This is a genomic window from Campylobacter sp. IFREMER_LSEM_CL292 (genome assembly GCF_025771615.1).
Classification (GTDB): domain Bacteria; phylum Campylobacterota; class Campylobacteria; order Campylobacterales; family Campylobacteraceae; genus Campylobacter_D; species Campylobacter_D lari_D.
Map to the genome: position 1 here is coordinate 56,379 of NZ_JAKMQP010000001.1, position 57,671 is coordinate 114,049.

59 protein-coding genes and 1 other RNA gene (2 of these 60 cut by a window edge) are annotated in these 57,671 nt (G+C 29.5%); 17 read left to right on the forward strand and 43 right to left on the reverse strand.

What is annotated here, in order from left to right; all coding sequences use genetic code 11:
• The 4 genes from era to rnpB form a co-directional block, all read left to right on the forward strand.
• A protein-coding gene (gene era, locus L8T82_RS00320) for a GTPase Era (protein WP_263725621.1) crosses the window boundary here: on the forward strand, positions 1-49 show its 3' portion. It extends 824 nt beyond the left edge of the window; only the last 49 of its 873 coding nucleotides appear in the window; its start codon lies off the left edge, out of view; its stop codon occupies positions 47-49.
• Positions 39-1,049 carry a hypothetical protein gene (locus L8T82_RS00325; protein ID WP_263725622.1) on the forward strand — a complete coding sequence of 337 codons (1,011 nt, stop codon included), beginning with the start codon at positions 39-41 and terminating at the stop codon, positions 1,047-1,049. The genes era and L8T82_RS00325 overlap by 11 nt, the downstream gene beginning before the upstream one ends.
• Positions 1,012-1,551 (forward strand): hypothetical protein, encoded by a 540-nt coding sequence (locus tag L8T82_RS00330; protein ID WP_263671349.1) that lies wholly within the window; start codon positions 1,012-1,014, stop codon positions 1,549-1,551. The genes L8T82_RS00325 and L8T82_RS00330 overlap by 38 nt, the downstream gene beginning before the upstream one ends.
• Before the next feature lie 26 nt (positions 1,552-1,577).
• An RNA gene (rnpB, locus tag L8T82_RS00335) (RNase P RNA component class A) lies at positions 1,578-1,899 on the forward strand.
• Here the strand turns inward: rnpB and L8T82_RS00340 are convergent.
• From L8T82_RS00340 to L8T82_RS00420, 17 genes are all read right to left on the reverse strand, one after another.
• On the reverse strand, positions 1,894-2,109 hold the full coding sequence (locus tag L8T82_RS00340) for a hypothetical protein (protein WP_133318894.1): 216 nt from the start codon (positions 2,107-2,109) through the stop codon (positions 1,894-1,896). The two genes, rnpB and L8T82_RS00340, sit on opposite strands and share 6 nt — an antisense overlap.
• On the reverse strand, positions 2,106-2,477 hold the full coding sequence (gene fliS / locus L8T82_RS00345; protein WP_133318893.1) for a flagellar export chaperone FliS: 372 nt from the start codon (positions 2,475-2,477) through the stop codon (positions 2,106-2,108). Before fliS ends, L8T82_RS00340 begins: the two co-directional genes overlap by 4 nt.
• 18 nt (positions 2,478-2,495) lie before the next feature.
• Positions 2,496-4,796 (reverse strand): flagellar filament capping protein FliD, encoded by a 2,301-nt coding sequence (fliD, locus tag L8T82_RS00350; RefSeq protein ID WP_263725623.1) that lies wholly within the window; start codon positions 4,794-4,796, stop codon positions 2,496-2,498.
• 2 nt (positions 4,797-4,798) lie between these two features.
• Positions 4,799-5,140 (reverse strand): FlaG family protein, encoded by a 342-nt coding sequence (locus tag L8T82_RS00355; RefSeq protein WP_133318891.1) that lies wholly within the window; start codon positions 5,138-5,140, stop codon positions 4,799-4,801.
• 118 nt (positions 5,141-5,258) lie between these two features.
• On the reverse strand, positions 5,259-7,052 hold the full coding sequence (locus L8T82_RS00360) for a menaquinone biosynthesis decarboxylase (protein WP_263725624.1): 1,794 nt from the start codon (positions 7,050-7,052) through the stop codon (positions 5,259-5,261).
• Positions 7,053-7,979 carry a hydroxymethylbilane synthase gene (gene hemC / locus L8T82_RS00365; protein ID WP_220567204.1) on the reverse strand — a complete coding sequence of 309 codons (927 nt, stop codon included), beginning with the start codon at positions 7,977-7,979 and terminating at the stop codon, positions 7,053-7,055. It abuts the gene before it with no gap.
• Positions 7,970-8,365, reverse strand: a complete 396-nt coding sequence (locus L8T82_RS00370; RefSeq protein ID WP_133318888.1) for an FxsA family protein — start codon at positions 8,363-8,365, stop codon at positions 7,970-7,972. Before L8T82_RS00370 ends, hemC begins: the two co-directional genes overlap by 10 nt.
• On the reverse strand, positions 8,362-10,062 hold the full coding sequence (locus L8T82_RS00375; protein WP_263725751.1) for a proline--tRNA ligase: 1,701 nt from the start codon (positions 10,060-10,062) through the stop codon (positions 8,362-8,364). Before L8T82_RS00375 ends, L8T82_RS00370 begins: the two co-directional genes overlap by 4 nt.
• The gene (gene hemA, locus L8T82_RS00380; protein WP_263676411.1) at positions 10,049-11,356 is read right to left on the reverse strand and encodes a glutamyl-tRNA reductase; all 1,308 of its coding nucleotides are present in this window, start codon (positions 11,354-11,356) and stop codon (positions 10,049-10,051) included. The genes L8T82_RS00375 and hemA overlap by 14 nt, the downstream gene beginning before the upstream one ends.
• Complete coding sequence (locus L8T82_RS00385; RefSeq protein WP_263725625.1) at positions 11,356-12,249, reverse strand: polyprenyl synthetase family protein; 894 nt, start codon at positions 12,247-12,249, stop codon at positions 11,356-11,358. The genes hemA and L8T82_RS00385 overlap by 1 nt, the downstream gene beginning before the upstream one ends.
• A 47-nt stretch (positions 12,250-12,296) precedes the next feature.
• Entirely contained in the window at positions 12,297-12,704 is a 408-nt protein-coding gene (locus tag L8T82_RS00390) for an exporting protein (protein ID WP_133318977.1), read from the reverse strand.
• Positions 12,705-12,733: 29 nt separating this feature from the next.
• The gene (locus L8T82_RS00395; RefSeq protein WP_258107334.1) at positions 12,734-12,997 is read right to left on the reverse strand and encodes a DUF2018 family protein; all 264 of its coding nucleotides are present in this window, start codon (positions 12,995-12,997) and stop codon (positions 12,734-12,736) included.
• A 2-nt stretch (positions 12,998-12,999) separates the two neighbouring features.
• Positions 13,000-13,626: an HAD family hydrolase gene (locus L8T82_RS00400; RefSeq protein WP_258107333.1), complete on the reverse strand. Its 627-nt coding sequence runs from the start codon at positions 13,624-13,626 to the stop codon at positions 13,000-13,002.
• On the reverse strand, positions 13,623-13,955 hold the full coding sequence (locus L8T82_RS00405; RefSeq protein ID WP_258107332.1) for a hypothetical protein: 333 nt from the start codon (positions 13,953-13,955) through the stop codon (positions 13,623-13,625). The genes L8T82_RS00400 and L8T82_RS00405 overlap by 4 nt, the downstream gene beginning before the upstream one ends.
• A complete protein-coding gene (locus tag L8T82_RS00410) occupies positions 13,952-15,577 on the reverse strand; it encodes a cation:proton antiporter (RefSeq protein ID WP_133318882.1) in 1,626 nt (541 codons plus the stop codon). The genes L8T82_RS00405 and L8T82_RS00410 overlap by 4 nt, the downstream gene beginning before the upstream one ends.
• Positions 15,578-15,602: 25 nt before the next feature.
• A complete protein-coding gene (locus L8T82_RS00415; protein ID WP_039668403.1) occupies positions 15,603-15,977 on the reverse strand; it encodes a heat shock protein transcriptional repressor HspR in 375 nt (124 codons plus the stop codon).
• A gap of 13 nt (positions 15,978-15,990) precedes the next feature.
• On the reverse strand, positions 15,991-16,863 hold the full coding sequence (locus L8T82_RS00420) for a J domain-containing protein (protein WP_263659850.1): 873 nt from the start codon (positions 16,861-16,863) through the stop codon (positions 15,991-15,993).
• Positions 16,864-17,015: 152 nt separating this feature from the next.
• On the opposite strand from L8T82_RS00420, the gene L8T82_RS00425 reads away from it, so the two are divergent.
• Genes L8T82_RS00425 through tpx form a run of 5 tightly spaced genes read left to right on the forward strand, consistent with a single transcriptional unit; the run spans position 17,016 to position 22,970 of the window.
• Positions 17,016-18,431 carry a DegQ family serine endoprotease gene (locus L8T82_RS00425; protein ID WP_263725626.1) on the forward strand — a complete coding sequence of 472 codons (1,416 nt, stop codon included), beginning with the start codon at positions 17,016-17,018 and terminating at the stop codon, positions 18,429-18,431.
• Between the two features lie 12 nt (positions 18,432-18,443).
• Positions 18,444-19,118 (forward strand): response regulator transcription factor, encoded by a 675-nt coding sequence (locus L8T82_RS00430; RefSeq protein WP_039626094.1) that lies wholly within the window; start codon positions 18,444-18,446, stop codon positions 19,116-19,118.
• On the forward strand, positions 19,115-20,356 hold the full coding sequence (locus L8T82_RS00435; protein WP_263725627.1) for an ArsS family sensor histidine kinase: 1,242 nt from the start codon (positions 19,115-19,117) through the stop codon (positions 20,354-20,356). Before L8T82_RS00430 ends, L8T82_RS00435 begins: the two co-directional genes overlap by 4 nt.
• A gap of 7 nt (positions 20,357-20,363) precedes the next feature.
• Positions 20,364-22,385, forward strand: coding sequence for an ATP-dependent helicase (locus L8T82_RS00440; RefSeq protein ID WP_263725628.1), 2,022 nt, complete (start codon positions 20,364-20,366; stop codon positions 22,383-22,385).
• Between the two features lie 60 nt (positions 22,386-22,445).
• The gene (gene tpx / locus L8T82_RS00445) at positions 22,446-22,970 is read left to right on the forward strand and encodes a thiol peroxidase (protein ID WP_263725629.1); all 525 of its coding nucleotides are present in this window, start codon (positions 22,446-22,448) and stop codon (positions 22,968-22,970) included.
• Between the two features lie 58 nt (positions 22,971-23,028).
• Here tpx and msrA read toward each other — a convergent pair whose 3' ends face one another.
• The 16 genes from msrA to L8T82_RS00520 all read right to left on the reverse strand — a co-directional run bounded on the left by msrA (position 23,029) and on the right by L8T82_RS00520 (position 37,821).
• Complete coding sequence (gene msrA / locus L8T82_RS00450; protein ID WP_263725630.1) at positions 23,029-23,529, reverse strand: peptide-methionine (S)-S-oxide reductase MsrA; 501 nt, start codon at positions 23,527-23,529, stop codon at positions 23,029-23,031.
• The gene (locus L8T82_RS00455) at positions 23,519-23,884 is read right to left on the reverse strand and encodes a hydrogenase maturation nickel metallochaperone HypA (protein ID WP_263725632.1); all 366 of its coding nucleotides are present in this window, start codon (positions 23,882-23,884) and stop codon (positions 23,519-23,521) included. Before L8T82_RS00455 ends, msrA begins: the two co-directional genes overlap by 11 nt.
• A complete protein-coding gene (gene hypE, locus L8T82_RS00460; RefSeq protein ID WP_220567193.1) occupies positions 23,884-24,855 on the reverse strand; it encodes a hydrogenase expression/formation protein HypE in 972 nt (323 codons plus the stop codon). Before hypE ends, L8T82_RS00455 begins: the two co-directional genes overlap by 1 nt.
• A 1-nt stretch (position 24,856) precedes the next feature.
• On the reverse strand, positions 24,857-25,948 hold the full coding sequence (gene hypD / locus L8T82_RS00465; RefSeq protein WP_263725633.1) for a hydrogenase formation protein HypD: 1,092 nt from the start codon (positions 25,946-25,948) through the stop codon (positions 24,857-24,859).
• Positions 25,935-26,216, reverse strand: coding sequence for a HypC/HybG/HupF family hydrogenase formation chaperone (locus tag L8T82_RS00470; RefSeq protein ID WP_012661500.1), 282 nt, complete (start codon positions 26,214-26,216; stop codon positions 25,935-25,937). Before L8T82_RS00470 ends, hypD begins: the two co-directional genes overlap by 14 nt.
• Complete coding sequence (gene hypB / locus L8T82_RS00475; protein ID WP_263725634.1) at positions 26,216-26,950, reverse strand: hydrogenase nickel incorporation protein HypB; 735 nt, start codon at positions 26,948-26,950, stop codon at positions 26,216-26,218. The genes L8T82_RS00470 and hypB overlap by 1 nt, the downstream gene beginning before the upstream one ends.
• A gap of 63 nt (positions 26,951-27,013) precedes the next feature.
• The gene (hypF, locus tag L8T82_RS00480; protein WP_263725635.1) at positions 27,014-29,212 is read right to left on the reverse strand and encodes a carbamoyltransferase HypF; all 2,199 of its coding nucleotides are present in this window, start codon (positions 29,210-29,212) and stop codon (positions 27,014-27,016) included.
• Positions 29,193-30,707 (reverse strand): hypothetical protein, encoded by a 1,515-nt coding sequence (locus tag L8T82_RS00485; RefSeq protein WP_263725636.1) that lies wholly within the window; start codon positions 30,705-30,707, stop codon positions 29,193-29,195. Before L8T82_RS00485 ends, hypF begins: the two co-directional genes overlap by 20 nt.
• Before the next feature lie 76 nt (positions 30,708-30,783).
• A complete protein-coding gene (locus L8T82_RS00490; protein ID WP_263725637.1) occupies positions 30,784-31,449 on the reverse strand; it encodes a M48 family metallopeptidase in 666 nt (221 codons plus the stop codon).
• Positions 31,425-32,741, reverse strand: coding sequence for an MATE family efflux transporter (locus L8T82_RS00495; protein ID WP_133318869.1), 1,317 nt, complete (start codon positions 32,739-32,741; stop codon positions 31,425-31,427). Before L8T82_RS00495 ends, L8T82_RS00490 begins: the two co-directional genes overlap by 25 nt.
• A 71-nt stretch (positions 32,742-32,812) precedes the next feature.
• Complete coding sequence (locus tag L8T82_RS07995; RefSeq protein ID WP_412175057.1) at positions 32,813-33,412, reverse strand: DUF2920 family protein; 600 nt, start codon at positions 33,410-33,412, stop codon at positions 32,813-32,815.
• On the reverse strand, positions 33,402-34,025 hold the full coding sequence (locus tag L8T82_RS08000; RefSeq protein WP_412175053.1) for a DUF2920 family protein: 624 nt from the start codon (positions 34,023-34,025) through the stop codon (positions 33,402-33,404). Before L8T82_RS08000 ends, L8T82_RS07995 begins: the two co-directional genes overlap by 11 nt.
• Before the next feature lie 59 nt (positions 34,026-34,084).
• Positions 34,085-34,825 (reverse strand): phosphate ABC transporter ATP-binding protein PstB, encoded by a 741-nt coding sequence (gene pstB, locus L8T82_RS00505; RefSeq protein ID WP_263688223.1) that lies wholly within the window; start codon positions 34,823-34,825, stop codon positions 34,085-34,087.
• A complete protein-coding gene (gene pstA / locus L8T82_RS00510) occupies positions 34,822-35,910 on the reverse strand; it encodes a phosphate ABC transporter permease PstA (protein ID WP_133318866.1) in 1,089 nt (362 codons plus the stop codon). Before pstA ends, pstB begins: the two co-directional genes overlap by 4 nt.
• Complete coding sequence (gene pstC / locus L8T82_RS00515; RefSeq protein ID WP_047208303.1) at positions 35,907-36,821, reverse strand: phosphate ABC transporter permease subunit PstC; 915 nt, start codon at positions 36,819-36,821, stop codon at positions 35,907-35,909. The genes pstA and pstC overlap by 4 nt, the downstream gene beginning before the upstream one ends.
• A 16-nt stretch (positions 36,822-36,837) precedes the next feature.
• On the reverse strand, positions 36,838-37,821 hold the full coding sequence (locus L8T82_RS00520) for a substrate-binding domain-containing protein (RefSeq protein WP_257928718.1): 984 nt from the start codon (positions 37,819-37,821) through the stop codon (positions 36,838-36,840).
• A gap of 86 nt (positions 37,822-37,907) precedes the next feature.
• Between L8T82_RS00520 and L8T82_RS00525 the strand changes: the two genes are divergently transcribed.
• From L8T82_RS00525 to ccsA, 8 genes are all read left to right on the forward strand, one after another.
• Positions 37,908-38,567 (forward strand): response regulator transcription factor, encoded by a 660-nt coding sequence (locus L8T82_RS00525; protein ID WP_220566406.1) that lies wholly within the window; start codon positions 37,908-37,910, stop codon positions 38,565-38,567.
• A gap of 128 nt (positions 38,568-38,695) precedes the next feature.
• Positions 38,696-39,859, forward strand: a complete 1,164-nt coding sequence (locus L8T82_RS00530; protein ID WP_263725638.1) for a sensor histidine kinase — start codon at positions 38,696-38,698, stop codon at positions 39,857-39,859.
• A gap of 73 nt (positions 39,860-39,932) precedes the next feature.
• Complete coding sequence (ftnA, locus tag L8T82_RS00535; protein WP_220566403.1) at positions 39,933-40,427, forward strand: non-heme ferritin; 495 nt, start codon at positions 39,933-39,935, stop codon at positions 40,425-40,427.
• Positions 40,428-40,532: 105 nt separating this feature from the next.
• Entirely contained in the window at positions 40,533-41,168 is a 636-nt protein-coding gene (locus tag L8T82_RS00540) for a helix-turn-helix transcriptional regulator (RefSeq protein WP_263725639.1), read from the forward strand.
• A gap of 181 nt (positions 41,169-41,349) precedes the next feature.
• Complete coding sequence (locus L8T82_RS00545) at positions 41,350-43,287, forward strand: cytochrome c family protein (RefSeq protein WP_263725640.1); 1,938 nt, start codon at positions 41,350-41,352, stop codon at positions 43,285-43,287.
• Between the two features lie 95 nt (positions 43,288-43,382).
• Positions 43,383-45,401 carry a rhodanese-like domain-containing protein gene (locus L8T82_RS00550; protein WP_412175058.1) on the forward strand — a complete coding sequence of 673 codons (2,019 nt, stop codon included), beginning with the start codon at positions 43,383-43,385 and terminating at the stop codon, positions 45,399-45,401.
• 56 nt (positions 45,402-45,457) lie between these two features.
• Positions 45,458-46,057, forward strand: a complete 600-nt coding sequence (locus L8T82_RS00555; RefSeq protein WP_263665915.1) for a SoxW family protein — start codon at positions 45,458-45,460, stop codon at positions 46,055-46,057.
• A 9-nt stretch (positions 46,058-46,066) separates the two neighbouring features.
• The gene (gene ccsA / locus L8T82_RS00560; RefSeq protein WP_263725642.1) at positions 46,067-48,766 is read left to right on the forward strand and encodes a cytochrome c biogenesis protein; all 2,700 of its coding nucleotides are present in this window, start codon (positions 46,067-46,069) and stop codon (positions 48,764-48,766) included.
• 1 nt (position 48,767) lies between these two features.
• On the opposite strand, the gene L8T82_RS00565 is transcribed toward ccsA, so the two are convergent.
• From L8T82_RS00565 to L8T82_RS00610, 10 genes are all read right to left on the reverse strand, one after another.
• The gene (locus L8T82_RS00565; RefSeq protein WP_133318859.1) at positions 48,768-48,992 is read right to left on the reverse strand and encodes a hypothetical protein; all 225 of its coding nucleotides are present in this window, start codon (positions 48,990-48,992) and stop codon (positions 48,768-48,770) included.
• Positions 48,985-49,944: a UDP-3-O-(3-hydroxymyristoyl)glucosamine N-acyltransferase gene (gene lpxD / locus L8T82_RS00570; protein WP_263661691.1), complete on the reverse strand. Its 960-nt coding sequence runs from the start codon at positions 49,942-49,944 to the stop codon at positions 48,985-48,987. Before lpxD ends, L8T82_RS00565 begins: the two co-directional genes overlap by 8 nt.
• Entirely contained in the window at positions 49,941-50,408 is a 468-nt protein-coding gene (gene ilvN / locus L8T82_RS00575) for an acetolactate synthase small subunit (protein WP_039626144.1), read from the reverse strand. Before ilvN ends, lpxD begins: the two co-directional genes overlap by 4 nt.
• A complete protein-coding gene (locus L8T82_RS00580) occupies positions 50,405-52,114 on the reverse strand; it encodes an acetolactate synthase large subunit (RefSeq protein ID WP_263725643.1) in 1,710 nt (569 codons plus the stop codon). Before L8T82_RS00580 ends, ilvN begins: the two co-directional genes overlap by 4 nt.
• A gap of 84 nt (positions 52,115-52,198) precedes the next feature.
• On the reverse strand, positions 52,199-52,756 hold the full coding sequence (locus L8T82_RS00585; protein ID WP_263725644.1) for a 2-oxoacid:acceptor oxidoreductase family protein: 558 nt from the start codon (positions 52,754-52,756) through the stop codon (positions 52,199-52,201).
• On the reverse strand, positions 52,753-53,598 hold the full coding sequence (locus L8T82_RS00590; protein WP_263725645.1) for a 2-oxoglutarate ferredoxin oxidoreductase subunit beta: 846 nt from the start codon (positions 53,596-53,598) through the stop codon (positions 52,753-52,755). The genes L8T82_RS00585 and L8T82_RS00590 overlap by 4 nt, the downstream gene beginning before the upstream one ends.
• Position 53,599: 1 nt before the next feature.
• Positions 53,600-54,724: a 2-oxoglutarate synthase subunit alpha gene (locus tag L8T82_RS00595; RefSeq protein ID WP_257928731.1), complete on the reverse strand. Its 1,125-nt coding sequence runs from the start codon at positions 54,722-54,724 to the stop codon at positions 53,600-53,602.
• 9 nt (positions 54,725-54,733) lie between these two features.
• Complete coding sequence (locus L8T82_RS00600; RefSeq protein ID WP_263659882.1) at positions 54,734-55,048, reverse strand: 4Fe-4S binding protein; 315 nt, start codon at positions 55,046-55,048, stop codon at positions 54,734-54,736.
• A gap of 173 nt (positions 55,049-55,221) precedes the next feature.
• Complete coding sequence (locus tag L8T82_RS00605) at positions 55,222-56,118, reverse strand: malate dehydrogenase (protein WP_263659869.1); 897 nt, start codon at positions 56,116-56,118, stop codon at positions 55,222-55,224.
• A gap of 18 nt (positions 56,119-56,136) precedes the next feature.
• Positions 56,137-57,671 carry the 3' portion of an AsmA-like C-terminal domain-containing protein gene (locus L8T82_RS00610; RefSeq protein ID WP_263725646.1) on the reverse strand. The gene runs 967 nt beyond the window's last position, so 1,535 of the gene's 2,502 nt are visible here — the last part of the coding sequence; its start codon lies off the right edge, out of view — the gene reads right to left on this strand; it ends in the stop codon at positions 56,137-56,139.

Sequence of the window (57,671 nt, forward strand, 5' to 3'; positions counted from 1 at the left end):
TTGGCATAAAAACGAGCAAAATCTCAAAAAAATCCTTTATGATGAGTAAAAAAATCATCAAAAAAGATTTTCTTACTTATGAAAAACTTTTATATGTAAAACTTGCAAATCCTATCAGTGAAGATGAAATCTTAAAAAAGAGCTTTGAGGAACTTGGTCTTAAAGATGATTTTTCATATGAGCTAAAGTATTTTCAAGATAAATCTTTTACTCATGTGTTTTTGTGTAAATATGAAGATATTTTAGATGTTGACTATGTAATCCCAGAACCCCTGCTCTTTGAAGTGTATTTTAGGAATGATACAAATAGTGAAAATCTTGCATTATTATTTAAGAAAAAATACATAGTTTTAGTGGAGTATTTGGGATGTGAATTTCAAAATTGCAAAGTTATGCCATTAAATACTTATAGTAAAATATATGATGAAAAATTAAAAAATACATATAAAAACATTATAAGCATAGACGATACTCAAAATCTTAGCAGTTTTGATAAATTTAATAGTAATATTTTCTATCAAAAATTATTAAAAAAATGTGATCGAGTTAAAATTAATTTTGCCAATAAAGCAAAAATAAATCATTTAAAATCTTTTAGTTTTAAAATTTTATTAGCTTTTACATGCGGGATTTTACTAGCCTTAGTTTATCCTTTGTATTTATATACGCAAAAATCATTTTATGAAAAAGAAAAAATAAAATATGAAAATTTAATCAAAAACCAAGATGATATCTTAGAGCAAGCAAAAATAAATCAAAAACAAAATCAAGAAGTTGAAAAATTACAAGAAAAAAATGAACAAAAAGTTGATTTGTTGCAAAAATTTTATGCAAATACGCTCTGCTATAAGGATTTTTATAATTTTTTAAAAGTCTTAAATTCTCATCAAAGTTATATAGAAGCTTTATATATAAAAAATAATGATTTTATCATAAAGCTTAATAAAGATTATGATTTTTATGATGATTTTAAAAAATATCATTTTGTGCTAAAAAATAAAGAAATTAACGATGAAAAAATTACTCTTGTTTTTGAAAAATCTTTATGAAAATTTAGAAAATATCTTTACGAGATTATCTAAACGCGAATTTATATTGACTTTGATAATGGCTTTTGTATTTGGTTTTTTTATAATCTATATGAGTATTTTTGAGTATTTTGAAAAACAAATGAAATTATCAAAAGATGAGTTATTTGTTTTACAAGCAAAATATAAGCAAAAACAAGAATTGATTTCTGATTTTAAAGATGAAAAATTGCAATCTTTTGATAATGAAATATCCTTAGAAGAAAGCAAAGATTATCAAAGTGTTTTAAAAAATATAGAAAAAAATCTCACTAAAGTAAGGTTTTTACAAATCCAAAGTCATGAAAGTCAAGATCAGTATTTTACTTATTATGATTTAAGATTGAGTTTTAATGGTGATTTTTATTTCTTAATGCAATTTTTACAAGAACTAGATCCTTATATAAAAGTCAAAAATTTAGAGCTTGTAAAATATGAAAATGAATTAAAAATTACATTAAATCTTATTTTTACTCTAGTATAAAAATGATTTTTTTGATAAAATTTATCTAAACATGGCAAGCGATCGCTTCTTTTGAAGAGGAAAGTCCGAGCTGCAATAAGACAAGGATTCCATCTAATGGATGGCTAGGGTAACCTAAGGGAAAGTGCAACAGAAAGAAAACTACCATATTATATGGAAAAGGTGAAACGGTAGAGTAAGAGCCTACCAGTAGCTTTGGTAACAAAGCTAGCTATGTAAACCCAATCCGCAGCAAGAAGGGGTGGTTTTAGTCTTATAATATAACCCTTCGCTTGAACTTGTTTGCAAAAACAAGTCTAGATAAATGATCGCTCTTGACAGAACTCGGCTTATCGCCATGTTTTATTTCATATAAGCAGATGCTTTTTTAAGTTTTTGTAAATTTTTTGCTACTTCATCTTGCTTTTTTTTCATAAAAGCTATTGCCTCATTGGTAAGAGCTAAAGCCTCATTGGGACAATCTTTAAAGTCAGGTTTTTCTATGAGTTTAACTATTTTTTCCACATCTTCAGTATATACAGCTAGTTTAAACTCATCTATCCATTTTTTTTCACTCATTTTTGATGAACTTCTCTCCAAGCCTCTAACAAGCCTTTGACTACATTGATAACTTCATCTACTCTTGCTTCACTATTTTCTATATTTGCTAAAGAAAGAAGTTGTAATTCTCTAGTGTATAGGCCACTTAAGTAGTGTGCTATTTCTCCACCTTTTTCATAATCAAGGCAATTTAACAATTCTATAAAAATAGCACTAGCTCTTTTTACATAATACACTCTTTCTTCTATATTTCCATTTTGAATAGCTATTTTTATCCTACTTGCAAAACGTAAAATCCCACTATATAACATCTCTATAAGTTTTTCTTGGGATTCTACACCAGTTTGATTTTGTGAATACGCATTATATACTGCACTATTTAGCATTTAAATCCTCTCTATTTTTTAAGAATTTTGATTATTTGCTGCATTAATCATATTTGTAATAACACTTGCTTGGTTATTTAATTTTGCAATTATACCATCATATGCTGCCCATCTTGACCACATTGTGTCATATCTGCTTTCTATGGATTTTTTAGTATTTTCTATAGTTTCGTTTAGATTTTTTGATTCTTTAGTTAAAGAGTCTTTATAACCCCCAAAAGAACCATCAGAACTCATCATCTCACCCATAGTGTTTTTTAATACCCCAAAGGTTCCAGTTTCTTCTTTATAAACTGAATATATAGTTTTTGGACTTAAGCCAAATTTTTTCAAAAAGTCTTTATCGCCTTGAATTTCTAAGTTGCTTCCTGATGTTCCTTTGATTTTAAATTGAATTTGTTGATCTTTGCTGCCTTGGTTGATAATTTGAAAACTAGCTTCTAAACCTTCTAAGCCAAAACTATTTATATGATCAACTAAATTTTGGGCTTTTTCCACATCATCTTTTCCAGTTAAAGTAAAAGGATCTCCATTGGCAGTTTTACCTAAATCTATAGTTTCATCATTGTATGTAATGGTAAATTTACCTTGTTCAAATTTAATATCATCTTTATCAAAACTACTAATCTTATCTCCTACCAAATCAATGTCTTCAAAGCCATTGTGTCCTACGAAAAATTTCTCAGCCATTTCAGGATCTTCGTTAAATTTAGCATTAAATTTTCCAGAGTCAAAGGTTAAAACCCCATCATTTAAAGTCAAACCATAATCAGCTAAAGATAAACTTACTTTTGAAGAGACTTTAACACCATCTGAAGTATCGCTATCTCCAACTGTGATTGTTCCATCTACTGTGATAGTTTGAAGTAAAATATTGTTAATTTGTGATTTTATATTATAAATCGAGCTTACACCTACGAAATTTCCTTTTGTCCCTGCATCAGGATCGTATTTTGTCGCTGCATTAAGATTGATCATCAAATCATTATAAGCAGTAGCTAAACTTTCCAAAGATTGTGCTATGGCTTCAGTGTCTTGAGTAACATTGAAACTAATTTCACCCTTTTGTTTAAGCTCTAGGGTAATATCAGGTCCTATATCTGTGATGGTATTAGTTGGTCTAGTCATTTTAACACCATCTACACTAAAGATAGCATCCATACCTTTTTGGATATGATTTTCATTGTTTGAAGCCACATTGTAGCCTTGTGGTGTGCTTGTATCTAGAGTAATGCCAAATTTACTACTTAATAGTGAAGTAGCTTTATCATCTCTAGAATAATTTGCTTGGTCTATATTACCATCAGCATCAGTTGCATAACCACCATCAAAAAGACTTAACTCACCGCCATTAGTAGCTCTAAAAGTAAAAGATTTTCCATCTTCTCCAAAGCTTAATTCCACTTTTCCATTAGTTTGTTTTTTTAAATCTTCTGCTAAACTTTCATAGGTTGTTTGATCGTTTATATCTATAGTAAATCTATCATATCTTTCACCATTTTTTATAACAAAAGTAAAAGAGGTTTTTTCTCCTGAACTAAGTAACTTATCTTCAGAATTTCCGCTAAATGTTCCGCTTATTTTATCTTTATCCTTATCTTCAGCACCTTTAGGTCTAAAACCATACAAACCACCTGCACTAATGCTATCTTTATCAAGCCCCCAACCCATAGCTTCTAAAAGTTTTTCATCACCTGAAAAAGAAATATTGTTTTTAGTTCCTGTTTCAGTGCTTTGCACTACTAAACGATAAGGATTGTCTCTATCTCCGGTATTTACTAGCTTAGCTTCTATTTTACCACCTGTGGCGGAATTGATTTTTTCAGCAAGTTGAGCTACGGTTGTACTTTTATCAATTTCTATTTTATAGTCTTTTCCATCTTGGGTGATAGTAAAAGAAGCTTTACCATCTGTTCCTTCTATACCAAGACTTTTCATTACAGAGGCAGTTTTATCTTGGAAGCCATTGCTTTGATAAACATCTTTTTGAGCAAGTTGATCGACTATGACTTTCATATTTGAAAGATTAGATAAAGAGCCTACAACCAAGCTAGCAGCAGCGCTATCGCCACTCACACTAGGAGAAACTTTCTTTTTGTTAAATTGAGAAGTATCGCCAAGACTATTTACAGCAGTTTGAAAAGCAAGTAGTTTAGCTTCAAGCTCTGCTAAGTCTTTTTGTCTTGAAGTGTTAGTTTCAAGTTGCGTGTTATAAAGCTTTAAGTGAGCATTCATTTCTGCTTCTTTAAGCTTATTAAGTGTATCGCTTGTTAAAACTCCTGAACCTATACCTAAACTTCCTAAACTACCTACTGCCATGATTAACTCTCCTTATCAAAAATGGTGCCGATAACACCTTTAAAATGTTCTATTAATTTCATAACTTCTTCACTAGGAATTTTGCGTATTAACCTACCTGTGTCTTTTTCGGTGACATTTACATACATTTCGTTTATTTTATCATTATACGCAAAACGCACATTTGTTTCCAATGTTTCCATTTGTCTATTAAGTTTTTCTGTTGCGTTTTTTAATTTTTCATTTAAATTCTCATCTTGATCATTTAAATCAACCTGTTGCTTATTCTCTTGAGATGGCTTTTCAACACTTTTTGTGTTAAAATGAGTTATATTTGTATCTCTTTGAATATTGCTAATGTCCATTTTAAACTCCTTTTTAAAAGACTCTAAAACACACTATCGACACAATTTTAAAAAACTTAATATTTAAATAAAAATATATATATTTAATAAGCAAAAAGTGTTCTCAAAAAGTTTAAAATTAAAAAATTTCAAACTTTTTGAAGAATTTTTCATCATTTGCAAGTAATTTTTTTGCAATAAGTCTGTCTATAACTTCTTTGGAGCAATTTGTCATTAAAGGCCACTCTTTATGATAATCTTCTAATGATCCTTTATTTGTTGCATCAATTGCAATGCAGTCTTTTTTGATAAATATATCTCTTTTTGCATCGATATTATTTACCACACGCCAAATCAACATATAAGGATTTTCCAAAATAGCATCTGAATCTAAAAAAACTAAAATTCTAAAATGTTTTTTATAAATTTGTAGTTTTTCAAAAATTTGAGCAATTTTTTCTTTTTTATCAATTAAGATCACACAAATTGGAGCAAAGGTTTGGGTGTAAAATTGTTTTAATTTTAAAATATTTTGATCTTTTTCTTTAAAAAGTGAAAACAAAGTTTCATCACTTAGAATTTCAAGTTCAACTTTTTTCTCATCGCCACACGCATCAAGCCCTGCTTTACCACCGTAACAATAAGTGCTTGAAGCATGATCGAGTTGATCGCAAATTCCTTCACTAATAAGTAATTTTTCTTCATCAAAGCGATTAAGTATATAAGGTATGAGCTTGTCATAATCTTGCAAGCAAGGTGCATTTTCATCGACAAAAATAGCATGTTTTACAAAACTCATTTGCCCTACTCCCCAAAAAGTATGCATTACTTGTTTTGCATGAGCTGGATATTTTGCTTCTATTTTGGCTAAGATCAAATTATGAAAAACTCCATTTTCAGGCATGTTATAATCTATCAAATCAGGTGCGTTAGTTTGAAGTAAAGGTAGAAAAACTCTTTCTGTGCCAAGCCCCATGTATTTATCTTCTAAAGGCGGTTTTCCTACAACCGTAGCTTGATAAATCGCATTTTTTTTAGCAAAGATTTTTTCTACTTTTAAGACAGGACAAAGTTCAACAGGAGTATAAAAGCCTGTATGATCTCCAAAAGGCCCCTCGGGTGCAAATTCATTTGGATCTACAAAACCTTCAATCACAAAATCACTATCATAAGGCACATAGAGGTGATTGCTTTTGCATTTTGCCAAAATGGCAGGTTTTTTCTTAATAAAACCATAAAGTAAAAGTTCAAAAATACCTTTTGGTAAAGGCGCTTGAGCACACCAAATATATAAAGGATCTCCACCTATGGCTATACTTACTGGCATTTTTTGATTTGCTTTTTTATACTCATGGAAAAAGTGGCTCGCGTCTTTGTGAATTTGCCAATGCATAAGCAAGGTTTTTTCATCAACTACTTGCAAGCGATACATTCCAAGATTATTTTGTTTTCCATCTATGCTTTGAGTATAAACTTGCCCCATAGTGATAAAAGGTGCAGCGTCTTTTTCCCAAGTTTTTAAAATAGGTATTTCATATAAAGAATTTAAGCTTTTGTAGTTAAATTCTCCATCTTTTTTGATACGTTTTGGTGGGATATTTTTTAAATCAAGCAAGGTTTTGAAAAAATTTAATTTCGCACCAAAGCTTTGCGGTATGTGCATTTTAAGTAAAGAGCTAATTTCTTTAGCTACATCTTCATAATCTTTTCCAAATGCTAAATTTAAAGCTTTTTTGCTGCAAAAAGTATTTAATAATACAGGATAATCGTATTTTTTGCCATTTTTTACTGCATTAGTAAAAAGCAAGGCTTTAGAGTCTTCTTTTTTAACTTCTATATAAGCTAAATGTGCCATTTCAAGTTCTACATCTACTGGCTCATGGATGGTTTTTAATAAATTATTTTTTTCTAAAAGCTCTACGAATTTTTGCATTTATATCATACTCTCTGCTTCTTTTAAAATTTCTTTTGCACCTTTTGCTATCATTTCTTTGGCTAAAAGCTCGCCTGCATTTGAGTAATTTTGCTTATCAATCACTCTTTTTTCTTTTAAAATTTTACTTGCATCGGGTAAGCCCACTATGGCGCGAATTTCTATTTTTTCATCAATGATTTTTGCATTAATTCCTATAGGTACTTGACAACCACCTTCTAGGGTTTTTATAAAATCTCTTTCGATATAAGTTTCTACAAAGGCATTTTTATCGTTTAAGCATTCAAGGTATTTTAAAATTTGTTTATCATCAATGCTTTCTATGCCTAAAGCTCCTTGAGAAGCTGCAGGTATCATCTCATCAAGTTCAAAAGCCCTAATGTATTTTATTTCTTTATCTAAACCCAAGCGTTTAATGCCAGCTAGAGCTAAAATAATAGCATCAAATTCCTTAGCTTTAAGTTTTTCTAAGCGTGAGTTGATATTACCTCTTAAAGAAATGATATTTAAATCAGGTCTTAACGCTAAAAGCTGCATTCTTCTTCTAAGACTTGTAGTGCCTACTTTTGCACCTTTTGGAAGAGCATTTAAGTTTTCATAATACTCACTTAAAAAAGCATCATTTACCACTTCTCTTTTTGAAATAGCAGCTAAAACTAAGCCATCAGGAAAGAAGCTTGGCACATCTTTTAAGCTATGCACAGCTAAGTGTGAATCACCTCTTAATATACTTTCTTCAAGTTCTTTTGTAAAAAGTCCTTTTCCACCTATTTTAGCTAAAGGAGAATCAAGTAAAACATCACCTTTAGTTTTAAAACCCTCTAAAGAAATTTCTAAATCAGAATGTGTTTGTAATAATTTATTTTTTATATACTCACTTTGCCATAATGCAAGTTGGCTTTTTCTTGTTGCGATGATTAATTGCATTTTTTATGCTCCTGTATGATTTCTACATCTATGATTTCTTCTTCGTTGTTTGTTTGATGATATTTTCTTTTTTGTTTTGTAAATAATTTTAATATCATCATAAAAAATAAGAGTAAAATTCCCAAAAATGTGCTTAAAATTCCTGGTATTAAAAGTAAAATTCCAACTATAGTTAAGGAAAATAATTTAATCATACCAAATAAATTAGTATTGGCATTTTGCATAGTTATGAGATTTGTCCAAGTCTTTGCTAAAAACATTGCTCCTAAAAACATACTTGCAAAAACTATCATAAAAAAATTTAAAAAACCAAAAAAGACTATAAATAAAATACTAGCAATCAATTCTAAAATCAAAAAAGCACTTAAATTTGTTTTTGCTATCATAAAATTTTCTCTAAGTGTGAAATTACTTCTTGGGTTTTTAAAACTTGTTTTTCTAGAGTATTTCTATGGATTAACTCTACTTCATCGCTTTCTAAGCCCTTACCTATAACTAAAGCATAAGGAAAGCCCATTAATTCAAAATCATTAATCTTTACACCAAAACGCTCATTTCTATCATCAAACAAAATTTCTTTATCTTTAAAATGAGTATAAATTTGCTCAGCAAATTCCATAGCTTTTGTATCTTTTATATTAGAAACGATAATATCTAAAACAAAAGGAGCTAGAGTTTTATTCCAAATACAACCTTTTTCATCATGGCTTGCTTCTATGGCAACAGCTACTAAACGGCTCACCCCCATACCATAACAACCCATAGTGAAAAATTGAGCTTTACCATTTTCATCTAAATAGCTTGCATTCATTGCTTTTGAGTATTTATTTCCAAGTTTGAAAATATGTCCTACTTCAATACCTTTGCTTTGTTTAAGCTTGTGCTGACATTTTGGACAAAGATCATGCTCTTTAACTGCGGTAAGATCTTTAAAGCGTTCTTTATTTAAATTTACAACATTGATTCCAACCAAATGATAATCTTTTTTATTTGCTCCAATAATCATATTTGTTTCATTTTCAAGCTCATGATCAATATAAAAATCAACTCCATTTAATCCTACAAAACCAATAAATCCTGGTACTAAACCTGCTTTTTCTAATTCTTCTTCACTTGCATCGGCCAATTCTAATGCATTTGCTGCATTTAGTGCTTTAACTTCTTGCAGTTCATCATCGCCGCGTATAAAAAATACTACAATTTTTTCTTCATTTTCATAAATAGCTTTTTTAGCAATAGCTTTAACAGTATAGTAAGGATTAATTTTAAAAAATTCTGCTAATTCTTCTATAGTTTTTACATTTGGAGTGTGAAATTGTGTAGCAAAGTCAGCTTCTGGTCTTTCATCTTCGCAACTTTTTTTAGCTCTTTTTGCTGCTTCGATATTTGCAGCATAATCACAATGCTCACATAATAATATATCATCTTCGCCATTTTTAGCCAAAACCATAAATTCTTTTGATCCACTTCCGCCAATAGCCCCGCTATCAGCTTCAACAGCTCTAAAATCAAGCCCTAATCTTGTAAGAATTTTACTATAAGTTTCATGCATAAGATTAAATTCTTTATCTAAATCAGCTTCATTATTATGAAAACTATAACCATCTTTCATTAAAAATTCTCTACATCTTAAAAGCCCAAATCTAGGTCTAGCTTCATCTCTAAATTTAAGTCCTATTTGATATAAATGCAAAGGAAGTTGCTTGTAAGAATTTACTTTATTTCTAACCAAAGCTACTATGGCTTCTTCATGGGTTGGTCCTAAGACAAAATCATTTTCTTTTCTATCTTTAAAGCGTAAAAGCTCTTTACCAAAAATATTAAATCTTCCACTTTCTTTCCAAAGTTCAGCTGGGGTATTAAAACTTAAATTTACTTCTAAAGCTCCCGCTTTATCCATTTCTTCTTTGATGATATTTTTAATCTTATCTAAAACTCTTTTTCCTAAAGGTAAAAAATTATACAAACCACTTCCAATTTGTTCTACAAAAGCACCCTTAACTAAAAATATATGACTTGGCAGGGTAGCATCTTTTGGATTTTCTTTTGTGCTTATAGCATAAAATTTACTAAATTTCATGATTATTCTCCAAATTAAATTCACATTTATAGAAGTTTAAACCTTCCATGCTTTCATTTTTTAAATCAAACACATAACGCATGGCATTTACAACAGAGTCATTTTGCATAGTTCCACTTAGTTTTTTTAAATTTACACTAGGATGATGTAAAAATGCATTCATCACCTGTCTTATAAGCTTTCTTGCTTCTTCATGATTTGAGTGTTTTAAATATCCTTTATCTATGGCCTTTTGTAATTGTTCTTTAGCGATTTCATCAGCTTGTAAGCGTAATTGCTTGACCAAAGGTAAGGTTGCTAGTTTGCTTAGATGTTGAAAAAACTCATTTGTCATAGTGCCTACTATAGAATAAGCAATCTGGGCTTGATGTTCTCTTAGTGTTAAATTTTTTCTTACAACTTCTTCTAAATCATCAACAGCATAAACTATATTTTTTTCATTTGCTTTTACATCAATATCCCTAGGCACTGCTATATCAAAAAAATATCTTTTATAATCTTTTTCTTCTAATATGTCATTAGTTATGATAGCATGTGGAGCATTTGTGGCGCTAAAAAATATCTCATATTTATTTAATGCTTCTTTTAAATTTGCGATACTTTCGCAATTTGCATTTTCACCTAAATCCTCACAAAGTTTTTTGGCATTTTGTATATCTCGATTTAAAATCAACACTTTAGCTTTAGCATTTAATAAATGTTTACAGGCTAACTCGCTCATTTCCCCTGCACCTACTACAACTGCAGTTTTATTTTCTAAATTTATAAGCTCTTTGGCTTTTGCTACCGCTACTGAAGCAACTGAAATAGGATTTTTGGAAATTTCAGTTTGATTTCTAATATTTGCTGCACATTTAAAAGCATAATGGACTGCTCTAGTTAAATGCACACCACATCTTTGTTCTTGTAGAGCAAATTTATAAGCATCTTTTAATTGTCCAGCAATTTGTGTTTCTCCAATAACTAAACTATCAAGTGAACTTGCCACAGAAAATAAATGATGGATAGCCCCACTATCTTCATAAAAATCAGCTTTTGTGCTTAAATTTTCTTTATCAACCCCACAAAGTAAACTAAGTGTTTTTAAAATATGTTCATTGATACTTTCAATTTCTCCGATAAAAAGAAAAATTTCAACTCTATTGCAAGTGCTAAGCACTAAACTTTCTAGAATTTTATTATTAGTATGGATTAATCTTAATAGTTCTCTTTTTTTATCTTCATTGGAAAAGGAAAGTTTTTCTCTAGTAGCAATATCTGTATTTTTGTGCGTAAAACTGATACAATAATAATGCATTAAAATTCCCTTTCTATCATACTTTTAATAATATCTTCTAAATCTTTTATATTGTATTTTTCTATGGTTTTTAAGGCATTATTTGCATAGGTGTTTAATTCTTGACCAATTTGATTAAAAATTTCATGCTCTTGCATTTTATTTTTAATCCAAGTAAGTTCATCTATGTTTAAATCTTTCTTGTAATAAGACTTAAGTATTTCTTGATCTTGTGGATTTAATTTTTCATATAAATACATATAAGCAAGGGTAGTTTTACCTTCTTTAAAATCATTCATGGCGGGTTTGCCTAAGGTTTGTTCATCGCCTTTGATATCTAAAATATCATCTACGATTTGAAAAGCCAAGCCCAAGTTTTTACCATATTCTGCAAAATCATCTTCATTTAAATTAGCAAGTATAGCCCCACATCTTGCACTAGCTTCGATTAAAACGGCTGTTTTGTTATATATCATTTGCAAATAAGCGTTTTTATCGGTATTGAAAGTTTCGCTTAAATTTACATCCATTAATTCACCAATGGAAAGCTTTACAACAGCATTGGAGATGATTTTTGCTAATTTTAAATCTATTAAAGAAAGTTCATAGAAGGCTTTTGAGTATAAAATATCTCCAAGCATGATAGCATTTTTGGCTCCAAATTGTTCATTGATAGATTTTACACCTCTTCTTAATTTTGCTTCATCAATCACATCATCATGCAATAAGCTTGCAGCATGGATTAATTCTATAATGGCACAAATTTTATAACTAATATCGTTTTCACTAGCTATTTTTAAAAGTAATTTTGAGCGTAATTTTTTACCGCCTTGAAGTTTTGAACTCATTATTAAAATAGGCTTGTAATTTAATTCAGATAAAAATTCATGCATATATTGATCTATCTTTTGCACCATGCTTTCCTTAATTTTCTTATAATTATATTTTATTAAATTTTACTTTAGTTTTGATTAAGAGTGACTTTTCTAGGATCTAAAAATTCCACTTCTAATCTTTTATCTCTATCTTCTATGTAGATAGTGAAAATAGCCTCACCTTTTTTAAAATCACTAAATTCAAGTATTAATCTTGCTCTATCTATGTGTGGATTTTTATAATCAGGCACTAAAGTTTGATCTACCCAATTTAAATTTCTTCTTAAAGACATCACAAATTGCCTAGGGTATTTTTTATACCTTGAATGAACGATGATATTAGTTTGATCAAATAAAGTCCATGAAAAGTCAAAATAATAAATCTCATCAGGATAATCAATTTCTTTTATTTTTACACTTGCTTTTTCATCTTTACTTAAGGTAAATTTATAAGTATAATCAAAAAATACTTCAGCTTTTAAAAAATTAAACATCAAAAATAAAGATAAAAATAAACGCAAAATCAACCCTCATGCCCTAAAATTTCAGCACTTAAGCCTATATAAAAATCATTTTTTCTCTCATCTATTAAGAGTGAATTTTCCATTTGAAATTGTGCTACATCATTTTCATTTAAATTATTTTTTTCTAAAAGCTCTATCATAGCGATATGATCGGCTAATAATTTTTCTAAAACATTTTCTAATGCACCTAAATTTGCATATTTTATTGTTTCAATAAATTTTTCTTTAGGGCTTTTTGCAAACATTTCATCAAAAATATCCATTTTTAACCTTTTATATAAGTTTGAATTTTTTCTATTAAAGTAGTTTTATCGTTAGCTTCATCTAAGTCTTTAATTTCTTTTTGCCAAGAAATATGTATATAATCCATCTTAGCATTTTTAGCACAAAGTCTGTCTTTTAAGCTATCGCCTATGAAAATACTTTTTTCATATTTTGCTTCATCTGCGATTAATCTTAGCATCATAGGATCAGGCTTAGCTTCTATACCATAACTAACACCTAGTATTTTATCAAAATATAAAAGAATGTTTTGTTTTTTTAAAATAGGTACCAAGCTTTCTTGAGGTGCATTTGTGGCTATAGCTAAATAGCAATCATTTTTTTTACAAAATTCCAAAACCTCAAGCACACCATCAAAAAGCACCACGCTTTGATCATAATGCTTAATAAAATACTTCTCATAACCTTCTTTAAAGCTAGTATGTGAGTAAGTATCAACCCCGTAAAAAATCTTAGCATAATTTTGTCCAGGAGTATTGATAGTATCTAAAATAAACTCTCTTTTTAAAGGTTCTAAATTTAAATCCGCTCTTATTTCATTTACCGCACATACTATAGCATTAGCACTATCTATAAGCGTGCCGTCCATATCAAAAATTACATTTATCAATATTCATCCTTAAATTTAATTTTATGTTTGTCTTTTTTATAACTTTGATTATTTTTTAGCTTATATAAGGCATTGGCTTTTGAAGCTAAGGTTTTTTGGTCTAAACTTTCATCTAAACACTCATTTACAAAAATCTCCAAAGCCTTAGTATAAGTAGAATCTAAAAACACTGCTTGAATTTTCTCAAAGATTTTAGCATTTTTTTGCATTCTTTCCCTAAAAAGAGTTAAATCAAAATCTTCTCTTTTTAAAGCACTCACAGCAGAATTAGTAAATTTTTCTAAAGCTCTTACATATTTTACCCTTAAAGCTTTTTCATCATTTTTCATTCTGCTGCACTTGTATTGATTCTACATTGTAATGCTTCTTGTACTAAATTTCTTGCTATTGAAGCTTCAGCATCTACAATGTGTAAATGTTTATCAGTATGTGGGAAAATGATCTTAGCACCTGTACCACTTGTTTTTAAAACCGTTTGTATGGGTTTGTTAAAGCTAGAAAGCACTTGATAGAGCATATCAAGCTTAGCTTCATTACTTATAGTTATAATAGCAACTGAGCATTCTTCTATATTTGCTACTTTTAATGTTTCTACTTGGGCTACATTTGCAAAAAAGATATTTTCATTTCTACTGCGGCCAAGTTCAACTAAATTTAAATCACTTTCTAAAACCAAATATGGAATACCTGTTTTTTTGATCTTTTGCACCACTTCTTGACCTAATCTTGTATAACCAAAAATGATAAAATGATCTTTCATTTTTTGATCACATAAATAAAATTTAGCCATATCATTTTGCTCACCTTCGGCTGCGTTGGCTATTTTTCTAAGATTATTTAAAATAAAAGGCGTTGCAACCATAGTGACGATAGAAACTATAATAAAAATTTGTGCTGTTTTTTCATCTATAAGTGAATTTACTTGCATTAGCGAAAATACTGCTAGCGCAAATTCTCCAATTTGAGAAATACTCAAAGCAGTTTTTAACGCTACTCTTTTTCTTGTATAAAGGATTAAAAGACCGTAGATTACTACAAATTTTATCAATAAAACCAAGCTTACAAAAACAAAAATCAAAAACCAATTTTCAAAAACTATATGAAAATCAATTTGCAAACCAACACTGATAAAGAAAAATCCTAAAAGCAAATCTCTAAAAGGAACCAAATCTGCTTCTATTTTATGTTTATATTTAGTTTCAGCTATCAAAGCTCCAGCTATGAATGCTCCAAGTGAGTATGAAAAGCCAAAAGAATGAGCCAAAAAACTTGCTCCTATTACAGTAAAAAGTATGGTAGCGATGAAAATTTCATTTGCGTTAGTTTTAATGATGAATTTTAAAACATAAGTAAAAAGGTATTTGCCTATAAAATAAAGCAAAACAAGTAAAATCACAGCACTGACTAAAGTTGTAAGTAAAAGTTTTGAAATATCAGCATTTTGAGAACTAAATATATCAATCATTAATAGCAGTGGTATCACAGCAATATCTTGAAAAAGTAAAATTCCTAAAGCTTTTCTGCCGTATTCTTCGTTGATATCGCCATTATCATTAAGTATTTTTAAAACTATAGCAGTGGAAGATAAGGCTAGAGCAAAACCTGCTATCATTGCGATATGGCTTGCTATACCTAAAATATAAGTTACAAGTAAAGTACAAACCAAACCACAAGTTAGCATTTGCAAACTTCCATTTAAAAATACTTCTTTTTTCATTGCCAAAAGATGTTTAAATGAAAATTCAAGCCCTATGGTAAACATTAAAAAAACTATGCCAAATTCAGCTACATGTATAACAAATTCATTAGTGCTAAAACCATAAAATTCACGTACAAATAAACCTGTAGCTATATAACCTATAATAGTTGGAATACCAAATTTTTTAAGTATAACATTAAGTATGACAGCAACTGCTACTGCGGTTAAAAATAAAGTTATAAAAGCATCCACTCACCAACCTTTTGTAATGTTTTTATTATTTTATTTTTTCTAAAAAAATTAAATCAAAATTACTTCTATGTTTAACTACTGCTCTTGATTTTGAAGGATTATCTCTTCTATCAAGTTCTAATCTTAACTCTTCAATAGTGTTTTCAAACTCATCAATTTTTGTTTTTAGTTTTAAAATCACATCAACACCAGCTAAATTAACCCCAAGATCTCTTGTTAAGCGTAAAATCATTTTAATTCTATCTATATCTTTTTGAGAATAAAGCCTCATTTTACCATCGGTTCTACTTGGCTCAACTAAACCTTCTTTTTCATATTGTCTTAGAGTTTGTGGGTGTATACTTAAAACTTTTGCAACAACACTTATAAGATACACCGGTTCATCATAACTATGCTCCATTACTTACTCCTTATCAAGGTAATTTTTCTTCTAAAATTTTTACAAATTCAGGATCAAGGCTATTAATATCAGGTATTTTTACATTTAAAATTAAATACATATCCCCATAAAGATCTGTTTTTCTATTTTGCACTCCATAGCCTTTAAGTCTAATTTTTTGATTGTTTTTAGAATTTGGCGGTATGGTAATTTTAACTTCTTTTCTTGGGGTATGCACACTGATTTTATCTCCAAAAAGCGCTGTTTTTAAGCTAATTTCAACCTTTTTGTACAAATCATCATCTTCTCTTTCATATTCATCGCTTTTTTCAAGTTCAACTTTTAAAATCAAATCCCCTCTTTGCCCTTGAAAGCTTTTTCCTTTACCTCGTATGCGTAGCTTTTCGCCATCTTTTATGCCATGTGGAATTTTGATTTTAACTTGCTCGTTATTTATATTTACCAAATGCTCACCACCTAAAATTCCTTTTTCAAAAGGAATTTTAACACTTGCTTGCAAATCTAAATCTTCTTCAAATCCTCCAAATCCCCCAAAGCCACTTCTAAAATTATTACTAGAACTAAAACCGCCACTAAATCCTCCAAAGCCTCCGCCAAAAATATTTTTTAAAATATCATTGATGTCAGCTCCACCTGCATTTCTTGAAAAATCATGAAAACTTTGCCCGCCAAACATAGAATCGCCATATCTATCATACTGAGCTCTTTTTTTCTCATCACTTAAAATTTCATAAGCGGCGTTAATTTCTTTAAATTTTTCCTCAGCACCATTTTCTTTGTTAATATCAGGATGATATTGTCTTGCTAATTTTCTATAAGCTTTTTTTATCTCATCTGCGCTAGCGTTTTGCGAAACTCCTAGTGTTTCATATAAACTATTACTCATTTTTATTATTCCTTAATTTTTTATAAGATTATATCAAAAACTTTAGTCTTAGTCAATCAACTTTTATAAGTTTTAAAACTAAAGGTTTTATTTACAATTGTGTAAAAATAAAATTTTATACTTGCATTAAATGATTTTACAAAGGATAAAACATGAAAAAAACTATGATTCTTTCTTTGGCATTGGCAACTAGTCTTTTTAGTGCTAGTATTGATTTTAAACAAGCAGATGATAATGTAAAAAGAACTTTACCAACTGATAATCAAAATACTATACTTTCTTATCATGATTCCATACAAAAAGTTAAAAATTCAGTTGTAAATATCTCAACTTCTAAAACTGTTCAAAGTAGTTCATTTGGAATTGATGATTTTTTCAATGACCCTTATTTTAGACAATTTTTTGGTTTTGATTTCCCACAAGCTCCAAAAAATAAAAAAAATAAAGAAGTTGTAAGTTCATTGGGTTCTGGTGTAATTATTTCAAGCGATGGTTATATTATAACAAATAATCATGTTATAGAAGATGCTGAAAAAATCACTGTAAATTTACCTGATTCTAGCACTGAATATAAAGCTAAATTAATCGGAGCTGATCCTAAAACAGATTTAGCAGTGATAAAAATAGAAGCAAAAAACTTACCCGCAGTAGTTTTTGCTGATTCAGATAAATTACTAGAAGGTGATGTAGTGTTTGCTTTGGGTAATCCTTTTGGTGTTGGAAGTAGTGTTACAAGTGGGATTATTTCGGCCTTAAATAAAAACAATATAGGTCTAAATCAATATGAAAATTTCATCCAAACTGATGCTTCTATTAATCCTGGAAATTCAGGCGGAGCTTTGGTAGATAGTAGAGGAGCTTTAGTTGGGATAAATTCAGCCATACTTTCAAGAAGTGGTGGAAATAATGGCATAGGTTTTGCAATCCCTTCTAATATGGCAAAATCTATTGCACAAAAACTTATTGAGCATGGAAAAATTGAAAGAGGATATTTAGGTGTAGTCATAGGAGCTTTAACTCAAGATATTAAAAAAGCCTATACTAATCAAGAAGGTGCTTTAATTACTGAAGTACAAAAAGATTCAGCAGCTTATAATGCAGGATTAAAAAGAGGTGATTTGATCATAAAAGTAGACAAAACTGTGATTAAAAGTCCTATGGATTTAAAAAACTATATAGGAAGTATTGATCCAAAACAAGCAGTAGAAGTAACTTATGAAAGAGATAATAAAGTCAAAACAGCTAAATTTATGTTAAAAACAGATGAAAAGTCGCTACAATATAAAAAAGGTTATATTGATGGTCTAAAATTAGTGGAACTTGACTCTAAGAATAGACAGCAATACCGCATACCTGAAAGTATTAGTGGTATTTTAATTACCGAAGTTACTCCAAAATCAAAAGCTGAAAAAATAGGTTTTGAGCAAGGTGATATTATTATAGGTGTTGATCAGTATGAAATTTCAAATTTTAAAGAATTATCTAAGGCTTTAGAATTAAATAAAGGCAAAGAGTATGTTAAAATTTGGATTAATAGAGGCGGATTTGTAAGAGCTTTACTTTTTTAAGAAAGGAAAAAAATGACAAATATTTTAATGATAGAAGATGATTTAGAATTAGCAGAGATTATAGCTGAATATTTAGAGCAATTTGATATGAAAGTAGATATTGCTCACGAGCCTTATATAGGTCTTTCAAGACTTGCTTTAAATCCTTATGATTTAATCATTTTGGATTTAAGCTTACCTGGACTTGATGGACTTGAAGTATGCGAGGAAATTCGTAAAAAATATGATACACCTATTATCATTTCAAGTGCAAGGCATGATATTAGCGATAAGGTTGCAGCACTTGATTTGGGTGCAGATGATTATTTACCAAAACCATATAATCCTCAAGAACTTCAAGCAAGAATTAAAAGTCATTTAAGAAGAATTTCAAACACAAAAACTGCTCAAGCTCAAGTTAAAAAAGATCTTGTATATGATAAATATAAACATACTATCACTATGAAAGATCAAGAAATTAGCTTTACTAATGCTGAATTTGATATTTTGAGTTATTTAATTAAAAAAGAAGGTGGAGTGGTAAGCCGCGAAGAGCTTGTGTATAATTGTAGCTCTATTAGTGAAGATTCTAGTAATAAAAGTATAGATGTAATCATTAGTAGAATCAGACAAAAAATCGGAGATGATCCTAAAACTCCAAAATACATTCATTCAATCAGAGGTATAGGATATAAATTAACTCAATGAATAAATCATCAATTTTTTATACTATAACCTTTGTTTTTTTACTTGCAAGCGTTAGTGTAATTTTAGCTTTTTTATGGCTTATAAAATATGATCAACAAAATTACACTAATGAGCTTAATGCAAAATATTCTTTTATAGCTAATGCAAGATTATTATATTTTAATCATGTGATTAGTGAAAGAGAATTTTATGAGCAAACAAAAAATTACAAAATGATAGAATTAACAACTCCATCAGACATAAGACAAATCATCTATAAAGCTGAAACTATAGCACGCGCTCAAACTAGCACAGGTGTAGTTGAAATCATTACTTTAGAAGATAATGTGTATTTAAAAATCATCTTTGATGGTAAGCTTTATTTATATAAAGATTTAGAATATCAAGGTTATCGTTATTTTGTGATCAAGCTTATTGCTAGTATAGTGGTAATGGTTTTATTGATTTTATATATTTTTATCATTAAAAAATTAAAACCACTTAGAGCTTTAAAAAGACAAATTGATAAATTTGGCGAAAATAAACTCAATGAAATTCAAAATGTTAGCAAGGGAAATGATGAAATTTCTCAAGTAGCAACAGCCTTTTATGAGTCTATTTTAAGAATTCAAAAACTAAACACTTCAAGGCAGTTTTTCTTAAGAAATATTATGCATGAGCTAAAAACCCCCATTACTAAAGGTTTAATTACTTTAGAAATGCTTGAAGATAGCAAATATAAAGAAAGATTAGTGGGTGCTTTTAATCGTTTAGAGATTTTGATTAATGAATTTGCAGCCATTGAGCAAATTACTTCGGGTGCTGGTTTGATTAATTTAAAAAAATACAATATCTTAGATCTTTTAGATGAAGCTAAAGATATAGCTATGAGTGATGATGAAAAGGTAAAAATTAGTATAAAAGAAAGTTTTAGCGTCAATGTAGATTTTAAACTTTTTACCACTGCAATGAAAAATATGATAGATAATGCGACAAAATATTCTGATGAAAATTGCGTTACTATAGAAATAACTAAAGATTATCTTTGCTTTAAAAACAAAGGAAAAGCCTTAGATAAAGACTTAAAATATTATACTCAAGCCTTTACGCAAGGCAAGAAAAATAAAGATAGTTTTGGACTTGGATTATACATTGTTAAGACTATTTTAGATTCTCATAAACTCACGCTTTATTATGAATATAAAGATGGTGTTAATCATTTTTATTTTAATGATATGCAAAATATAATTTTAAACTAGGAAATTCATGCCCTTATCGCGTTTAAATGAAGAACAATATAAAGCCGCTAGTGCTCCTTTTGGACATAATCTAATTATAGCAAGTGCAGGCACGGGTAAAACTTCAACTATAGTTGCAAGAATAGCCTTTTTACTTCAAAATGGTATAAAGCCTGAAAAAATTATGCTTCTAACCTTTACAAACAAAGCTAGTAAAGAGATGATTGAAAGACTTGGTAGGTATTTTGATAAAAGCATTACTTCAAAAATCACAGCAGGAACCTTTCATAGTACTGCTTATTCTCTACTTAAAGAGTTAAATCACGATATTATTTTAAAACCTGCGAGTGAGCTTAAAATTCTTTTGCGTTCTATTTTTGAAAAACGCACTTTTCATCATTTAAGCGATACTAAACCTTATATGCCAAGCTATTTGTATGATGTGTATTCTTTATTTCAAAATACTAATGCAAACTTAGATGAATTTTATAATTGGTTTTGTCAAAATTATGATGAACAAGCTGTTTATGCTGAAATTTATGAAGATATTTTAAAAGAATACGAAGAAGAAAAAATGCGTTTTAACTATGTGGATTTTAATGATTTATTGATCAAATTAAAACATATTTTAGCTTCACATCATTTCGAATTTGATGAGATTTTAGTAGATGAATATCAAGATACTAACACCTTGCAAGGCTCGTTAATTGATGCTTTTAAAAGTAAAAGTTTGTTTTGTGTGGGTGATTATGATCAAAGTATTTATGCTTTTAATGGGGCTGATATTTCTATTATAGGAAGTTTTAAAGATAGATTTGTCGATGCAAATATTTTTACTTTAAATAAAAACTATCGTTCTAGTAAAAATATACTTGCGTTAGCTAATAAGGTTATTTTAAACAATGAAAGATTATATCCTAAAGAATTAATTGTAACTAGAGAAGGAGATTTTAAAGCGCCAAGTTTGCTAACTTTTAATGAATTATTTGATCAATACTCTACCATAGCAAAAATAATCTTACAAAGCGGGGTTAATCTTGATGAAATTGCTGTGATTTTTAGAAACAATTCTAGTGCAGATGGAGTAGAAGTAGCCTTAAGAGAACTTGGCATAGCAAGCAAAAGAAAAGGTGGAGGAAGTTTTTTTGAAAGCTTGGAAGTTAAAAACTTTTGCTCTATGCTTGCAATCGTGCTTAATCCAAAAGATATCATGGCTTTTATACATTTACTTGAATACACCAAAGGAGTTGGTGGGGTTTTGGCAAAAGATATTTTTGATGCTTTATTAAAATTAGGACATTCTAGTTTAATTAAAGGCTTTTTAAATCCTGATAGTAGCGTAAATTTAAAAAAATACAAAAAACAAAGTTACCAACTAGGACTTTTTGATGATATTGAGGAGCTAGCCTCGCCTTCAAGATTTAACTTAGAAAGCGAATTTAACACCCACCCTATTTTAAGCTTACCCAAAATCAACGAGCTTTGTGCAAAAAATCTTGAAAAAATTTATCTTTTTATTAAAAAAGCAAGTGAGTGTAAAATCTCGACCCAGCTTGTAGATTTGATTTTAGAAAATGATTATTTTAAAGAAATTTGTGATATTTTGGCAACTAAAAGAGCGACTAATAAAAATTCCAATGTTGATTTAAATAAAAAAAATGAAATTTTAGAAAAAATCAACGCGAAAATGTTTGTATTAAAAGAACTTGCTAAAAATTATAGTGATAATTATAAATACTATAACTTTCTTACTCTTGGTGCTAGTGAAATGAGTAGTGGTAGCGGGGTTAATCTTTTAAGTATACATGCAAGTAAGGGACTTGAGTTTGAACTTGTATTTGTAATTGATCTTGCACAAGGAAGATTTCCTAACCAAAAACTCATGAGCATGGGTGGAAGTTTGGAAGAAGAAAGAAGGCTTTTTTATGTAGCTGTAACTAGAGCTAAAGATACTTTATACTTAAGCTATGCAAAATATGATAAGATTAAAAAAAGCAATTATCAACCCTCGTGTTTTCTAATCGAAGCAGGTATGTGCAAAGAAGAATAAAAATAAGACTTTATTAATCTTTTTATATTATGATTAATAAAAATCATTCAAGGAGAAAAAATGAATAGTGTATTATTCAAAGGAAATAAAGTAAATTTAAAAGGAAACAACATCCAAGTTGGTGACATGGCTCCAAATATCACTTTAAAAGCCAAAGATCTTTCAGGTGTTGAAATTGCTCCAAAAGGTAAAACTCAAATTATTATCAGCGTACCAAGCCTTGATACCCCAGTATGTGCAACCGAAGCTAGAGAATTTAATAAAAAAGCAGCAGCAAGCGGTGTAGAAGTAATCGTAGTTAGTATGGACTTACCATTTGCTATGGGTCGTTTTTGCTCAACTGAAGGTATAGATAATTTAACTGTTGCGAGTGATTTTGTTTCTAAAGAATTTGGTGAAAAATATGGTGTTTTAATGGCTGATGGTCCACTTGAGGGAATTTTAGCTAGAGCAGTGTTTGTACTTAAAGATGGCGTAGTTGCTTATAAAGAATTAATAAATGAAGTAACAGAACTTCCTAATATGCAAGCTTTAGAAAATTTCTTTAGTCAAAGTTGTGGATGTGGTGGTTGTGGTTGCCACTAAATTTTAAAAGCCTGCAAAAGGCTTTTAAATCTAACTGCAAAAATACTTAAAAACAATATTAGCAATTAACCTTTTCTAATTTTGGAGCAATAACAAATCTACAATAAGCTTGGCTAGGATTATTTTTAAAATATTTTTGATGATAGTTTTCAGCCTTATAAAATTTTTCTAGTTTTAAAACTTGTGTAACTATGTCTTTAGTGTAATATTTTTGTGCTTTTTGTAAAAAATTGCTAATAATTTTTAACTCCTCATTAGTTTGATAAAAAATAACTGATCTATACTGCGTTCCTTCATCAGCTCCTTGTTTATCTAAGCTTGTTGGATCGTGCATTTTGAGAAAACTTTCTAAGATTTTTTCTAATGAAATTTGTTTTTCATCATAAATTATCTTAGCTACTTCTATATTCCCATCACCATTTATCACGCTTTCATAATTTGGATTTGGCTTACCACCGCTATAACCTACTTCTGTATAAACTACGCCTTTGATTTCATCAAACACAGCTTGAGTACACCAAAAACAACCCGCACCTAAGATAATTTCCTTATTTGTCATTATTTTCGAAATCCTCATTTTCTTTTAAAACAAGCTGCATAAGATAAAGCTCTTCCCCGTCTATGATTTTTAAATCTTTATCTTCGCATTTTGGGCACCAAAAGATATTATTTTCAAGTACTCCACTAAAATGGCATTTTTGACACTCAACTACTACTTCTTGAATATGCATAATAAATTTAGCATTTTTACATAAGGGGCTATTTTCTTTAAAAGTTTCAAAGCTTCTTTGCAAAAGTGGAGGTTCAACCCCACTTAAACGCCCTATTTTAACATGCACTTCTTCAACAACTTTTCCTTGAGCATATTCTTCACAAAGTTCTAGCAAAGATTCTGTAATACTTAACTCATGCATTAGCAAATTCTTGGTAAAAGTTCGCCTTTTGGAGCTTCTAAAATGCGTTTTGCTCCATAAGCATTTTCTAAAACCACTCTTGCTTTTTTATTAGCTGTGATTTCACCTATAATAGCTGCATTAGTATTAAATTGTTTTAAAATTTCTAATGCTTTTTGTTCATCTTTTTTATCTACACAAATAATAAAAGTTCCTTCATTTGCAAGCTCATAAGGCTCATACCCAAAAAGCTCACAAACCCCTAAAACTTCATCACAAACTGGGATTTTTTCTTCAAATATTAAAAGCTCTAAATTACTTAGTTTAGTCCATTCATTTAAAACTGCACTAAGCCCACCACGCGTAGCATCACGCATTGCTTTTATGGAAATATTTGCATTTAAAAGTGTTAAAACTTCATCTTTTAAGCTTTTACAATCACTTTGGATATTTGCCTCTAAATTATTTCTTTCAACCAAAACCGCACAACCATGAGCTCCAATATCCCTTGAAACTAAGATACTACAACCACTTTTTAAGTTTTTGGTATTGATTTTTTGTATATTTTTACCTATACATGAAGTATTAATGTATATTTCATCGCCTTTATTTTTAGGAACAACTTTAGTATCCCCGCAAACTAGCTTTACTCCCGCTTTATCGCATTCTTCTTTTATAGATTTTAGTATAATTTTTAACTTTTCTAGCTCAAAACCCTCTTCTAAAATTAAAGCTAATGATAAATATAGTGGTTTTGCTCCCACCATTAATACATCATTTACGCTACCACAAACTGCTAATTTTCCTATATTTATATCTTTTAAAAAGATAGGATTTAATACAAAAGAATCAGTACTAAAAGCCAAATCATCTAAAATAGCAGCGTCATTTGCTTCTTTTAAAACATCATTTTCAAAAATAGAAAAAATTTCACTTATCAAAGCATTCATTTCTTCGCCACCGCCACCATGGGCTAAAGTAATTTGCTTCATTTTATGCCTTATCTTGATAGTATTTATAATAAGCCGCGCAAGCTCCTTCACTAGAAACCATACAGCTACCTATGGGATTTTTTGGAGTGCAAGCTTTTGCAAACACCTTACAATCGTAAGGCTTAGCTAAGCCTCTTAAAATTTGACCACAAATACAAGCCTTGCTTTCGTTTTTACTTTGTACTTTACAATCAAACACTTTGCTAGCATCTAAGTGTGCAAATTCATTTTTTAGACAAAGCCCGCCATTTACAATCACTCCAAGACCTCTAAATTCAAAATCACATGGTTTAAAGTATTTTTCCACTAAAGCCTTAGCTTTTAAATTTCCCTCTTTACTAACTACTCTGTGATATTCATTATAAACTTCAAAAGTATTTGCATTTATTTGCTCTACTATATTTAATACACTAAGCATTATATCAACTGGCTCAAAACCACTCACTGCTATAGGAGTTTTGTATTTTTTAGCAATAGGTTCGTAAATATTTGATCCTGTGATAACGCTTACATGGGAAGGCCCTAAAAAGGCGTCAATTTTTACATTTTCATCTTGCATGATAGCTTCTACTGCAGGTGGAACCAACACATGATTAATATGAAAAAATAAATTTTTTAAATTTAAAGCTATACCTTTTTCTATAATTACCCCACTCATAGGTGTAGTTGTCTCAAAACCTATGGTAAAAAAGATTATATTTTTTTCAGGGTTTTTTAAAGCTATATCTATCACATCCAAAGGTGTATAAAGTGCTCTAATATCAGCCCCTTTAGCTCTAAGATCAATTAAGCTTTCATAACTTCCTGGCACTTTAAGCATATCGCCTAATACACAAAAGATAGTATTTGGCATACTTGCAAGTTTTAAAGCTACATCAATACGCTCTCTTGGCATAACACACACAGGACAGCCTGGGCCATGAACAAAATTAATTTCTTTTGGCAATAAATCAGGCAAACCAAATTTCATAATACTATGCGTATGTCCACCGCAAATTTCCATGATATTAATAGGCTTAGTAATTTTAGAAGCAATAAGTTCTTTTAGGGCTAAAATTCTTTCTTTATCTCTAAAATCATTAATTAAATCCATTTTTTAGCCCCATATCGCCTTCATTTTCATCGATTTGTCCATTTTGCATTTTCTCTGCTATATCAGCATAAATTTTTAAACTCTCTTGCGCAGCTTGAGTGTCGATTTTCTCCATAGCAAAACCCACATGTATAAGCACATAATCGCCTACTTTTAAAGGCTCACTTATTAAATCCAAACTTACTCTTCTTTTAACCCCTAAAGTTTCTACTATGGCTGAATTTAGCTCATCAATTTCTAAAATTTTAGAAGGTATAGAAAGACACATTAGCTAAGCTCCTTTTTCATTTTTAGATAATTTATCCAAAGATCAAATCCTGTTTTTGTTTTGCTATCTAAAATCATAATATCTATTTTAGGATTTAGCCTTTTAGCGGCCATAGAAGCTGCTTTGAAATCAAAGTCAAAATGTTGAGCTAAATCGGCTTTAGTAATGACCAATAAATCAGCCTTTCTAAACATCACTGGATATTTTTCTACCTTATCGCTACCTTCTGTTACTGAAAGTAAAACTACATTTAAATGCTCGCCCAAATCATAACTTGCAGGACATACTAAATTTCCCACATTTTCAACAAATACTATATCAAGTTCACTAAGTTTAAAATGATGTAAAGCTTCATGCACCATAAAAGCATCTAAATGACAAGTTTGTCCTGTAGTAATTTGATGAGCTAAGCCTCCTGCTTTAATAATGCGATTTGCATCATTATTAGTTTCTAAATCTCCTTCAACCACAGCTATTTTTAAATCATCTTTTAAAGTTTTTATAGTTTCTTCTAAAAGCGTTGTTTTACCGCTTCCTGGGGAACTCATTAAATTAATACAAAGAGTATTATACTCATTAAAATGCTCTCTATTATGAGCTGCTTGATGATCATTTTTTGATAAAATTTTACTAATAACATTAATAGTTTTTTCATCTTTTAAAACTGGATTTTCATGATGGTGATCATGATGATGTTCATGTCCATTAATAGAACAACCGCAATCTTTACACATAATCTTTCCTTTATATTTTTATTTTATTGTATATAAAAAAGTATTAAAAAAATATGAGTTTTATTAAGTTTTTAAAGATAAATAATGCACAAGTTGCCCAAGTGCGATAGAACTATCATTGCAAGGAAATTGCAAAGAAGTTTTATAAGCAAAATTTTTTCGATCTAAAATTTCAAGCAAGGTTTTGTTTTGAAATACCCCACCACATAAAAGCACTTCTTCTTTAAATTTTTTTGAATATTCTATAATTAAATTTGCAATGCCATTTAGCAAACCTGTGCTAATTTTAACTTTATCTTTATCTTCTAAAGCTTGCAAAAAAGCATTTTTAAAGCAAATTTCTTTTTCATTGATGTCAAATTTGTAACTATAATCAAGATTTTTATCATAATATTTTTCCATCAAAAGCCCAATTTGTGCTTCATAATCAAGCTTTTGTATATCAAAAGCAAAAGCGCCAAAAGCATCAATAATCCTACCAAGAGAACTCGTATATAAAGAGCTTTGAGCGTGAATTTTTTTAAGATTATTTAATTTTACTTGAGAAAATTTAGCTAAAAACTCGCTAGCTTTGCTTTCTAAATTAAAATCAAAAATCAAAGCTAAAGCTAAATTTGCGATATTTTTAATATCTGCATTAATTAGTTTGAAATTTTTAAAATGATTTAGCCTTTCATAGCTTTTTAAACTCGCTCTAAAAATCTCCCCACCCCAAATTTTTCCATCATCTCCATAACCTGTTCCATCAAAAACAAAGGCTAAAACATCATTTTTGTAAATTTTGTGTTCAAATAAACAAGCACACAAATGTGCATAGTGATGTTGCACGCGAAAATTTTTATAATCTTTAAATTCTTTTACATAGTTAAATTGTGGATGTTTATCGCTTAAAATTTGATCAAAATTTAGTTTATAAGAGTTTTGAAAGAAAGTTAAAATTTTAAAAAATCTCTCTTGTATGTCTAAACTTTTCATATCGCCTATATAAGGAGAAATGAAAATTTGATTTTTAAAAAAACATGCAAATTCGTTTTTTAACTCACTTCCTAGAGCTAGAATATTTTCTTTTGTATTAAAAATACTTGCTGTATTGATATAAAGTGGGTTAAGACCCCTTGAAGTCCTTAAAAACATAATTTTTTCGCTAATAACTTGAGCAATGCTATCATCGCTTGAGTTGTGTATTGTTCTATCATAATCAAGATAAAAATCAAACACATCACTAAGTTGCTCTAAAAGTTTTGTTTCTTCATAAATAATGCTTTGTGAGCTTAAATTAGCACTTGTTGCAATGATAGGTTTTTTAAAATGTTCAAAAAGCATTAAATGCGTTCCCATATAAGCTAACATAATACCTATTTTATTGGTATCTGGTGCTAAGCTTTTATGGATATTTTTGCTATTTAAAATAACTATGGGTTTTAAATTTGAAGTTAAAAGTTTTGCTTCAGCTTTATTAATAAAAGCTAATTCTTGAGCCATTTTAAGATCTTTTACCATGATAGCAAAAGGCTTTTTAGGACGATTTTTGCGTATTCTAAGTTCATTTATAGCATTTTTATTTGTGCTATCACAAATTAAATGAAACCCACCCATACCTTTAAAAGCTATGATTTTACCTTCTTCTAAAAGCTTTGCAAGCAAGATAAAAGCTTTTTCATCTTTGGCTAAAATATTTTGATTTTTATCTTTTAAAAAAATAGTAATTTTACATTTTGGGCATGAGAGTGGTTGGGCATGAAAACGACGATTAGTAGGATCTTCATACTCGCTTTGACAAAAAGAACACATTTTAAACTCATCCATAGTCGTATTAACTCTATCATATGGGAGTTTTTTTATAATAGAAAATCTTGGCCCGCAATTTGTGCAAGTGATGAATGGATATTTAAAACGCGGATTTTTCTCATCGTAAAATTCATTATAGCAATCCTCACAAAGAGCAAAATCGCTTAAAATCGGGCTAAATTTTTCACTATCTTGTGAAGTACTTATGATAAATTCATTATAAGTTTTTTGAAGTTTTTTATAAGAAAAATTAAAATCATCTATCCTAGCTAAAGGTGGTAAATTAGCAAAAAGTTTTTCTTTAAAAATTTTTAATTCATCATTGCTACACTCAAGGATTATAACAACACCTAAGCTATTATTATAAACTTCACCTTTTAAATTAAGCTCTTTAGCTATGTTAAAAACAAAAGGACGAAAGCCAACGCCTTGCACTAACCCTTTAATATGAATTTCATATCCAAAGTGGGACATCGCTTAACTTAAAAAATGGTATGTGTTTAAATACATTTTTACTAAGGCTTTTATGCTCAAACAAACTCCCACTAAGCACGGCACAATCAACTTGCTCTTTAGCCTTTAAATCATCAAATAAATCTCTTAAAAAATACGCCAAACTCTCAACAACGCCTAAGGCTATGATTTGATTTTCTACTCCAGCAAGCTTAAAACTCATCACACTTCTTAAGGTCTTAGTGTAATCAAATTCTTTTTGCTCATTAAGCTTAAAATCTATCCTAACACCTTTTGCCATTTTACTCTCATCTGCTAAGGCCAAAAGTGCTAATGCTGCTTTTTTCTCGTCTTTACCAAGCTCTAAAATCATCCCTACCATGCCAAAAAGATTAAAAAAATTATTAGCCATGTTTAGTTCTTTTCGCACTAGGGTAAATTCTTTTTCATAATTAGCTAATAATCTCTTAGCAACATCATCTTGACTTATAGTTTCATAAAACTCATCAAAGCTTTTTGGTAAATTTAGTTTTAAAAGATTGATTTCTTTATCAAGTAAAATAATATCATCATATTTTTTACTAAGTTCTAAAAGCAAAGGCTTTTTGTCTTTAAAATCAGACAATATACAAGAAATTCTTGCAAAATTTTTATCTTCTTTTTGAAAAATCAAATTTTTAAACTCAGGTAAAATATAATCATAACCCCCGCAAACTACTAGCTCATTTTCGATTAAAGCTACTTCAAAATCATCTTCAAAATGTTCTAGCTTTTTAAAATTTAAAAACTTAATTCCTTCTTTTTCAAGCTCAAAACACAAGGCAAACAAGAAAAGATTATCATATATTTTTATTTTAAAATATTCATGATTTAATTGATGATTTTGTCTAAAAATAGCATTAAATTTAAGCTTCATTAGAGGCTTTTCAACCCCTGCTAAGATTTTAAATTGCTCGTTATTACAAGAAAAAAATGCATTGATATGTTTTGGGTCGCAAGGTATTAAAAAATCATCCAATGCTTCATTAAAAATTTCAAAAGCGTATATTCCTTTTGGACTTTTAAAATGCATTTTTTCTTTGTTTTTTAATTTTTCCAAGGCTTTTTTTAAATTATCGTAGAAATTTTCTTTAGTGATTTTTATAAAATCTTCTTCTATTTTAAATTCTTCTTCTACAAAAATACCCCATTCATTTTCTAAAAGCTCGCCATTAGTATAAGCATTTGCATTAAGTCTTGTTAAAAAACTTCTTTTGGTGAAGGTTTTTTCTTTTTTTATAGGTGTAAAATCTTCTTCTATAACTTTTAAGTCAAATTTGTTTAAAAAAACACTATGGCTAATATTTTCTAAATTAGAGCAAAAGGCTTGAATTTCATCTTTTTCGCCTTTAATCTTAATGATGATTTTTTCATCTTTTTGCTCATAATCATACACATAATCTTTAGCATAATAAGCTAACAAATACTCAAAAATATCATTTTTAGATTTATAATCAAAAGTAATTTCTAAAAGCAAGTTTAAAACCTTAAAATTAAATTTTTAAAAATATAAATATAACAATTTTAATTCTAAGGAAAGCTTAAAAATATACTTAAAAAATAAGACTTTTTAGAAAAACTTCTCTTGCTTTATAATCAGGCATAAATTTATATAAAAAATCATAAAATTCTTTTTGATGATGTGGGTAGATTAAATGTATAAGTTCATGTAAAATCACATATTCTATAGCTTTTATAGGTTTTTGCATGAGTTTTAAATTTAAGTTTATGTATGCTTTTTGATGATTACAAGAACCCCATCTTGAAATCATTTCTTTAATGCAAATTCTTTGTACCTTTCTCTTGTGGACAAATTGCCATTTTTTTATAAAATACTCAAAAATCACTCTAGCACTACGCCTTAAAAAAAGATCTAAGGCTTTTTGATTTTTTGCAAAAATTTTATCTTTTTTTATAAGAACTTTTTTATGATTTTCGTTAAAAACTAGCTTGTATTTTTTACCTAAAAAATACAATTCATCACTTGCTAAAACTACTCTTTTTAAAGAAAGTTCTTTTTCTTTGGCTCTAATCCAACTTTCATTTTTTTCTAAAAATCTTAAAACATCTCTTTGCTCATAATATAGCGGTATGCTAAGTTTGAAATTTAAATCTCTATCTATCCTAAGTCTTAAGTATTTAAGTTTTTTCTTTTCAAAAACAAAACGAAATTCTTTAAATTCTAAAATTCCTTTTATACTAGTGCTTTGCCTTGCCATTTTTTACTTTTCCATCTATATGAATTTACTATACCGCGCAAAAACTCATCTGCACAAAAACCTATCCAAACTCCTAAAATTCCAAGTCCAGCATAAAAACAAAGCACATAGCCAACCGGTAAAGAAACTCCAAGCATAAATACCACTCCACTTAAAAACGGAAACCTCGCATCACCACTTGCTCTTAGTGAATTTACCATGACTATATTAAAAGTTCTTGAGATTTCTAAGAAGATTGAAAGAGTAAAAAGTGGTATCATAAGCTCTTTTAAACTCTCTTCAAGCTTTACTACACCCATGGTAAAATCTTGCAAAACATAATTAAGTAAAGCCACAAAAGCACTTGCAACCACGCTAAAATACAAAGCTATCCAAGTATGTTTATAGGCCACATTTAAGTATTTTGCGCCGACTAGTTTACCTATGATAATTTCATTGGCTACGCTTATAGCTTGCCCTACTAGCATGATGAGCAAAGAAATTTGAAAATAAATCGTTTGAACGCTTAAATTTTCTTTACCCAAACTTGCTACAAAAGCAAAAGCTATGGTGTATTGTATAAACCATATCAAATGCTCTCCTGCTGCAAAACCACCGATGTTAAAAATCTTTTTAAGTACCACTTTTTCAAGGCTTATCATCTCTTTAATTTTAAGATGAATTTTGAGTTTAAAACTAAGTATTGCTACAAGCATACCAAAGGCGACCAAACGCCCAAGTATATTACTAAGCCCTACTCCAAAAAGCTCTAGTTTGGTAAAATGTAATACATAAAAATTTCCTATAAATATCACAACATTCATCAATAAGGTAGTAAACATAACCCAATAAGCCATATTGTACACCCTAATAATAGCAGCCAAAACTATACCCATAGCATCAAAAAACAAACAAATTCCAAGCATGTGCAAGTAAATTTCACTATTCTTTAAAAGCTCATTTGGAATTTGTAAAAGATAGAGTAAAAACTCTCCATGCCATAAAATCAAACTTCCGCACACAAAACCAAGCAAAGCATTTAAAAATAAACTTTGATGAATTGCCTTTCTTGCTAGAGTGTAATCTTTAGCTCCTAAAGCTTGAGCGATCACTACACTACAACCCACACTTAAAAAACTAAAAATAATGATAAATAAATCTGCTACTTGATTACCCGCACCCATGGCTCCAACTAAAAAGTTAGAATACTGCGAAACCATAACGGTGTTGATAATCAAAGAAAAATATCTTAAAAACATTTCAAGCAATATAGGCATACTAAGATGTTTGAGTGAAAGTTGTTTGCTTGCCATAAATACTCTTTTTGATAATAATCTTTTGAAAGTAAAAAGTAATTTTACTTAAAAATTACTTTTTATAAGCTTTATAATATTTCTAAAACAAATTTATCATTTTCATCTTTAAAGGTAAAAACTTTATTTTTACAAGGATAAGATATACTATCTTTTTTCATACTAAATGTTTTATCTTTTAATTTTTCAAGCATAATAGGTAATTCTTTATTAAATAATGCCTTATCAGGAATTCCACACCCATGAGTTAAATTTTTAATAAATTTACCATCTATATCTTTTTCATCTATTAGATGAAAATCTACTTCATAGTTTAAAGCTTTTAAAATTTCTATCATAGAAATTTTATGATCAGCTGGAGTTAAATCATCTTTAGCACTATGATAACTTGTATAAATAATATTTTTATTCTTTTGAGCTTGCAAAATCAAATGATCTTTATTAAGTAAAGCTCTTATTAAATAATTTTCATCAGCAAAATAATAAGGTGAGTTTGGGTTTTTGCGTGTCCAATGAGTTTTTATAGTGCTATAAATTATTATATTTTCATTACCAACTTTACAATCATAACTTTTTACTTCTTTTCCGATTACATAATTTAACGGAGGCAATGCAGCACCTGAATTATCTATTACTCCATCTACATACCAAGGAGCTATTTTAGCACACATTAATGCCACTAAGCCACCGTATGACCCCCCCCCCGTAAATTTTAGGTAAAGATTTAAATTGAGGATAATTTTTCATTATATCTTTTAAGGCATTGATATGATCGATTGCAGGCATAATGGCAAAATTATTATACTCATTGTTAGGTGGGATAAAACTTCCATAAATATGTGCTTTATAATCTTGATTTAAAATTTTATTATTTTTTAAATTAGTAATGGTATGATACAAATAATCATAATGTATATGAGCATTATTGGTATCTAATTTACTTGATTGAATTTTGAAATTTTCTAAAACTTCTTTCAAAAAAGGTAAATCATCTTCCATAAAAGTAGTAGTTGCACTATATTTGTCCACATCAGAAACTCTTTGGCAAAAACAATGATAAAATACATTTACAGCTACTACATCAAATTTTTTAGCTATAAAATTTCTATAACTTTCTAGAAAATGTATATTTGCATTTGCTCCATATCCACCTATGATAAAAACAATAGCTTTCATTTGCTTACTATCATCATAAGTAATTCTATATTCTAATTTACTTTCTCTTTTTATATTTAATTCTACATCATCACAAGAGTTTATAAAATAGGTTTGGTTTTTAAGCATATTAAGCCTTTTAGAAATTTTGATTAATTATATCATCAAAATTTCTAAATAAATAAAAATTATCCAAAAGCTCCATTTAAATAAGCTTTTGTTTTTTCTTGTTTTGGATTTTCAAAAAATTCTTTACTCTCTCCAAATTCTACAAGTTTGCCTAGATGAAAAAATGCAGTATAATCAGCCACGCGCTTACCTTGTTGCATGTTATGCGTTACCATGATCATGGAAAGATTATGACTTAATTCTTTAATAAGCTCTTCTATAACGCTTGAAGATATAGGATCAAGTGCAGAAGTTGGTTCATCTAAAAGTAATAATTTTGGCTTTATAGCCAAAGCTCTTGCTATACAAAGGCGTTGTTGCTGACCACCTGAAAGTGCTAGAGCATTTTGTTTTAGTTTATCCTTTACCTCCTCAAAAAGCCCTACTTTTTTAAGACAATCTTCCACTAAAGCATCTTCTTCATCTTTGTTTTTAATCATCCCATGGAGTTTTGGAGCATAAGAAATATTATCATAAATGCTTTTTACAAAAACATTAGGTTGTTGAAATACCATTCCAACTTTTTTTCTAAGCACGACTAAATCTTGATTTTTAACATCTTTTCCATCAATCTCAACAAGACCATCGATTTTTGCTATTTTGTCATTCATCCTATTAAAACAACGCAAAAATGTGGATTTTCCACAGCCTGAAGCACCTATTAAAGCTGTGATTTTATTTTTTTGAATTTCCATATTAATATCAAATAAAGCTTGTTTTTTACCATAAAATAAATTTAGATTTGTTGTTTTTGCTATCATTTTAATTTTCCTTGAAAATATCTTCTTAAAAGTATTGCTGCTAAATTTAAAATCACCAAAAGAGATAAAAGCACTATAATCCCTGCTGCTGTTCTTTCTAAAAATGCACGCTCTGGCATAGCTGACCATGAAAAAATTTGAGCAGGTAAAACACTTGTTGGTGCAAAAACACTATTTGCCACATCAGGTATAAAAGCTATCATACCTATAATCATCAAAGGTGCGGTTTCACCAATAGCTTGAGCTAAAGTTAAAATAGAACCTGTTAAAATCATAGGCATTGCCAAAGGTAGCATAATACCTTTTATCATTTGAATTTTAGTCATGCCTAAAGCATATGCTGCATTTTTCATATTAATATCCACACTTTTTAAGGCAGCTTTAGTTGAAACAATAATAATAGGTAAGCTCATAATAGCCAAAGTTAATCCTCCAACTAAAGCACTAGAACGAGGCATCCCAAAAAGATTAATAAACACCCCAAGTCCTAAAAGTCCAAATAAAATACTAGGAATACTTGCAAGGTTATTAATACACACTTCTATAAAATGCGTAAATACATTTTGCGGAGCAAATTCTTCTAAATAAATAGCTGCTCCAACTCCTATTGGGATACTTACAACCATACATACTATCATCACAAGTAAAGTTCCAACCACAGAAGCAAAAATTCCTGAATTTTCAGGTGATTTAGAATCTCCATTAAGGAAAAAATTTGTGTTAAAACTTAGTTTGATTTCTTGCTTTTGAACTAATTCATCAACTAAAGTTTTTTGTTCATCGCTTAGTTTATTGTAGTTTTTTTTCATATATTGATCAACTTCAGAATTTGCTAAAAGCCAAGATTTTTCTTTGATTTGACCTGTTCTTATTTTCCTTTGTTCAGCACGCGATAAAAGCTCATATGAAGGGCTATTTCTATCAGCCTGGGCATAAATGTAAGTTTGCTTAAAAGCTCCTATCCCAAGATACCCTACGCTTGATAAAAAAATACAAAGAAAAATAAGGTTTATATAAAGCCCCATTTTACAGAATCTTTTGAAATTTTTTGAAGCTTTTTTTCTTTGTTTAAAAAGTTTTTTCATAAATTTTTCCTTTTATGGAAGCGATTTATCAAATAAACGCTAAAAATATTAATGATTAATGTAATAATAAAAAGCACAAGCCCTAAAGAAAATGCACTTAAAGCTAAAGAACTATCAAAAGCTTGATCACCGCTTAATGCTTCTACTATTTTTACAGTCACTGTTGTCATATCTTCTAAAAAATTCATTGTTAAATTTGGACGCAATGAAGCAGCCATAACAACAATCATTGTTTCACCTAAAGCTCTTGAAAGTCCTAAAAGACAAGCTGCAACTATACCTGGCATTGCTTCTGGTAAAATTACTGCAAAAACAACTTCTTTTTTAGTCATACCTAAAGCATAAGCTCCGTTTATCCTTTTTAAACTTACAGCTTCAATGCAATCTTGTGAGAGTGAAGCCACTATAGGAACTATCATAATACCCATGATAAAACCTGCACCTAGGGCACTTTGAAAACTAGCTTCTATACCAAAAAGAGAAAAAAACCACACTATAAAAGGAGCTACAACTATGGCTGCGAAAAATCCAAAAACTACAGTAGGAATTCCTGCTATGATTTCTAAAATAGGTTTTAAATAGTTTTTAGATTTTTTACCTGCAAATACTCCAAGATAAATAGCACACATTACACCTAAAGGTAAGGCTGTTAGCATTGCTATTAATGAAATATAAAAAGTTCCCCAAAATAAACTCAAAGCACCAAAAACCCCATGCTTGCTACTTCCATCAGCACCTACAAATGCAGCATCTGCTGCCCACTGACTTGAGAATAAAAAAGTAAATACGCTTTCTTTTTGAAAAAATTTTAATGCCTCTATTAAAATAGTTAGCATAATAGCAAAGCTTACTACTACGCTAACAAAAGCACAAAGAAAAAGCGTTAATTTTATTATTTTTTCTTTTATCAATTTTTCATCCTAAAAATTAAAAAACTTTCCCTGCTTTAACAAGCTCATCAGTTAATAAACCTTTTTCTTCTATATGTTTTTGGGTTTGTTTTAAAGTTTTTTCATCCAAAGGAACCAATCCTATTTTTTCTAATTCTGCTCCGCTTTTAGCTAAATCATCACTCATATAAATTTTTGCAAATTCAAATACTTCTGGATTTTTCTTAGCATTCATATATATAAACAAAGAACGAGCTAGTTTATATTTTCCTTCGGAAATATTCTTCTCATCAGCTTTTACACCATCAATATCAACTGCATTAATCTTATCATCATTGCTAGCTAAAAATCCGTATCCAAAAAGCCCAAAAGCTTCTTTATCAACAGAAAGTTTTGAAACAATTAAATTATCGTTTTCTCCGCTTGGTATAAATGCTCCATCTTGGCGTATAGTTTTATATGCACCTTTATATTCAGGAATTTTTTTAGAAATATCTACCATTACAAGCTCTTCTATACTATCTCTTGTTCCTGAACTTGATGGAGGACCATAGATTGTAATTTTTCTATTTGGTAGATTTTTATTGATTTGTTGCCAATTTGTATAAGGATTTGGGACTAATTTTCCATCTTGTGGAATTTCTTTGGCCAAAGCTAAAAATAACTCATGTAAGCTTATATTTAATGGAGCATTGATTTTATTTTGAGCTAAAACTATGCCATCATAACCTATCATAATCCCGACTATATCACTCACACCTGATTTTTTACAAGTTTCAAATTCACTTGGCTTGATTGCTCTTGAAGCATTAGAAATATCAGTAATTCCCTCGCAAAACACTTTAAAACCACCGCCTGTGCCAAGACTTTCAACTATAGGTGTTTTTGTATTTTTTATAGAAGCATACTCTTCAGCAACAAAAGAAGTAAAAGGATAGACAGTAGATGAACCTGCTATTTTTAATTCTGCTGCGTTTAAACTAACAAAGGTAGCCACACTTAAAGCCAAAAGTTTTTTCATTTTTTCTCCTTGTTTTAAAAAAGTAATGAAAATTTAAAAAAACTTGGAAACATTTTGGATACATGTATTTTTTGATATAATTTTATATGCTAAATGTTATTTTGATAGAAGATGATAAAGATTTAAATGAGTTAATTAGTTTAAGACTTAGTCAAGAAAATATAAAAATTTATAATTATTTTGATTTTTTTGACTTAGAAACCTTTCTAGATACAAATGAAATAGACTTAATCATCATGGATAGAAATTTACCAAGTGGCGATAGTGTAGAGATGATAAAACAATTAAGAAAAAAAGGTTATATGGAGCCTGTGATTTTTCTTAGTGCAAAGACTTTACAAAAAGATATTTTAGAAGGTTTTGAGCAAGGCTGTGATGATTATATATGCAAACCTTTTGATTTTAATGAACTTTTATTTAGAATCAAAGCCGTAACTAAAAGAAATAAAACTCCAAAAGAACAAATTTCTTATCAAGATTTTACTTTATATATAGAAGAAAGGAAATTAATTCATCAAACAAATACATTTGAAAATTTATCAACCCTAGATGTAGAATTACTCAAGTGTTTTTTTAATCACAAAAATCAACTTCTAAGCCGTCAATTTTTAAGTGAGCAGGTATGGAAAAATGACACAACAAGCGATAAGACAATCAATACGGCTATTTTAAGATTAAAACAAAAAATTCCACAAATTAAAGAAAATATCATTTCAGTGCGCTCGGTGGGTTATAAATTGTGTTAAAAATCAGAAATTTTTTTGCTTTATTTTTTATATGTTTTTGTATATTTTTTATAGGATTGTTTTATTTTGTTAATGAGCAATATATAAATAACACTATAAAAAGCACTTATAAGCAAAAATTAAAAACTTTGAATGATACATTAAAATTTAGCATTATAAAAACACTCAATACAAACAACATTCAAGAATTTTCTCAACAAACAAGAGCAGATTTTATAATCAAAAAAGATGGAAAAACCATCTCATCTTTAGATGATTTTGATTTTTTTAAAAATCAATTTAACGCAGATTTTACACATGAATTTTTTAATAATAAAGAAATTTATTATAAAGCTTATCAATATGAAGGATATAAATACATCATCATTGTTTATCCAAAAATAAATGCAAAAATACAAGATTTTTGGATAAAAAATATTTTGATTTTTTTGCTTTTTTTAGCAGTATTAACTGCAATATATATTTTTATATTTAACTTTTTTAAAAAATACTTTCAAGAATTACTTTTGTTTATTAAAAATATAAAGAATCAATCAGAATTTCATTTTACAAAGAACTTTTTTTATGATTTAAATTCTTTAAATTTAAGATTATTAAAAATAAAAAAATTATTTTATGAGAAAGAATTACAAAATAAAAAACAAGCCAAAAAAATTAAAATGAAAAACACTCAACTTTCAAATTTAATCAGTGCTATTTCACATGAGTTAAAAAATCCTTTAAGTGTTATAAATTTAAGTTTGCAATCTTTAGAAAAAGAACATAATGATGAAACTATGAGAAAATTTATGCTTGAAAAAATTCACAAGCAAAGCATAAAAATCAACCAACTAACACACAAACTAAATTTTGTTTTTAATTTAAATATCACATCTTTAAATGAAGAAAATTTTGATTTATATGCTTTAAGTAAAAATATTGTTGAAAATTTTAATGAAAGCAGGATTAAAATTCAAGGAGAGCAAACTTTCATAAAAGCAGATTCTTTTCTCATTGAGCAAGTTATTATTAATCTCATTAGCAATGCACTAAAATATAGTCAAAAAGATATTTTTATTGAAGTTAAAAACCAAGAATTTACTATACAAGATCAAGGCATAGGCATAGAGGAAAAATACTTAAAATTAATCACAAAAAAATTTTATAAAATCAATACTAGCCAAAACAATTCTTTTGGACTAGGATTGTTTTTAGTTAAAAAAATACTCACTTTACACAAAAGTTCTTTAAAAATTCAATCTAGCCCACAAAAAGGCAGTGTTTTTTCTTTTAGTATAAAAAATACAAAATAATTTTTTTATTATTAATATCTTTTTAATAAAACTATATTAATATAATAAAGCAATAACACTTAAAGGAGAGAAAATGCTTTCAAAAGAAGTAGTAGCTTTATTAAATGAGCAAATTAATAAAGAAATGTATGCGGCAAATTTGTATTTGAGTATGAGTTCATGGTGCTATGAGCATAGTTTTGATGGTGCAGGGGCGTTTTTGTTCGAGCATGCAAGAGAAGAAAGTGATCATGCTAGAAAACTCATCACTTATTTGAATGAAACTGATTCTAAAGTAGAATTAAAAGAAGTTAAAAAACCTGATAGTGATTTTAAATCATTGCTTGATGTATTTGAAAAAACTTTTGAGCATGAGCAAAGTATCACTGCTTCTATTAATAATCTTGTAGATTTTATGCTTTCAAGTAAAGATTATTCTACTTTTAATTTTCTACAATGGTATGTAAGCGAACAACACGAAGAGGAAGCGCTTTTTAGAGGTATAGTAGATAAAATCAAACTCATAAGCGATAATGGCAATGGCTTATACATGGTAGATCAATACATCAAAAGTCTGACTAATAAATAATTTTTAGCTTCCATAAATTTGGAAGCTAAATATCTTTTAATTTAAAAGAATTCTTGCAAAATAAAAGTAAATTTGCTAAAATACTTTTTATTTAAAAGGATTTTTATGCAAATGAATGAAATTACCGATAAATTAAAATTTATACTCCAAAAAGAAGGAATAAAAAACGCCAAAGATTCTGATGTAGCTAAGATGCTAAATATCAATCCTGATACCTTTTATAGTATGAAATTTAGAAATTCCATACCTTATAGACAAATACTTCATTTTTTAAATGAGAGAAATATTAATATCAATGCGTTTTTTTATGAAGATTCCCTTGAGAGTAATACTCTAACGCATGATCTAAACTATAATGTCTTAAAATATTATGATGTTAATGCTTCTATGGGAGGTGGAGCTTTAAATGATAATGTAAGTTTTTCAGAAGTGATTATAGATGAAAAACTAAGTGATTTTTTTGGCTCTAAAGATTGTGATATCATCCCATGTATAGGCGATAGCATGGAGCCTGAAATCAAAGATGATTCTTTGTGTTTAGTAGATAAAAGCAAAAGCTTTAAAGAAGGTGGAGTTTTTGCAGTAAATACCAGAGATGGTTTATTTATCAAACAAATTTTTAAAAGCAATAAAGGCGGAGTTTATTTACACTCTTTTAACCTAAGTTATGCGGATGTTCATTATCAAAATGGAGACTTTTTAATTGTAGGTAAGGTAGTAGGGACTATTAGTAGAATTTAATATTTAGCAAATAACTTCTTTTTCTATATGATAATTTTTATTATTTAAATTAATAAAAAGTTAATAAATTATATTTTAAGTTAATTTTTATTAAAAAATAGTCAAAATTATGTTTTAAAAGTTAATAGATAATAAATAAGAGTGTTTTTATCTTTTAACAAAACTACATGAAAGGGAAGTTATGAAACATAAACTAGCTAAAGTCGCCACTTATGCTTGTTTAGCATTGGGCATTAGTTTGACTACACAAGTTTTTGCTTCTTCAGAGCCTAGAACCCTTGATGGTTATGTGGCTCAAGAAGATGCATTTTTTGATTATCTTTATAAAAATCACCCTATTTTTAAATATGAAAAAGAAGGGCGTTTAGTGGGTAAATTTACCCATAGTGATAGAACTGAAAATTGGGTTGTAAATCAAAATGGAGCTAAATTTGCTGCCGAGCATGATTTAAAGCAAGCCTCTATTACCTATCGTTTGCCTTATGAATCTTTTTTGGATTTTCCAAACAAATTTGTAGGCCCAAAAAAATGTGGCGAATGCCATCCTGCTCAATATGCTTCTTGGGAGCGCTCTCGTCATGCAAAAACCGTGCGTTTTCCACATGAAATGGAAGAAGTTGGTGGAGCTGAAGGTTTGAAAAAACCTATGTATAATTCTCAAGCTACTATTTTACCCGATGGAATTTATCCAAATGATGTTTATGCTCTCATTGGAACACCAAGAACAAAATATGGTTTTATAGATAGATGGCTTGTGCGTGGAACTTACCATGTTGAAGATGGAAATTTGAGTGATTTAAGTGGTAAATTAACCGCTGGAGGCAATCAATTTTCAAGACTTTGGAGTGAGTTTTTAACCCCTGAAATGGCACAAAAAATAGCTGCATTTGCACCTGGTTTTCCTACTAAAATGGAAGATTTTGGAGGAAATGGCTCTCAAGTATGGGGGACAAACTCTTATGCTGCAACCTATAAAGAAAAAGCGGTTTTCCAACCTGCTACTGCGTATTGTGAAACCTGTCATACTTTTAAATTTGACTTTAAAAGCAAGGAAGAATTTTACAAAGCACTGGGCAATCCAAAAGAACTTCAAAAACATACCATCTCAAAAGGTATTACTTGCGAGGAATGCCATGGGGCTGGAGCACATCTTTATGGAGCAAGAGGTGCGGGTATGCCATCAAATTGTGAAAGATGTCATCAAAGATTTTCATACAATGAAACCGATGCTAAAATCAATCCTAGAAAACCTTTCAACGCATATTTTAAATCAAGTTGTCCTGCGTGTGGAACAGAAGGTGCTCAAATGTATTCTTCAGCACACTACGATAAGGGTATGAGATGTAACACTTGTCATGATCCACATGAAGTAACTTTTAATGATTGGAAAAGCGGTTATACTAAAACAAAACTTAAAAAAACTTGCAAAGATTGTCATGAAACCCAAGCAAGCTTTTTCAAAAAAGGCGGAATTCACGCAAAAGATAGCTGTACAGCTTGTCACATGCCAAATATGATGAGTTGTGAAAACTTTGGAGCGGTTCAAAACCCTGATAAAGGTGGGTTTGATAATGTTAGAGCTTCACATATTTGGAATATCAAAGTAGATAAAACCGCAAAAACACTTAATCCACCAGAAGGCAAAGAAAGATCGCCTAAAGTTGGTGGTTGGACCATAGCTAGAGATGATGAAGGTAGATTCTTTCTTGATTTAATGTGGAGTTGTGGTAGAACTAGTTTTAGTGATATCAACCTAATGGGTCCTGGTGCAAGTGGTTGTCATAGTCCTGTACAATCAACCTTACCTGAAAAACTTCACTTTAGCAATCAAGAAATGATTTATGATAAAGTAATGCAGTGGCAAAACCCTGTTAAAGAAGGATATGAGAAAATTAGAAAAGGTATAGCAAATATTGATAAAACTTTTGCTGAAAAAAATAAACTTTCAATAGAGCAAAAATCAAAAGTATTAAGCTTAACTAATCAAGCTCAAGCCATAGCTGATAGACTAGAAAAAGATGGTTCTTGGGGTGTTCATGGACCTGCTTATTCTAAGAAAATCATAGAAGAAGCTTTAATTTATATCCAAGAAGCACAAAATATCCTAAATGGTAAATAAAAACAAAGGAAGAATGAAAAATTCTTCCTTAAAATAAGGAGCTAGTCTTGAAAAATTTAATTACTCGACTTTTTATTGTCCTTTCCACTCTTTTTATGCCATCAGGATTTATTTTTGCTGAGGCTAATGGAGAAATAGGCTCAATAGAAGGTGTAAAAAGTATTAGCTTAGCGCAAGCTCAAGAAATGCTAGATCAAAACAATACTTATTTTTTTGATGTCAATTCAGAGCAAGATAGACAAGCTAATGGCTATATACCTAATTCCATATCAACCTATGTGGAAAATTGGCAAAATTTATTACCTAATGATAAAAATGCAAATTTAGTATTTTATGGTTTAAATCGTTTTAGATTTGAAGCTTCTCAAGCAGCTGCAGTTGCTATAGAACTTGGCTATAAAAACTCTGTTGTAATGCTTGATGGTATAGAATCATGGGTAACTTCAGGTAGAAAAGTTGAAAAAATAGACACAGTTAAATGGGAAAAAGCTAAAGAAATTATCGAATTTAAAGACACTATCCACTCAAGATTTAAATTTAGCAATACCCCATCTTGTCGTGATTGTCATGCTCAAAAAGGTAAAGGCATTAGAGCTGATATTGCAGCAAATAAAAACCTAATCAATCAAAAATGTGCAACTTGTCATGAAAAAGCAAGCAATGCTTTAGCAAAAAGCGCTCATGGGGTGCAAGAGTTCTTACCCGCTCAAGATATGCAAAAGAAAAAAGAAAAACCATCTTGTGCAACTTGTCACTCTATTCATATTACCCCAAAACATTCAGGAATTTATTCACAAAAACAATTAGTCGATCAAAAATGCGCACAATGTCATAAACAAAAAAGTGCAACTTTTCATATGACTTTTCATGGTAAAGGTATGTTTTTAAGCACTCCAGGTGAAACTCCAAGTGTTGCTACTTGTTCTGATTGTCATGGAAAACATAATATTTTAAAATCAAGCGAAAGAAGCTCAACTCTCTCGCCGATTAACCGTGTTCAAACTTGCAAATCATGCCACCCAAATGCAAATGAAAATTTCGCAAATTGGATGGCACATGCTGACCATAGTGATGGCGAAAAATATCCTGGATTACATGGTGCTTATATATTCATGACTATTTTAGTCATCTCTGTATTTGTTTTCTTTGGAGCCCATACTATACTTTGGTGCTTGCGTTTAATTGCTATGCGTATAAAATATCCTAAAGAATGGAAAGAAGCAAGAAAAGCAGTACATGAAGATAAAGTAAGAGTAAGAAGATTTAGCACTTTCCATAGAATTCAGCATTTTTTTATGGCAGTTAGCTTTTTGGGTCTTGCATTCTCAGGCTTACCGCAAAAATTCTATGATTCAGCATGGGCTAAACCTATGATTGATTTAATGGGTGGAGATATCATTAACGCTGCAACTATACATCATATTTCAGCCATAGTAATGTTTGCAGTATTTTTCTCTCACATTGGAGAAATCATCATCGTAAATTGGAAACGCCGTGATGTAGCAAGGGATCCAATAACTGGTAAAATAAGCTTTATGAAAGTTTTAAAAGCTACTTTTGGACCTGATTCTTTAATGCCAAATTGGCAAGATTTTAAAGATATGAAAGATCATTTTAAATGGTTCTTTGGTTTTGGACCAAGACCGCAATTTGACCGCTGGACTTATTGGGAAAAATTTGATTATTTAGCAGTATTTTGGGGTATGTTTATCATTGGTATTTCAGGTCTTATTTTATGGTTTCCTACTTTCTTTGGTAAATTTTTACCAGGTGAAGCAATCAATCTAGCAACCCTACTTCACTCTGATGAAGCTTTACTTGCTACAGGATTTATTTTTGCAATTCACTTCTTTAATACACATTTTAGAGCAGATCGCTTCCCTATGGATATGGTGATTTTCTCAGGAAGTATTAGCGAAGAAGAGATTAAACAAGAAAGAAATGTATGGTATGAACGCTTAAAAGAAAGTGGAAAATTAAGCACTTTATATGAAAATAAAAGCAATTTCAAGGCATATCAATACTTAGCTAAACTTGCAGGATTTGCAATGCTAATCACTGGCTTAGTATTTTTATTTTTAATGCTTTATACTTTCTTTAACACTATCTTATAACCTTATTCGCTATAATAGCGAATAAGGACTTTTTCTAATTTTTTCAAGGATTTTAAATGTTTAAAACAATACTCTCACTTAGTTTTTTAAGTATTTTTTTTATAGCTTGTTCTAATGAAGAAAAACTTGATTCTAATTTAATCTCGAGCGGTACACAATTTTCTAAAGAAAATTTACAAAAAGCAAATGATTTAGATAAAAAATCTTATGAAGAAATAGCCTATTTATTTAAAGATAATACAAATATAAAAAGTGATGATAAAAACATTTTAATCATTTTTAGCGCAAATCACTGCCTTTATTGTGATAAATTAAAAGAAGAAATTAAAAATGATAAAAAAATACAAGAACTTATAAAAGACAAATACAGCTCATATTATATAAATATAAGCTATAAAAAAATTCATACATTTTATAAAAACCATAAAAGTGACTTAAGTACAGCTGAACTTTCTAGTATTTATGATATAGTAGCCACCCCTACTATTGTAATTTTAAACAAAAACAGCCAAACTTTGTTAAATTACCCTGGTTTTATTAGCGCAAAAAGATTAAGCGCTACAATGGAGTTTTTAAACCAAAAAGAAAATCAAAATTTAGACGAAGCAGCCATAGCACAAAAACTCATACATTTTTATAAAGAAAATAATATTTAAAGGTTAAAAATGCAGTATTTTTTTTCTTTTGCAATGAGTTTTTTACTAATGAGTATATATGCCATAGCTTGTGCTGTGGCAACCTTTATAGAAAATGATTTTGGTATTAGTGCAGCTAAAGCTTTAATTTATAATAATGCTTGGTTTGATATGTTGCATTTATTGCTAGGTTTAAATTTAATCGGAGTGATATTTTACAACAAGCTTTTTCAAAAGAAAAAATACTCTATCTTGCTTTTGCATTTATCTTTTATAGTGATTTTAATCGGTGCTGGACTTACTAGATATTTTGGCTTAGAAGGTGGAATGCATATAAGAGAAAATCAAAGCTCTAACACCATAGTTACTAGGGAAGAATTTATAAAAATTACTGATTTTGATGCTAATGCTAGTTTTGAATTTCCTATTAGCTTTACCACGCTAACTCAAAAGCATTTTGAAAAAACTATTGACTTAAATGGTGAAAAATTAATCATAAGCTCTATCAAATACACTCCACAAAAAGACTCTATCACACCTGCTAGCTTAAAATTAAATATTAATTATCAAAAAGCAAATACGCAAATAATTTTAAATCCAAATTTTACAAACAAACAAGCAGTGCATTTTAACTTACAGGGAAAAAATTTTACTATCAATTGGGGACCAAGAGAAATTAAGCTTCCTTTTGCATTACACTTAAAAGATTTTATACTAGAGCGTTATTTAGGTTCTATGAGTCCATCTTCTTACACTTCCAAAATTCAAATCATGGATGAGCAAAATAATATTAACTTAGATTATGATATTTTTATGAATAATGTTCTTGATTATGGTGGATATAGATTTTTTCAAAGCTCTTATGATCAAGATGAGCAAGGCACTATACTTTCAGTTAATAAAGATCCTGGTAAAATCCCTACTTATATAGGTTATACTTTATTGATTTTAGGATTTTTATGGGTTTTATTTGACAAAAACTCAAGATTTCATCGTTTAAGCATTTATTTAAAAAAAGGTCAAAGCTTTGTATTGTTTATTTTGCTTTTTGCAAATTTACAAACTCCACTTTTTGCACAAGAAAATAAAAGTGAAATTTTAAATTTAATCTCAAATTTACAAAAAAATTCCTATGAGCATTCTTTAAATTTTGCAAAATTACTTGTACAAGATCATAATGGTAGAATCAAACCTTTAGATACTTTGGCAATGGAATTTATTTATAAAATCACTCAAAAAGAAAATTTTTTAAATCTTCACTATGATCAAATTTTTCTAGCAATGATGATTTATCCTAAAGAATTTAGAAAAATCAAAATGATAGCTACAAAAACAAGCAAGCTAAGAGAATTAATAGGCGCAGATATAAATGAAAAATACATAGCATTTGATGATGTGTTTGATAATGGGGTATATAAACTTAGTAATTATGTTGAAGAAGCTAACCGCAAAAAGCCTTCATTAAGAACTAGCTTTGATAAAGATTTGCTAGCCTTAGATGAAAAAATAAATCATGCATATTATATTTATAGCGGTCAAGCTTTAACTATTTTTCCTGATATTAATGAGCAAAGTTTAAAGTGGTATTCTCCGGTGCAAATTTTACCTTTTGCAAAAGAAGATGTAGAGCGTTTACAAATGCTTTTAGTTAGCTATTTTTTACAAGTTCGCAATGGTGTTGAAAATAATCAATGGCAAGATGCAAATGAATTTTTACAATCTTTAAAAGATTTTCAAAATCACTATGGAAGTAGTGTTTTACCGCCAAAAGAAAGATTAGATCTTGAAATACTGCTTAATCATTATAATATCTTTGATAATCTAACTTTTGTTTATATTAGCTTTGCGTTAGTGTTTTTCTTTTTAAGTTTTTATACTATATTAAAAAATATTTCTTTATCTGCCTTTGTATATAGATTTTTTTACATCATTTTAAGTATATGTGTAATCATACATGCACTAGCTTTAATCATTCGTTGGTATGTAGGTGGGCATGCTCCTTGGAGTAATGCTTATGAAAGCATGATTTACATAGCTTTTGCTTGTGCGATAAGTGCTGTGATATTTTTTAAAAAATCACTCTTGGCTTTATGTGGTGCGAGTTTTTTAGCAGGCATTTCACTTTTTGTAGCTCATCTTGGCTTTATGGATCCTCAAATTGGGAATTTAGTACCTGTTTTAAAATCATATTGGCTTAATATTCATGTTTCTATTATAACAGCAAGTTATGGATTTTTAGCACTTTGTTTTATTATAGGGATTTTGAGTTTAATTCTTTTTGCTTTAAGGGGTAAAAATAAAAATATAGATTTAAACATCATTAAATTACACTGTGTTAATGAAATGTCTATGATAATAGGGCTTGCAATGCTTACAATAGGAAATTTTTTAGGCGGAGTTTGGGCTAATGAAAGCTGGGGAAGATATTGGGGTTGGGATCCAAAAGAAACTTGGGCTTTGATTTCTATTGTAGTTTATACCATGGTATTACACTTAAGATTTATTTTTAAAGCTTATTTTATTTTTGTTTTTGCAAGTGCTAGCGTTTTAGCCTTTTATAGTATATTAATGACTTATTTTGGAGTAAATTTTTACCTTTCTGGGCTTCATTCTTATGCAAATGGTGATGCTTTTCCTATACCAACTTTTGTGTATATTTTGATTGTGCTTAATTTTGTTTTAATTATTAGCGCAGGAAGGAAACGAAATTTAAATACGCCTAGTTTCTAAACTAGGCTTTGCTTTTTTCTATTTCTTGAAGTGCATGGATAAGATCTTTTAAATTTTCATAAGGAATATGAACTTTCCAATCTATTCCATTTTCTTTTTTTAAAGCCACACCTATACTTAAGACATCATTACTTCCTATACCATAAGGATTAGAAAGATTACAAAGGCTTATTTCTCCACTTTTACTACCATGTAGTTCTATAGTTTTAAATATTTTTTTACTCATGTTTATCCCTAAAAGCTGTGATAATTTTTGCTTGAAATTTCAACCAATCTTTTTGAAGCATGATAGGAAAACCACCATAAACCCTAGCACCTTCTAAATTTTTAGTGACCCCACCTCTTGCTGCTATGGTAGCAAAATCTCCTATTTCTAAATGTCCGCTTGTAGCGCTTTGTCCACCCATGGTGACATTTTTACCCAAAATACTTGAGCCTGAAATTCCACTTTGAGCTACTATAAGACAATTCTCCCCTACTTCACAATTATGCCCTACTTGAACAAGATTATCAATCTTTGTACCTTGCTTTATGATAGTGCTTTCAAAAACCGCTCTATCAATAGTCGTGCAAGCTCCAACTTCCACAAAATCTTCTAAAATAACATTCCCATTATGATAAATCTTATAATGCTCGCCATTTTTTGTATGTGCATAACCAAAGCCATCGCTACCTATAACACAATTTGCTAGCAAATGGCATTTTTTACCTATTTTAGTGTCATTATAAATCACAACATTTGGATGGATTGTAGTATATTCACCTATACTTACATTATCGCCTATATAAGCTCCTGCCATTATCACTACATGATCAGCTATTTGGACATTTTCTCCAATATAAACATTTGGCATAATCTTGGCACTTTTAGCGATTTTGGAATTTTTCTTTTCACTAGAAATTAAAGGTTTAGCAAAAAGCTTACTTAAAAGCGCAAAAGATAAATGTGGATTATCAACAACTAATTTAACACAATCTTTTGAAACTAAATTTTCAAATTCTTTTGAGACTAATATAGCCCCAGCTCCACTACTTGCAATTTTTTTAGAGTTTTTTTCTCCATCGCAATAACTAAGTTCAGTAAAACTTGCATTATTTAATGAATTTAAAGCTGTAATTTCTATATCATCTCCGCAATATTCTATGCCTAAAAATTTAGCAATTTCACTAATTTTCATTTTACCTCCATTAAAATAGAACCACTTCTAACTACACTAATAGGATTATACTTTTTCATAGTTTTTAAAAAGTTATCGATATTTTTTGCATCATCACTTGCCATTACTATAATAAACTCATCATCACTATAAGTCACACTGCCATTATAAGCTTTTAATATGGCATCTAAACCTGCAAAATTTTCATTTAAAGCAATCTTTACCAAAGCTGTTTCTTTTTCTATAAAATCACTAGAATCAATTACCTTATAAGTAGGTATGAGTTTATGAAGTTGTTTTATGATTTGCTCAAAAACTTTTTCATCGCCTAAAGTAACGATATTTATCCTTGAGAATTCTTTATCATCAAGTGGAGCAACCGTAAGAGATTCTATATTATAACCGCGTCCTGAAAAAAGCCCGACAACGCGTGATAATACCCCATGCTCATTTAATACAATGACAGAAATTACTCTTCTTTTCATTTTTTATCCTTGTTTTTATAGCTAGGTAAAATCATATTATAAATAGCTCCACCCGCAGGTACCATAGGTAATACATCTTCATAACGATCTATAGCTACATTTAAAACACAAGTTTTTTTAGATTCTAAGGCTGCTTTAAAAGCTTTTTGAAATTCTTCTTTATTAAAAACATTATAACCCTCACAATGAAAACCTTTAGCAATAGTAACAAAATCAGGTTGACTTGTTAGATCTGTATTAGAAAATCTTTCTTTATAAAACATACTTTGCCATTGTCTTACCATACCTAAAAAAGAATTATTTAAAATGATATTAATCACTTTAATTCCATAAGCACTTGCTGTCATTAGCTCTTGTATATTCATTAAAAAAGAACCATCGCCTACAAAATTTATTACAACTTCTTCATCTACAGCTAATTTAGCCCCAAGTGCAGCCGGTAAAGAATACCCCATAGTTCCTTGCCCACCGCTTGTTGCAAGTTGTCTTGCATAATTAAAAGGATAAAATTGCGCTACCCACATTTGATGCTGTCCCACATCAGTAATTATCCTTGCATCAGGAGCTAATCTAGCGCATTCTTCTATAACCCATTGAGGTTTTAAAACTTCATCGCTATCTTCATAGATTAAAGGATATAATTGTTGATAGTTTTGTAAAGTTTTAAACCATTCTTGGTATTTTGTGTTGTCAAAACTTTCTTTTTTTAATTCTTCTAAGGTATCTAAAATAACACTTTTAATATCCCCAACTATAGGAAAATGCGCTTCGATAATTTTAGAAATAGAGCTTGGATCTATATCAATATGAACGATTTTTGCACCCTTGGCAAACTCACTTGTTTTACCAGTAATCCTATCATCAAATCTAGCACCCACAGCAATAAGTAAATCACACTCACTTAAAGCGATATTTGCACAATAACTTCCGTGCATACCTGCCATTTTTAAATTAAGCTCATCATCACTTCTTAAAGCCCCTAGAGCCATTAAAGTTTCAACTGCAGGAATTTGACAAAAATGAATCAAGTCTCTTAATTCGTCACTAGCATTAGAAGCTATACAACCTCCACCTAGGTAAAATAAAGGTTTTTGAGCATTTTTAATCAAACTTACTAATTTTTTAATTTGCTTGATATTTCCTTTATAGGTTGGCTTGTAAGTTTTCATAGAAATTTCTTTAGGATAATGCCATACACCCATAGCAGCAGTAATATCTTTAGGTATATCAATATGCACAGGCCCTTTTCTACCTGTTGTAGCAATATAAAAAGCTTCTTTTAAAATTTTAGGTAATTCTTCGATATTTTTTACTAAATAATTATGCTTTACACAAGGTCTTGAAATACCTATAGCATCGATTTCTTGAAAAGCATCTGTTCCTATTAAAGAATTTGCAACTTGAGCTGAAATTAAAACCAAAGGTATAGAATCACTATAAGCAGTAGCTAAACCTGTAACTGTATTAGTAAAACCAGGTCCACTTGTAACTACTGCCACACCAACCTCACCACTCATTCTAGCATAAGCATCAGCACTATGCAAGGCTGCTTGCTCGTGTCTTACTAAAATGTGTTTAAAATGAGTTTGCTTATAAATTTCATCATAAATATTTAAAGCCGCACCACCAGGATAACCAAAAACTACTTTAACATTTTCTTCTTTTAATGCTTCACAAATCATTTGCGAGCCATTTAGCTCTTTCATTATTTTTACCTTTTTGCTTAAAATGGAAAATATTATAACGATAATTTAATAAATATTATTTTATAAGGAGAGTTTCTTGAAAAATCAAGAAACTACTTGTGCTTTTTTAGCGTATTCTATACCTAAATCAAAAGCTTTAGCATTTGCTTCTTTAGTTTTTGCAGGTACCATATCAAGCATAGTTTGTTTTAATGCATCAATATCAATGCATTTACTCATATAAGCAGCTATAGCTAGAGCAACAACTGATTGAGTGGCTACATTCCCTACTTCTTCTTTAGCTATAGTAATAATAGGAATTTCAAAAATTTTCCATCTAGCATAATCTTCTTTGCTTGGATGAACTAAATTTGGCTCTACAACTATAACACCACCATCACAAACACCATCTTTGAAACTATGATAACCTTTATCAGCAGTTGAAAGCATAAAACTAACTTCACCTTCTACTGCATAAGGAAAAAAGATTTCATTTTCATCAACGATAATATCAACCTTAGTTGGCCCACCTCTAACTTGAGAAGTATAAGTAGAAGCTTTAAAAGCATTACGCCCTTCTTTAATGGCGGCTTTAGCTAGAATTTCACCTGCAGTGATAACCCCTTGTCCACCTTCACCACAAAATCTTAATTGATATTTCATTTTAATACTCCCAAATCAACCATTCTTTTTTCTTTCAAGGCTCTTCTAACTTCCTCATAAGCTTCACAATATTCTGTTTTACTTTCATCTTGGTGTAAAATTCCTGTAGGGAATTTATCCGCTCTTTGCTCATAGTCTAATTGTTCAAATTTAGACTTTTCAACACAACGATTTTTAATCCAATCAAGTATGCTTACAGCTTCGCCCATTTTATTTTTTCTACCAAGATTAATATGGCAGTTTGAAAATACATCTACAAAACTATAACCTTTGTGAGATAAAGCTTTAAAAATGATATTTTCAAGCTTATTTGCCTCTATAACATTTGTTCTTGCTACAAAAGAAGCACCTGCAGCTTTAGTAAGCTCACAAGCATCAAAATTTGGGTCTATATTACCTGCTTGAGCAGTAACAGTATAAAAGCCTTGTGGGGTAGTTGGTGAAGTTTGTGAATTTGTAAGACCATAAATAAAATTATTGATTAAAATATGAGTTAAATCTATATTTCTTCTACATCCATGGATGGTATGATTTCCACCAATTGCTAAAGTATCGCCATCTCCACTTACTACGATTACATGTTTTTTAGGGTTTGCCAGTTTAATCCCTGTTGCATAAGCAATAGCTCGACCATGAGTAGTATGGACTGTATTGCAATTTACATAAGAACTCATTCTACCACTACAACCTATACCAGAAACTAAACAAACATCATCCATATTCCAGCCAAGTTTTTGAATAGCTCTAATAATAGCTTTTAAAACAACACCATCCCCACAACCCCAGCACCATTGTGTTGGAAGTTTATCTACTCTTAAATATTCATCATAATTAAAAGCCATTTTACATATTCTCCTTTACTTTAGCAATAATTTCACTTGGGGTTATAGGGCGACCATTTGCACGGTGCAAGCTAATAAAATCATCTCTCTTACTTACTCTTTGAATTTCTTCTAAATATTGCCCCATATTAAGCTCACTTACCATAACTTTTTCAAATTTAGATACTACTTGAGCTATTTTTTTCTCAGCTACTGGATAAAGGGTAATAGGTCTAAAAAGCCCTACTTTTAAACCCTCTTCTCTAAGTCTTAAAATAGCTTCTTTGGCAGATCTTGCAACGCTACCATAGGCGATGATTAAAAACTGCGCATCATCACACATAAACTCTTCATAAGTACAAATTTCATCGGTATTATTTTTAATCTTACCAAATAATCTTTTGATATTTTTATCTACTATTGCTCCATCTTCTGTTGGAAAGCCTATGTCTCCATGATGAAGTCCTGTGATATGATAACGATAACCTTCAAAGAAAGGATTTAGTATGGCAGCTTCATTTTTACCTGCTGCATAAGGTTTGTAATCTTTTTTATCTCCCGTAAATTTTTTACGATTAATAATTTCTAATTCTTCCAAATCAGGTAATTTTGCCTTACCATTCATATGTCCTATAGTTTCATCTAAAAGCAAAAATACTGGAGTCATGTATTTTTCAGCTAGATTAAAAGCTCTAATAGTTTCAGTGTAAGCTTCTTCCAATGAAGCAGGAGCTAAAGCTATACTTGCATAATCTCCATGTGTTGGAGCTTTTGCTTGAAATAAATCACCTTGCGCAACCCTTGTTGGAAGACCGGTTGAAGGACCACCTCTCATAACATTTACAATTACTAGTGGAATTTCAGCTATAAAACCCAAACCAATTTGTTCAGCTTTTAAAGAAATTCCCGGCCCGCTGCTTGCTGTCATGGATTTTACTCCACTCATAGAAGCACCTAAGGCCACGCTAATACCCGAAATTTCATCTTCCATCTGTATAAAAGTACCATCATTTTTTGGTAACATATGGCTTAGTTCATGTGCTATTTCAGAACTTGGGGTAATTGGATAACCACCAAAAAATTTACAGCCACAATCAATCGCAGCTTTGGCTACTAAAACATTACCTGTTGATATAACTTCTCTCATTTTGTTTTCCTATGCATTTAGTTTTTTGTATTTATTTTCTTTAACAGCTTGTGCTCTTTCTTTAGCTTCTGGCGTAAGCTTTGCAAATTTAAATTCATCTCTTTTGGCAACAAAAATCGCAAAATCAGGACAGTGACTTTCACATTCACTACAGCCTATACAAGAATCAGGATAAACCACTTCTATCATCTGTCCTAAAACTGCACTGATTTCATCTCTCATTGCTAAAACTCCGGCTGGACAATAGCTAACACAGATATTACAAGCCTTACATCTTGCTTCATCAACCCAAACTGGTGTATTCTCTGGAGCAATCATTAATATTCCTTTCTAGTTTTTTGTAATTTTCTAATGATTTTTTATTAAAAATTATTTTTAAAACAAACTTTTTATTATAGCGAATTTATAGCATGATTAAATATTATTTAAAAGATAAAATAAAACTAATAAGATTTTATAACACAAAGTAACATTAGGAGTAAAAAACTCCTAAAAAATTATTTATAATTATACTGAATAAAAGAATTTTCCAATGCAATTTGTTCTTGATTGTCTAATTTTAATTCTAAAGTTTCAAGCACCCCATCAAGACTAATCCTTGCCATAACTCCAAAAGCTTTTTCTCTTATGCCATATTCTCCATCTAAAATCACACATACTGGTAAAAATTCTCCACTTTTTAAAGCCTCTATCATTCTCACGCAAGCACTAGCAGGAGCTAAATAGGCTGAAGTTTTTAAATATTTTATAATTTTAGCACCACCGGTTTTAACCTCTTGTTCAATTTGAACAATATCTTGCTTATTTAAGACTTCACTTAAAGCTTTATTTTGCACTTTACTTTGAGATTTTACCAAAACCATACTATCATTGTGAAAACCTATAAGCTTAGTATCTATATAAGAAGTTTTTATATCTAATTTTTTGCTCACTTCATATTTAAATCTAGCATTATCTAAAACACCTGCCATAGCAATGATTTTTTTTAATGAAAATAATTTACTTTCATAAAGAGCGTTGAGTAAAAAATCTACAGGATTGCTTACTATGATAAACAAAGGATCGTTGTTAAATTTTTTAATATTTTTTGCACACTCAAGCATAATTTTAGAATTAATAGCAAAAAGCTCATCTCTACTTTGACCTTCTTTTCTAGCTACACCTGCACTAAAAATAACCACTTGAGAATCTTTTGAGTATGTATAATCATCCGTACAAGTTATTTTAATATCAAAATTAAAAGCGGCTATGCTTTGACTTAGTTCTAATTCTCTAGCAAAAAGCAAGTCTTTATTAATATCAATCAATATAATCTCATCTATTAATTCTCTTAAAATTAAAGCATAAGCAATGCTTGCACCGACATTTCCTGCTCCTATGATGGTAATTTTCATCTTAGCTCCTTTGTGGTATTATTTAACTAAATTTGTCGGTAATTCAAAAATATTTTTTATCAAATGATAAGGAAGTTGCAAACTCTGTGCGATAAGTTGAGTTTTAAACTCAGGATTATCAATTGTTCCACCTAATTTAATTTGTGTACTAATTTGCCTGTCTTTGCCTAATATAATTTGATTGATAATTGGAACTTTAGAAATAACCGAACTAGCTGATTTTAGCGTTCTAAGCTCTAATAAACCATCCACTTGACTACTTCTTAAATTGATTTTAGCTTGACCTAAAATATCTGCACTATCACCATTAAAATTTAGCGCATCTATTTCAAAAAGATCTTTTTTGCGATTAAAACTTATGCCAGCATTTTCTACACTAAAACCTTTTTCATTAAAAGTTGGGGCTTTAAATAAAATCAAACTAGGTATGGTATCAATAAAACTTAAGAGTTGCTGATGAAATTTTAAATCTTTTAAATAAGTATCTTTAAATAAAAATTTGCCTTTAAAAAAATCAGTACTATTACCATCTACATAAAGATTAAACTCGCCTTTTTCAAAAACATTTTGACGCATAAAAGTATTTAGAAAATCATCATCCATTTTTAAAGCTCTAATTTGCATTTGATTTTCTTTAAGCAAAAGCTCAAATTTAGACTCATTTCTATTAGCCCAAGCTTTTATATAGTCTTTTTTGATTTTAGCATTAAATTGATCAAAATCTAAAGTTTTGTTAAAATCTTTTAAGATCAAATCTATATTTTTAGCACTGATATTGTAATTTGAATTTTCAAGATTATCTAGTGTATTTTCTGTATCTTGTTCTGAAAATAATAAATTAACATTATTTAAAGTAATGTTAATATCATCATTGTCTTTTTGTGCAAAAACACTACCGCTTGCGCTAGTTAAATTAAAATCTTCTCCTTTTATTTTTATACTAAAACTATCATACTCATAAGGATTATTATCCTTATAGAGTAAAAATGATTCAAAAGTGGTATTATTTATATCTACATCAAAATCTTTAAAATTTAAAGTGTCTAATGACAACTCTCCATCATGCACATTATTTTTTTGCATTAATTTAGAATAAGTCTTATACTTTGCAAGCTTAGCAACATAAACAGACATACCTTGATCAAAATTTAGAGTCGTAGTAAGCTCTTTATTATATAAACTGATATTTTTATCATAGTTAAGATCTAAATCAAGAAATTTATTTTCCATTTTTAAGCTATCTTGTGGTAATTTTAAATTTGTTATAAAGGTCTTAAAATCACCTTTTTTTTGCTTTAAATCAATACTTGCATTAAAATCACCGCTGATTAATTCACTTTGTACGCTTGCATTTTTAATCTCTAATTTATCTTTTTGTAAATCAATATTTGCTTGTATGATTTTAAAGTCACTTATATTTATATTAGAATTTACAATATCAAAATTTCCTTTATATGAAATTCTTTCAGGATGTTCAAAAGGAATTTTCAAAACTAAATCAGTCTTTGCAATACCATTGTTTTGTAAAAATGGTAATTTTATATCATATAAAC

Bases quoted from the DNA above. Each gene is read 5' to 3' on its own strand.
- L8T82_RS00325 (WP_263725622.1), top strand. From the start codon at position 39: ATGATGAGTAAAAAAATCATCAAAAAAGATTTTCTTACTTATGAAAAA.
- L8T82_RS00330 (WP_263671349.1), top strand. From the start codon at position 1,012: ATGAAAAAATTACTCTTGTTTTTGAAAAATCTTTATGAAAATTTAGAA.
- L8T82_RS00340 (WP_133318894.1), bottom strand. From the start codon at position 2,109: ATGAGTGAAAAAAAATGGATAGATGAGTTTAAACTAGCTGTATATACT.
- fliS (WP_133318893.1), bottom strand. From the start codon at position 2,477: ATGCTAAATAGTGCAGTATATAATGCGTATTCACAAAATCAAACTGGT.
- fliD (WP_263725623.1), bottom strand. From the start codon at position 4,796: ATGGCAGTAGGTAGTTTAGGAAGTTTAGGTATAGGTTCAGGAGTTTTA.
- L8T82_RS00355 (WP_133318891.1), bottom strand. From the start codon at position 5,140: ATGGACATTAGCAATATTCAAAGAGATACAAATATAACTCATTTTAAC.
- L8T82_RS00360 (WP_263725624.1), bottom strand. From the start codon at position 7,052: ATGCAAAAATTCGTAGAGCTTTTAGAAAAAAATAATTTATTAAAAACC.
- hemC (WP_220567204.1), bottom strand. From the start codon at position 7,979: ATGCAATTAATCATCGCAACAAGAAAAAGCCAACTTGCATTATGGCAA.
- L8T82_RS00370 (WP_133318888.1), bottom strand. From the start codon at position 8,365: ATGATAGCAAAAACAAATTTAAGTGCTTTTTTGATTTTAGAATTGATT.
- hemA (WP_263676411.1), bottom strand. From the start codon at position 11,356: ATGCATTATTATTGTATCAGTTTTACGCACAAAAATACAGATATTGCT.
- L8T82_RS00390 (WP_133318977.1), bottom strand. From the start codon at position 12,704: ATGTTTAATTTTTTAAAAGCTGAAGTATTTTTTGATTATACTTATAAA.
- L8T82_RS00395 (WP_258107334.1), bottom strand. From the start codon at position 12,997: ATGGATATTTTTGATGAAATGTTTGCAAAAAGCCCTAAAGAAAAATTT.
- L8T82_RS00405 (WP_258107332.1), bottom strand. From the start codon at position 13,955: ATGAAAAATGATGAAAAAGCTTTAAGGGTAAAATATGTAAGAGCTTTA.
- L8T82_RS00415 (WP_039668403.1), bottom strand. From the start codon at position 15,977: ATGGAGCATAGTTATGATGAACCGGTGTATCTTATAAGTGTTGTTGCA.
- L8T82_RS00420 (WP_263659850.1), bottom strand. From the start codon at position 16,863: ATGAGTAATAGTTTATATGAAACACTAGGAGTTTCGCAAAACGCTAGC.
- L8T82_RS00425 (WP_263725626.1), top strand. From the start codon at position 17,016: ATGAAAAAAACTATGATTCTTTCTTTGGCATTGGCAACTAGTCTTTTT.
- L8T82_RS00430 (WP_039626094.1), top strand. From the start codon at position 18,444: ATGACAAATATTTTAATGATAGAAGATGATTTAGAATTAGCAGAGATT.
- L8T82_RS00435 (WP_263725627.1), top strand. From the start codon at position 19,115: ATGAATAAATCATCAATTTTTTATACTATAACCTTTGTTTTTTTACTT.
- L8T82_RS00440 (WP_263725628.1), top strand. From the start codon at position 20,364: ATGCCCTTATCGCGTTTAAATGAAGAACAATATAAAGCCGCTAGTGCT.
- tpx (WP_263725629.1), top strand. From the start codon at position 22,446: ATGAATAGTGTATTATTCAAAGGAAATAAAGTAAATTTAAAAGGAAAC.
- msrA (WP_263725630.1), bottom strand. From the start codon at position 23,529: ATGACAAATAAGGAAATTATCTTAGGTGCGGGTTGTTTTTGGTGTACT.
- L8T82_RS00455 (WP_263725632.1), bottom strand. From the start codon at position 23,884: ATGCATGAGTTAAGTATTACAGAATCTTTGCTAGAACTTTGTGAAGAA.
- hypE (WP_220567193.1), bottom strand. From the start codon at position 24,855: ATGAAGCAAATTACTTTAGCCCATGGTGGCGGTGGCGAAGAAATGAAT.
- hypD (WP_263725633.1), bottom strand. From the start codon at position 25,948: ATGGATTTAATTAATGATTTTAGAGATAAAGAAAGAATTTTAGCCCTA.
- L8T82_RS00470 (WP_012661500.1), bottom strand. From the start codon at position 26,216: ATGTGTCTTTCTATACCTTCTAAAATTTTAGAAATTGATGAGCTAAAT.
- hypB (WP_263725634.1), bottom strand. From the start codon at position 26,950: ATGTGTAAAGATTGCGGTTGTTCTATTAATGGACATGAACATCATCAT.
- hypF (WP_263725635.1), bottom strand. From the start codon at position 29,212: ATGTCCCACTTTGGATATGAAATTCATATTAAAGGGTTAGTGCAAGGC.
- L8T82_RS00490 (WP_263725637.1), bottom strand. From the start codon at position 31,449: ATGGCAAGGCAAAGCACTAGTATAAAAGGAATTTTAGAATTTAAAGAA.
- L8T82_RS00495 (WP_133318869.1), bottom strand. From the start codon at position 32,741: ATGGCAAGCAAACAACTTTCACTCAAACATCTTAGTATGCCTATATTG.
- L8T82_RS07995 (WP_412175057.1), bottom strand. From the start codon at position 33,412: ATGTGTGCTAAAATAGCTCCTTGGTATGTAGATGGAGTAATAGATAAT.
- L8T82_RS08000 (WP_412175053.1), bottom strand. From the start codon at position 34,025: ATGCTTAAAAACCAAACCTATTTTATAAACTCTTGTGATGATGTAGAA.
- pstB (WP_263688223.1), bottom strand. From the start codon at position 34,825: ATGATAGCAAAAACAACAAATCTAAATTTATTTTATGGTAAAAAACAA.
- pstA (WP_133318866.1), bottom strand. From the start codon at position 35,910: ATGAAAAAACTTTTTAAACAAAGAAAAAAAGCTTCAAAAAATTTCAAA.
- L8T82_RS00520 (WP_257928718.1), bottom strand. From the start codon at position 37,821: ATGAAAAAACTTTTGGCTTTAAGTGTGGCTACCTTTGTTAGTTTAAAC.
- L8T82_RS00525 (WP_220566406.1), top strand. From the start codon at position 37,908: ATGCTAAATGTTATTTTGATAGAAGATGATAAAGATTTAAATGAGTTA.
- ftnA (WP_220566403.1), top strand. From the start codon at position 39,933: ATGCTTTCAAAAGAAGTAGTAGCTTTATTAAATGAGCAAATTAATAAA.
- L8T82_RS00540 (WP_263725639.1), top strand. From the start codon at position 40,533: ATGCAAATGAATGAAATTACCGATAAATTAAAATTTATACTCCAAAAA.
- L8T82_RS00545 (WP_263725640.1), top strand. From the start codon at position 41,350: ATGAAACATAAACTAGCTAAAGTCGCCACTTATGCTTGTTTAGCATTG.
- L8T82_RS00550 (WP_412175058.1), top strand. From the start codon at position 43,383: ATGCCATCAGGATTTATTTTTGCTGAGGCTAATGGAGAAATAGGCTCA.
- L8T82_RS00555 (WP_263665915.1), top strand. From the start codon at position 45,458: ATGTTTAAAACAATACTCTCACTTAGTTTTTTAAGTATTTTTTTTATA.
- ccsA (WP_263725642.1), top strand. From the start codon at position 46,067: ATGCAGTATTTTTTTTCTTTTGCAATGAGTTTTTTACTAATGAGTATA.
- L8T82_RS00565 (WP_133318859.1), bottom strand. From the start codon at position 48,992: ATGAGTAAAAAAATATTTAAAACTATAGAACTACATGGTAGTAAAAGT.
- lpxD (WP_263661691.1), bottom strand. From the start codon at position 49,944: ATGAAAATTAGTGAAATTGCTAAATTTTTAGGCATAGAATATTGCGGA.
- ilvN (WP_039626144.1), bottom strand. From the start codon at position 50,408: ATGAAAAGAAGAGTAATTTCTGTCATTGTATTAAATGAGCATGGGGTA.
- L8T82_RS00580 (WP_263725643.1), bottom strand. From the start codon at position 52,114: ATGAAAGAGCTAAATGGCTCGCAAATGATTTGTGAAGCATTAAAAGAA.
- L8T82_RS00585 (WP_263725644.1), bottom strand. From the start codon at position 52,756: ATGAAATATCAATTAAGATTTTGTGGTGAAGGTGGACAAGGGGTTATC.
- L8T82_RS00590 (WP_263725645.1), bottom strand. From the start codon at position 53,598: ATGGCTTTTAATTATGATGAATATTTAAGAGTAGATAAACTTCCAACA.
- L8T82_RS00595 (WP_257928731.1), bottom strand. From the start codon at position 54,724: ATGAGAGAAGTTATATCAACAGGTAATGTTTTAGTAGCCAAAGCTGCG.
- L8T82_RS00605 (WP_263659869.1), bottom strand. From the start codon at position 56,118: ATGAAAATTACCATCATAGGAGCAGGAAATGTCGGTGCAAGCATTGCT.